Here is a 51,219-nt window from a genome sequence, read left to right as displayed (position 1 = left end):
TTCTCCAGCCCCAGGATGTGACGAGCCGACATCGAGGTGCCAAACCCCCCCGTCGATATGAGCTCTTGGGGGAGATCAGCCTGTTATCCCCGGCGTACCTTTTATCCTTTGAGCGATGGCCCTTCCATGCGGAACCACCGGATCACTATGCTCTACTTTCGTACCTGATCGACCTGTATGTCTCTCAGTCAAGCTCCCTTATACCATTGCACTCTACGCACGGTTACCAAGCGTGCTGAGGGAACCTTTAGAAGCCTCCGTTACTCTTTTGGAGGCGACCACCCCAGTCAAACTACCCACCAAACAATGTCCCCCACTTAAGCGGGGTTAGGCCTCAGACAAGCAAAGGGTGGTATTTCAACAATGACTCCACAACGCCTARCGACGCCACTTCAAAGTCTCCCACCTATCCTACACATCACGTGTCCAAGGTCAATATTAAGCTATAGTAAAGGTGCACAGGGTCTTTTCGTCCCACTGCGGGTAATCGGCATCTTCACCGATACTACAATTTCACCGAGCTCATGGCTGAGACAGTGTCCAGATCGTTACACCATTCGTGCAGGTCGGAACTTACCCGACAAGGAATTTCGCTACCTTAGGACCGTTATAGTTACGGCCGCCGTTTACTGGGGCTTCAATTCAATGCTTCTCCGAAGATAACATCTCCTCTTAACCTTCCAGCACCGGGCAGGTGTCAGGCCCTATACTTCATCTTACGATTTTGCAGAGCCCTGTGTTTTTGATAAACAGTCGCCTGGACCTTTTCACTGCGGCCAGCATTGCTGCTGGCGACCTTTCTCCCGAAGTTACAGGTCTATTTTGCCTAATTCCTTAGCCATGAATCTCTCGAGCACCTTAGGATTCTCTCCTCAACTACCTGTGTCGGTTTACGGTACGGGTACTTATAATCTAAGTTTAGAAACTTTTCTTGGAAGCCCTTAGGCACACTATCCCTTTGTCCGAAGACTCCGAGTACTATCGTATTTCACCATTCTCTACGGATTTGCCTATAGAGAATATAGTTAGGTACTTCAACGAACTATTCCGTCAGTTCGCGGTGCTTTCATCACTCCGTCATTCCATCACAATTATAAGTAGTACGGGAATATTAACCCGTTGGCCATCGACTGTCCCTTTCGGGTTCGCCTTAGGACCCGACTAACCCTCAGCTGATTAGCATAGCTGAGGAAACCTTAGTTTTTCGGTGTGCGGGTTTCTCGCCCGCATTATCGTTACTTATGCCTACATTTTCTTTTCTAAACAGTCCAGCAATACTCACATATCACCTTCAACCCAGTTTAGAATGCTCCCCTACCACAGATTAATCTGTCCATAGCTTCGGTAGTATACTTATGCCCGATTATTATCCATGCTCGTCCGCTCGACTAGTGAGCTGTTACGCACTCTTTAAATGAATGGCTGCTTCCAAGCCAACATCCTAGCTGTCTAAGCAGACAAACCGCGTTTTTTCAACTTAGTATACATTTGGGGACCTTAGCTGATGGTCTGGGTTCTTTCCCTCTCGGACATGGACCTTAGCACCCATGCCCTCACTGCTGAGCATCATTATATAGCATTCGGAGTTTGTCAGGAATTGGTAGGTGGTGAAACCCCCGCATCCAATCAGTAGCTCTACCTCTATATAACTAATTCAGCGCTGCACCTAAATGCATTTCGGGGAGTACGAGCTATTTCCGAGTTTGATTGGCCTTTCACCCCTACCCACAGGTCATCCCAAGACTTTTCAACGTCAACGGGTTCGGACCTCCACTGTGTGTTACCACAGCTTCATCCTGCCCATGGGTAGATCACACGGTTTCGCGTCTACCATTACTGACTATGGCGCCCTATTCAGACTCGCTTTCGCTACGGATCCATACCTGAAGTACTTATCCTTGCCAGCAACGGTAACTCGTAGGCTCATTATGCAAAAGGCACGCCGTCACCCCACGAAAGGGCTCCGACCGCTTGTAAGCGTATGGTTTCAGGATCTATTTCACTCCGTTATTCACGGTTCTTTTCACCTTTCCCTCACGGTACTGGTTCACTATCGGTCTCTCAGGAGTATTTAGCCTTACCGGATGGTCCCGGCAGATTCACACAGGGTTTCACGTGCCCCGCGCTACTCAGGATACTGCTATCTATATCTTCTCTTACCTATACAGGACTATCACCTTCTTTGGTTAACCTTTCCAGGTTATTCTAATTCAATCCGCATAGAATGTCGCAGTCCTACAACCCCAAAATTGCCGTAACAACTTTGGTTTGGGCTAATCCGCGTTCGCTCGCCACTACTTACGGAATCACTTTTGTTTTCTTCTCCTCCGCCTACTTAGATGTTTCAGTTCAGCGGGTTTACTCTCCTATCGGAGTACTATGTCTTCAACATAGTGGGTTGCCCCATTCGGATATCTACGGATCAATTCGTGTGTGCCAATCCCCGTAGCTTTTCGCAGCTTATCACGTCCTTCATCGCCTCTGAGAGCCTAGGCATTCCCCATACGCCCTTATTTTGCTTATTGTACTTGTTTTTCAAATGTTATACGAATATAACACCCGAAATTTGTGCTTTCTATTATATTTTTATATTTTCTTTTCTCAATATGTCAATGAACTTTTATACTTTCTTACAAAGTATTCGTGGAGAATATCGGAGTCGAACCGATGACCTCCTGCGTGCAAGGCAGGCGCTCTAGCCAGCTGAGCTAATCCCCCATTTAGTAGTCAATAGTTAACAGTTTGCAGTTAACAGACTTCAAACGGCTTACTCAACCTCTAAAATTTCCTATAAAAACTCGAAAATTGTAGTCCCGGGCAGACTCGAACTGCCGACCCCTACATTATCAGTGTAGTACTCTAACCAGCTGAGCTACGAGACTCTGTTTTCTTTAGTTTTTATTGTTTTTTGAACTAACAGCGAGAGTAAAATCAATCTCTTATACATACAACTTTATCTTTTCTCTAGAAAGGAGGTGTTCCAGCCGCACCTTCCGGTACGGCTACCTTGTTACGACTTAGCCCCAGTTACCAGTTTTACCCTAGGCAGCTCCTTACGGTCACCGACTTCAGGTACCCCCAGCTTCCATGGCTTGACGGGCGGTGTGTACAAGGCCCGGGAACGTATTCACCGGATCATGGCTGATATCCGATTACTAGCGATTCCAGCTTCACGGAGTCGAGTTGCAGACTCCGATCCGAACTGAGACCGGTTTTGAAGATTCGCATCATGTCACCATGTAGCTGCTCTCTGTACCGGCCATTGTAGCACGTGTGTGGCCCAGGACGTAAGGGCCGTGATGATTTGACGTCATCCCCACCTTCCTCGCGGTTTGCACCGGCAGTCTCGTTAGAGTTCCCGACATTACTCGCTGGCAACTAACGACAGGGGTTGCGCTCGTTATAGGACTTAACCTGACACCTCACGGCACGAGCTGACGACAACCATGCAGCACCTTGAAAGACGTCCGAAGAAAAATCTGTTTCCAAATCTGTCGTCTCCCATTTAAGCCCTGGTAAGGTTCCTCGCGTATCATCGAATTAAACCACATGCTCCACCGCTTGTGCGGGCCCCCGTCAATTCCTTTGAGTTTCACACTTGCGTGCGTACTCCCCAGGTGGGATACTTATCACTTTCGCTTAGCCACTCAAACCGAAGTCCGAACAGCTAGTATCCATCGTTTACGGCGTGGACTACCAGGGTATCTAATCCTGTTCGCTACCCACGCTTTCGTCCATCAGCGTCAATCATTTAGTAGTAACCTGCCTTCGCAATTGGTATTCCATGTAATATCTAAGCATTTCACCGCTACACTACATATTCTAGTTACTTCCTAAACATTCAAGCCCTACAGTATCAATGGCAGTTTCCTAGTTGAGCTAGGAGATTTCACCACTGACTTATAAGGCCGCCTACGGACCCTTTAAACCCAATGATTCCGGATAACGCTTGGATCCTCCGTATTACCGCGGCTGCTGGCACGGAGTTAGCCGATCCTTATTCCTACAGTACCGTCAAGCTGCTACACGTAGCAGTGTTTCTTCCTGTATAAAAGCAGTTTACAACCCATAGGGCCGTCTTCCTGCACGCGGCATGGCTGGATCAGGCTTGCGCCCATTGTCCAATATTCCTCACTGCTGCCTCCCGTAGGAGTCTGGTCCGTGTCTCAGTACCAGTGTGGGGGATCTCCCTCTCAGGACCCCTACCCATCATTGCCTTGGTATGCCGTTACCATACCAACTAGCTAATGGGACGCATGCTCATCTTGTACCGTTGGAACTTTAATAATCAGAAGATGCCTCCCGATAATACTATGAGGTATTAATCCAAATTTCTCTGGGCTATCCCTCTGTACAAGGTAGATTGCATACGCGTTACGCACCCGTGCGCCGGTCTCAAGTTAGCAAGCTAACTCTACCCCTCGACTTGCATGTGTTAGGCCTGCCGCTAGCGTTCATCCTGAGCCAGGATCAAACTCTTCATCGTATATTTTAATTTTGTACGATAATCGCTGACGTATAGTCTAATTCAATTTACTCTCTTTTACTTTATAACTTAAATCACTTTAAGTTATGCTGTCAATCCAATATGTCTATGAACGTGTCATTCTTTTTTATTCCGCTATTCTCTCGTTTAGCGGCTGCAAAACTACAACCTTCTTTTTAATCTCGCAAGCTTTTTTTGAAATATTTTTTAAAAGTTTTTCTTAAAATTAATCCCCAAAAAATCTTACTCAACATATATCAGAACTTCGCTTGTTTAGCGGGCTGCAAAGGTAATTCTTTATTTTGAAACTGACAAACTTTTTTTGAAAAAAATTTTCTTTTTTTTGTCAACTTACAACCTTCATTATCTTTCAAAAAAATCACTCATGAACTTCGCTTAAACTTTATCACCTCATCCCTTATCTCTAAAGCATTTCAGTGAAATTGTTTGCGGGTGCAAAAGTAACTCTTTTTTTTGAAACTGACAAACTTTTTTTGAAAAAAATTTTTCTTTTTTTTATCAGCTAAATAACTACCGTTATATTCTCAAAATCTTTATATGAACTTGCCTTGATTGCGGGTGCAAAAGTAGACACTTTTTTCATTCCCACAAGACTTTTTTAAACTATTTTTAAATCTTTTTTAATCATCCCTAAAAATCAATTACTTACAAATAATCTTTTTTTAACCTTTACATAACTTTATAAAATAATCAACCCTAAACACAACAACCAAACCTCTAAAAATATACTAACACACACAAATACCATACACACACAAACAAATTATTCTCAAACTTAATCTCCTATATATATAAAGAAAATAAAAGCTATTCAATTATTTAAAATATCTATACCTATATATATTGTATTATTTATTATCCAAACGTTCTGCTTTCATTTTTTCAACCTTTTCCCTCCATACTTTCGCTAATTGCTTTATGTCAACTTCATTTGCTGGTGACTGATTTTGCAAACTACCATTACGAAACGCTGTAATCAAAATACTTTCTATATAAAAATCCTCTAATTCATCAAATGGTTTATAATCCTCCTTAATATTAATATCAAAAAGTTTCGCTGTATTATTTGACCAAAATGCTTTCCATCCGCTTTTATAATCCTTTATTAAATCAAATGTTGTTTGTCCTGTTTGTCTATAAATTAATTTTACTAAAATCTGACCATCTTTTCTTGATAGTTTTTTTAATCTTGGCTCAAATTCTTCTTGAAGGTATTTCTCTACTATTTTAAAGTACTTTTTCTTTTCTTTATTTGTTTTCAGTTTATCCATAGTCTCATTCAATTGTTTTAATTTTTGAGATGTCATTGTTGCGTATGGATATGTTTTATATACTCTTCTCTTTAATATAAGTAATTTCTGTTTCTCTAGATCAACACCAGAAACATCATCTTTTGATACTACTACTTCTTTTAATTCTATTGAATAAAGAAGTGAAGAATCTTGTTCTGTCATTTTTAATGTATCTTGTACTTGTGCATTTACAAAAAGACTGCAAAAGAATAATATGTAGATGATATTTTTTTTCATAGTGTAAAAATCTACTCAAAAATAAATAAATAATAGATAAGTCTTAAAGCATTTTTATAATTTAGCAAAAAATAATTATATTATAATGAGTACAAAATCAATATTAAAAGAAAGTTCTTTAACTTTTTTAGAAAATTACTTAAATAATTCATCTCCTACTGGATATGAAGCTGAAGGTCAAAAAATATGGATGGATTATTTAAAACCATATGTTGATACCTTTATTACCGATACATACGGAACTGCTGTAGGAATAATTAATCCAGAAGCACCATACAAAGTAGTCATAGAAGGGCATGCAGATGAAATTGCTTGGTACGTAAATTATATTTCAGATGATGGTTTTATTTATGTTATTAGAAATGGTGGTAGTGATCATATGATTGCCCCATCTAAAAGAGTTCATATTCATACAAAAAAAGGGATTGTAAAAGGAGTCTTTGGTTGGCCAGCAATTCATACTCGCAACAAATCGAAAGAAGAACCTGCTCGTATTGATAATATATTTATTGATTGCGGATGCGATACAAAGGAAGAGGTTGAAAAATTAGGAATCCATGTAGGTTGTGTTATTACTTATCCTGATACATTTGAAATATTAAATGAAAATAAATTTATTTGTAGGGCAATTGATAATAGAATGGGTGGTTTTATGATTGCTGAAGTTGCTCGTTTATTAAAAGAAAATAAGAAAAAACTACCTTTTGGTCTGTATATTGTTAATTCTGTACAAGAAGAAATAGGTCTTCGCGGAGCAGAAATGATTACACAAACTATAAAACCAAATATAGCCATTGTAACTGATGTTTGCCATGACACTACTACTCCAATGATTGATAAGAAGATCGAAGGAGATTTAAAAATGGGACGAGGACCAGTTATTGCCTATGCTCCTGCAACACAAAATAATCTTCGAGAGATGATTGTTGAAACAGCTGAAGCTAATAAAATCCCATTTCAGAGACATGCTTCTTCTCGTGTAACAGGGACTGATACTGATGCTTTTGCTTATAGTAATGGTGGTGTTGCTTCCGCTTTAATTTCTTTACCACTTCGTTATATGCATACTACCGTAGAAATGGTTCATAGAGACGATGTTGAAAATGTTATTAAATTAATTTACGAGAGTCTTTTAAAAATTGAGAATAATGAAACATTCTCATATTTTAAGTAAAAAACTTATTCACTATATATAATTTAAAGATAAAATCATCTAAAGTAATTATTATACTATTTTTACTTTCACAGACCTAAAACATCTATCACTTAATAATAATTCTACTCCGTTTCTTTACATAAAAATGGAGTAGACATTTTACAAAAAGCTGGCTTTAATTTAACCAATTATTTACATACTGCCTAATTTTCAATGCTATTATTTTTAAAAAAGCATTTATTTTTATGAAATTTTACAGTTTTTCTATACTCAAAATCAATATTTTAAGATAATATAACGATTATATCTGTACTTAATCGATTTCTTTACAATATATCAATTTAATAATTTAAAATTTGCCCAACAAGCAAAAAATCAAACTGTCTAGTTAACCACTATTTTTTTGATTTTAGAATTATTAATTTTTTATAATTTTTAGAAATGAATTCAAAAAATGTACTTATCATTTTAGTATTACTACCTTTATTAACAATAGCACAAGTAGGTATCGGGACAACTTCCCCAACAGAAGAATTAGATGTTAATGGAAACATTAGAATAAGAGGACTTTCTAACTCTTCTGGAAGAACAACACAGGTTTCTGCACTTCCAGATGGAACTTTAGTAACCACATCAACAAATAACAATGCTCCTGGAATACGCTTTGTAGGCTTTTTATCATCTGATATTTCTTTAAATACAGATTCTAGTTTTAGAGATATCATTTTATCAAATGAGTTAATTGATGTCTCAAATGAATATAATACTTCATCAGGTAGATATTCTCCTGTTATAGATGGTTATTATAAAATTTCAATGGATTTCGATATTGGAGACTATTCTAGTACTACAAATGATTTAGACATTCTTATTGGACTTTGGGATTTCACTACAAATCAATGGGTTTTAAGAAGAACTTTTAAACATAAAAGTAATAATTCAATAGGTCTTGGTAGAAACGAAAGTTATGGAATAACAAATTATGTTCAATTACATTCTAATCACTCTTATGGTTTTAGAATATTTTCAGATTACGAAAATAACACAACTCGTGATGCTAGATTAAAATATCAAAACTACGGATCTACTGGAACATCACTATCAACCAATTTTTCAATAGAAAAAGTATTATAATTTTTTCATAATTAAAACTTTTTTAGTTTATAAACAACAACATTAAAATCTATAAATAAAATAGCTTCGGCTTTTAGATTTTAATACATTTTTTGTAGATAAAATTCTACACGGAATATATGTATTAAGCACAATATAAGATATTATTTAACAATACATTTGTTTAATAAAGTTTAGACAAAGTAATAGGGTCAAGATACTGAATAATTTATTAAACAATGTTAAAAATATAAATTTTAACAAAAAATACAGTTTTAATGTAATCTTTGTTAAAAAAAATGTATTTTTGCACTAACGTTATAAGTATCAATAAATTATATCTTCCAAATCTTTGTTATACGTGCCACTCATTATATTACCTAATTAGTAAGTCTAAAAAATAAAACTGTTTATTAACCAAAAAAGTTTTAATTATGAAAAAATTTTACTGTTATCTATTTATTTCCTTGTGCTCTATTTCTGTTGCACAAGTAGGTATAGGAACCACAACTCCAAAAGCTGCATTGGATGTAACAAGTAATATATATGGAACTTTAATTGTACGAACATCTTTAACTTCAAATACAGATAATAGTACTATTATCAATCCTAATGGAGGAAATATTGCAGAAAGCACGCTTGTTTACAATGATGGGTTGTCTGGTCTAAAACCATCTGGATTTTATTTTTGGTCAAATGATAAATGGAATTGTATTAACTGCAAAGAGTATGGAAACTTAAAACATAGTTTTAAAACATCAGATCATAACGGTTGGTATTTATTAGATGGAAGATCAACATCTTCACTTTCAACGAATGCACAAGCAATAGCAACAGCATTAGGTTTAGGAGCAAATTTACCAGACGCAACTAATAAAGTTCTTAAGGGAAAAAATACTTCTGAAACTTTAGCAAGTACTGTTGGGGCAAATTCTGTAACATTAAGCCAATCTAATTTACCAAATGTAAATTTTACAGGAACTACATCAACAGGTGGAAGTCACACACACTCTGGTACTACTAGTACTGATGGAAGCCACTCACATAGTTATACAGACAGAGGTAACACAACTTACAACACCAATGCTTATTCATCTTCATATGGACCTATAAACCCTGTTGCTGATAATACATCAGGATCTTATTCTACAGGATCTAGCGGAAACCATAGCCATAGTTTAAATATTAACTCAGCTGGATCTCATAATCATACTGTAACTGTAAATAGCGGTGGTACTAATACTGCAATTGATACAACTCCACTTAGTTTAGTAACTAATGTTTTCATTTACTTAGGAGAGTAAATTATGCCATAAATACTATACATAATTTAAAAAATGAGACTATGAAAAAATATATTTATTTAGGAATTGTATTAATGTCTAATTTTTTCTACGCACAAATAGGTGTAGGAACTAATAATCCTGAAGCAGCATTAGATGTTAAAAATGATACATACGGAACTCTTTTTATTCCTAGAGCTTCACTTACATCAATAGGAGATAAGACAACAATTGTGAATCCAGATGGAACTTCTTTAGCTGAAAGTACCTTAATATATAATGATGGATTATCTGGTTTAAAGCCAGAAGGATTTTATTATTGGTCAAACAACAATGATAGCTGGATTTGCATGACTTGTAAGAATGATTATGGAGATGTAACTTATAGTCTTAAAACAACTGATTTTGAAGGCTGGTATTTATTAGACGGAAGATCTATAACATCACTACCTGATAATGCAAAAATGGTAGCTCAGAGTTTAGGTATGACCACTAATTTACCAAATACTTTGGATAAAGTTTTAAAAGGAAAGACTCCTTCAGAAACCATAACTAGTTCTGTTGGATCAAATACAATTTCAATAAGTCAAGCTAATTTACCAAATATCGATTTTACAGGAACTACATCATCAACAGGTAACCATAACCATACTGGAACTACAAGCTCTAATGGAAATCATTCCCATTCTTACACAGATCGTGGCAATAGTACTGTTAATGCAAATTACGACAATAGAGGTGATTCTGGCACAATTGCAGATGATACAAGTAGCTCATATACAACAGGAACTGATGGTAATCATAATCACACATTAGACATAAATGCAGGTGGTAATCACAATCATACTGCAACTGTGAATAGTGGCGGTGGAAATACAACTGTAAACTCAACTCGTTTAAGCCTTGTAACTAATGTTTTTATTTATTTAGGAGAAAAATAGACTCTAACGAATAATAGAATAGAATTATAAAAAATAAATCCGAGTACTACTCGGATTTATTTTTTATAACTAACCTTCTTTAATATAACTTTAAATTCTTATTTTTTTAAAAATTCTTGAATTAAAAGTTCTGCTTTTTTAGCACCACTACTTATAGCATGATCTAATGCTGCAAATCCATTTTTATCTTTTATTTTTAAATCTGCTCCTTTTTCAACAAGTAATTTAATAATTTCCACATTATCATATCTTGCAGCAAACATTAATGGAGTCATTCCTCTATGTGTTGTTCCATTTAAATCAATACCGTATTCTATTATTTTTTCAACTAAACTTACATCTCCATCACTTATAGCTTTACAAAGTGGAGTTACATCATCATACACTTCAATAACATTCTTCCCAAAATCCATCTCAATATTAGATGCTTTGGATACATTTACAGATAAAATAAAAGCAAAACTTAATAACCCGATTACTTTTTTCATAATGTCTTTTTTAAAATAAATACTTAATTGTGTTTTATTATTTCACTACAAAGAACAAAAAAACCACGCAAAGCGTGGTTAATGTATCTTTAAAATAAGGTTATTTTATCTCGTTTTTAAAAAAGCTAATACATTTTCTTCAATTCTTGCATTTATGTTAGAAATATCTGCCTTCACAAATGATTCTCCTAAAATATTTTCAAATAATTCTATATAGCGTTCAGACACTGATGCAATATATTCATTTGTCATCTCAGGTATTTGTTGACCTTCTTTTCCTTGAAAACCATTAGTAATTAACCATTGACGAACAAATTCTTTTGACAATTGCTTTTGAGCTTCACCTCTATCTTGACGATCTTGATATCCATCTGCATAAAAATATCGTGAAGAATCTGGTGTATGAATTTCATCGATTAAAACAATCTTTCCTTCTTTCGTTTTTCCAAATTCATACTTTGTATCTACTAGAATTAAGCCTCGTGAAGCTGCAATTTCAGTTCCTCTTTGATATAAAGCTCTTGTATATTGTTCTAAAACTATATAATCTTCTTCAGAAACAATCTTATTTGCTAAAATTGCTTCACGAGAAATATCTTCATCATGTTCTCCATTATCTGCTTTTGTTGAAGGTGTAATTATTGGAGTTGGAAACTTATCGTTTTCTTTTAATCCCTCAGGAAGCGTAACACCACAAAGGGTTCTTTTTCCTAGAGCATATTCTCTTGCTGCATGGCCTGCCAAATAACCTCTAATTACCATTTCTACTTTAAATGGTTCACATAAATGTCCTACTGCGACATTTGGATCTGGAGTAGCAATTAACCAATTCGGTACAATATCCTGTGTTAATTCCATGAATTTTGTAGCAATTTGATTCAAAATCTGACCTTTATATGGAATCCCTTTTGGCATTACTACATCAAAAGCAGAAAGTCTATCTGTTGCTATCATCACAAGAAGTTCATCTTCAATATTATAAACTTCTCTCACTTTTCCGTTATAAACGGATTTTTGACCTGGAAAATTAAAATTGGTCGAAGTAATTGTATTCATCAATTTGTTGTGTTGTTGTTTGTGCAAAAATAAATAAAAGGAACTAACTTTTCATACTTTATAAAAGATTCAATCTATTTTATTTAATCTTGAGCTTTTAAAAGGATTCAACTTTTTAAAACAGCTTGTTTAATAACAAAATTAAATAATCTATATCCTAAAAATTTCCTCAAGTATCGCATTAAATTAGCATCAAAACCAATAGTATATTTTTTATATCTTTTTGATGGATTCTCAGAAATTGAATATAATTTACTAATAATAGAGTTTGTTAAATCTTTATTCTTATTGTTTTTCTTATTTAAAATTTGATCTATTGTTTCCATCATATTATTATAAGAAGGAATATCTGATTGTCTACACTTAGTTACATTTTTCTGGAAATTAGTTGGTGCATTTCCAAACTGTACAGTACAAACACTTACATTAAAATCTAATAATTCATAAGACATACATTCTGAAAAACTTTCAACAGCTTGTTTAGTAGAGTGATAAAAATTACCTAATGGCAAATTTACTAATCCTGCAATAGATGTTATATTTATAAACTGTCCATGGTTTTGTTTTCTAAATATGGGTATAAAAGCCCTACATACTTTTACAACTCCTAGCCAGTTAACATTAACAATTGTATCAATTTTTGAATCTTCTGAAAGCTCTACAAAACTTCTATAACCTAATCCCGCATTATTTATAATTACATCTATTACTTTATAGTCTCTTAAAATGTTTTGTTTTGCTTCTTCTATACATTCTGATGAAGTAACATCTAATTTGTAGCATTTAATTTTCTTATAATTGACTAAATCTCCTGCTAAATCTAAATTAACCATAGTAGCAATTACATTCCATCCTTTATCTGCAAAATATTTTGATGTTAACCTACCTAATCCTCCAGAAGCTCCTGTTATTAATATAGTATTCAATCTTTTTAACTTTTATTTTACAAATAAAGGTTTTTTAAAAGTAAATAACAAAGTTATACTCAAAAAACAAAAAAGGATACTAAATAAAAAATAAGTAGTATCCTTAACATAACCAATTCAAATATTTCTTTATAATGTTGACCAAATAGAATAACTATTTGGAGGACATTGAATTTTAACCCATTTATCTCCTTGAGTTACAGGTTGCCAAGTTGAATTTCCTGTATAGTCTTTTATTGTAGTATTTGACCAATTTGTTTGAATCCATCTTTCTTGCCATGAACCTGAATTATTTAAATACACAACCAATCCAGGATTTCCATTATAGCCATTTCGTCTAGCTATGTACTCATCATTATCTGCATAAAGAATAGATGTATTTCCCGTTGCTTTATTATTATGTATCCAAATTAAGTTATTAAGTTTATTTTTATCTAACCATTCTTCATAATCTTTATAAAAAATTGTTGGGTATCCTTCATGTGTTAAAATATAAGCATATGCTAAATCTTTTTTCCAAATTTGGTCTGTATCATGATTCGTAACAAAAGTAACAGCTCTAAAAGGCCTTCTTTTCCAAAGCATATCACCAGTACTCAATTTTGTTAAATCATTTCCATCAAAAGCATCATCCATTCTATAATAACATGCAAAATCAAAAGCAGAACTATTTGCATTATCACACCACCATTCTAAAGTTGCTGCATTAGCATCCCAATATTCTCCTATTGAAAATCCTCCTACATTTGCGTTCCATTGATTCACAACCCAAGGTCCAAATCCTTTTACATAATCAAATCTCCATCCATCAAACTTCATTGTGTTTTTATAATATTTCCCTACTGCATCTGATCGTCCCCATAACCAATCTTGTACATAAGGATTAGCATGACATAGATCTGGAAAACCTCCAAAACTTCCTTCATCATTGTTTCCATAAGAGTTCTTATAAAAATCATGGTAACTTCTATTAAATTTTCCTGAAGCTACATTAAACTGTGTATAAGTATTTGAATTTGTATAAGGATTAAACTCAGACTGCCCTCCACTATTATGGTTTATAACAATATCAGCATATACTTTTATGTTTTCATTATGAGCTGCTGTTATTAAGCTAACAAGTTCTGTTTTTGATCCAAATCTTGTTTCAACTGTTCCATTTTGATTATAATCTCCAAAATCATAATAATCTGTAGGATCATATCCCATTGAAAAAGGACCATTTTGCGCTTTTGATGCTGGTGGCAACCATATAGATTCAATTCCTGCATTTCCCCAATCTGTAACTTTTCCTTTAACAACATTCCACCATGTTCCGCCAGCAGGAACATCCCAATAAAAAGCTTGCATCATTACTCCGCCTCCTGCACCAGAAACAAATTTAGCTGTTTCATTTGTTGATGTTGTACTAAATGGTCTTCCATCATGATTTGTAACCTGTATTGTTTTAAAATCTTTTGTTGTTTCTTCATAGTCAATTGTTTCATCACTACATGATAGTAATGAAAAAAAGACACACGAAATCAGTATTTTTAAGTTTATATTATTTTTCATATTTTATATAGTTAATTAATTTTATCTAAAAATAATTAATATTTAACAATTAAATAACATAAAAATTACGAATACACTAACGAAAACGTTTTCGTGTTAATAAGTATTTAAAAAAAACAATTCCTTGATTATCAAAACATAATAAACAAAAGAGCCAATCACAAAGTGATTGGCTCTTAAATAACTTATCAAATTATATTAATCGTGGTTTTCAATACTCTTATAAGCATCGATTATTTTTTTAACTAATTTATGCCTTACAATGTCTTTATCATCAAGATAAATTATTCCTACTCCATCTACATCTTTTAAAATAAGAATTGCTTCCTTTAATCCCGAAATAGTTCTTCTAGGTAAATCTACCTGACCTGGATCGCCTGTAATCATAAATTTAGCATTCTTTCCCATTCGTGTCAGAAACATTTTCATTTGACTATGAGTAGTATTTTGTGCTTCATCAAGAATTACAAAAGCATTGTCTAGTGTTCTTCCTCTCATGAAAGCCAAAGGTGCTATTTGAATAATTCCTTTTAAAATATAATCTTCCAATTTCTCTGAAGGAATCATATCTCTTAATGCATCATATAGTGGTTGCATATAAGGATCAAGCTTTTCTTTCATATCACCAGGTAAAAACCCTAAATTCTCTCCTGCCTCTACTGCTGGTCTAGTTAAAATAATACGTTTTACTTGTTTTTCTTTTAATGCCTTCACTGCCATAGCAACACCAGTGTAGGTTTTTCCTGTTCCTGCTGGTCCTATAGCAAATACCATATCATTTCGCATTATAGTGTCTACTAGTTTTTGTTGATTTGGTGTCATGGCTTTAACCAGCTTTCCGCCTACTCCATGTACTAATATTTTATCTCTATCATGCATGTGTTGTGTTTCCTGAGCTTCATTTTCTAAAATTCGAAGAATCACATTCTCATCAATGGTATTATAGCGTGTAAAATGAAGCATTAATCTTCTAAACTTAGTTTCAAATTCATCTAAAATCTCTTCTTCACCATAAGCTTTAAGCGTTGTTCCTCTAGCAACAATTTTCAATTTCGGATAATACTTTTTAACCGCTTCTAAATGAACATCTTGTGCACCCCAAAAATCTTTTGGAGTAATTTCTACTAATTCAATTATTCTTTCGTTCAAAGGCTTTCTTTTTAAATTGTTTTTGTTATACTAAAATTATAGTAGCTTTGTATTCAAATTTAAGAAAAACAAAGCTTGCTTTTAGAATAAGTTATAAACAAATTTATGTCAATAATTACCCTTACTACCGATTTTGGATTAAAAGACCATTTTGTTGGATCTTTAAAAGGGAAACTAATTTCTGGACTTGAAAACCCTGTTATTATTGACATTTCTCATAATATAGATCTATTTAATACACTTGAAGCTAGTTATTGTATTGCTGCTGCATATAAAAATTTCCCAAAAGGTACTATCCATATAATAGGTGTTGATAGTGAACGTACTACTACTACACAACATATTGCAATGCAATGGGACGATCATTATTTTATTTGCGCCGATAATGGTATTCTAAGCTCATTAATCCAAAAGAAGATTCCACAAAAACTAGTTGCTATTAATATTCACAATCGTCTTCAAGATGATGCTACAGATATGAATGTTTTTGTTGCTGTTGCTTGTCATATTGCAAGAGGAGGATTATTAAATGTAATTGGGAAAGAAATAAATGAATTAAAACCAATAAATGAATTAACGGCTCAAATATCTAGTGATATGCTTACTATTAAAGGATCTATTATTCATATCGATGAATTTGGCAATTGTGTGACGAATATTTCTAAAAAAATATTTAATGAAACAGCCCGAAATAGAACTTTTACAATAAAATTTCACAATAAAAAATTAGAGCGAATCCATGATTTTTACTCTGATTTTAAAAACACCGATAAATACTCTTTAAAATCGTTTGAAGGAAATGCACTTTGCCTTTTTAATGATGATGGTTATTTGGAAATTGCTATTTATAAAAGCAATCCTAAAACAGTGGGTTCTGCCTCTACTCTTCTAGGGTTAAAATTTAGAGATGTAGTAAGTATTATTTTTAATGAATAAAAAATATATAAATGTTTGTACGAATTGTAAAAATGCGTTTTCAAGAAGATAAAATTGATATTTTCTTAGAAAAATTCAACTTAATAAAAGAAAATATTAGACATTTTGAAGGGAATCAGTTTCTTGAACTATATCAAGATAAAAATGACAACCGTATTTTTTTCACTTATAGTTATTGGAATACTGAAAAAGATTTAGAAAACTATAGAAAATCGGATCTATTTAATGAAGTTTGGACTTTCACTAAAGCATTATTTAGCGATAAACCAGAAGCTTGGAGTGTAGATAAAATAGTTTCTTTACCATAAAATGATACAATAAAAAGTTTTATACAAATAAAACAATAAAAAATATAAATTTGCATTCAAGGTTATTATCAAAATGAGATAAAATCATTTGAGTCAAACTTTAAACATAAATAAATGAAAGCATTACTGCTACGAGAAATAAAATCTTTCTTTGGATCACCAATAGGGTATCTTGTTATTGCCATTTTCTTATTACTTAATGGATTATTCCTTTGGGTTTTTGAAGGCGATTTTAATATTTTAAATTCTGGTTTTGCCGATTTAGGTCCATTTTTTAAATTATCGCCTTGGATTTTAATTTTCCTTATTCCAGCCGTAACAATGCGTACTTTTTCAGATGAAAAAAAACAAGGTACAATAGAACTTCTTTTCACAAAACCATTATCAATGTGGGAAATTGTTAATGGAAAATTTTTAGGCGCTTTTGTATTAATTGTTTTAGCAATTATACCAACATTAGTATATGTTTGGATTATTTCTCATTTTGGAAATCCCGAAGGCAATATTGATATGGGAAGCACAATGGGTTCATATTTTGGTCTTTTATTTTTAATTGCAGCTTATACAGCAATAGGCATATATACTTCTACACTTTCTGAAAATCAAATTGTTGCTTTCATATTAGCAGTATTTGTCTGTTTTTTCTTCTATTTTGGTTTTGAAGGCATTTCAAATTTATTAAAAGAAAATAGTAAGTTCATTGCCTTTTTAGGAATGGATTATCATTTTAAAAGTATGAGTCGAGGTGTTATTGATACACGAGATGTACTTTATTTTTTAAGTGTAACGATTCTATTTTTATCAATTACTGTTTATAAACTTAAAACATTAAAAGGATAATGAAAGCAGCTAAAAAACAAAATCTAAAATCATTATTCATTACAATAATTGTTTTAATTGCTATTAATTTTGGTAGTAATTATTATTTCAAACGCTTCGATTTAACACAAGATAAACGATATACTCTTTCTGAAACATCATTAAATATTATTAAGAGTATAGATAGTCCATTGCAAATTGAAGTATTTTTAGAAGGCAATTTTCCTCCAGAGTTTAAACGTTTACAAAACGAAACAAAACAACTATTAGAAGAATTTTCTGCTTACAATCCAAATATAGTTTTTGAATTTAAAAATCCTGTTGAAAAAGAAGAAGAACGATTTGCTGTAATGCAAACTTTTCATGCTAATGGGTTACAACCTCTAAACATAACTGTTGAAGACAAAGGAAAACAAAGCCAGGAAGTCGTATTTCCTTGGGCAGTTGCCAGTTATGGAACAAAAAATGCTAAAGTATCATTATTAAAAAATTTAATGGGTGCTTCTACTGAGCAAAAAGTAATCAGTTCCGTACAACATTTAGAGTTCGCTTTTGCAGAAGCATTCAACAAAATAAGCAAAGAAAAGCAGAAAAAAATAGCCGTTATAAAAGGAAACGGAGAACTAGACGATTTATATATTGCCGATTTTATAAAATCAGTACGTGAGAGTTATTACATTGGTACTTTTACATTAGATTCTGTAGCAAAACAACCTAAAGAATCTTTAGAAGCTTTAAAAAGATATGATTTAGCTATAATTGCAAAACCAACCGAACAATTTACAGAAGAAGAAAAAGAAGTACTAGATCAGTTTATTGTAAATGGAGGAAAAACATTATGGATGGTTGATAATGTAGTAGCTAATTATGAAGATTTATATAACCAAACAGGAAGTATTTTAGCGCATCAAAATGATTTGAATCTTACTGATATGTTTTTTAAATATGGATTAAGGATTAATCCATTGCTAATTAAAGACGAGCAAGCTACACCTATAAAATTAGCAACAGGAAAGCAAGGAAGCCAAACTCAATATGAACAATATTTTTGGAAATTTTCCCCTTTTATCTATCCATCAACAAATCACCCATTAGTAAAAAACATGGAAGGTATTAAGTTTGAATTTGCCTCTCCTATTAAATTATTAAAAAATGATATCCAAAAAACAGTACTATTAAGTAGCTCCGAATATTCAAGACCAATAGGAACACCTTCTCAAATTTCATTAGATATGGTTTCAGAAGAAACAAGTCCAGAAGAATATTTAGGAAAAGGATTAATGCCTGTTGCTGTTCTATTAGAAGGATCTTTTCCATCTATGTATAAAAACAGAGTACTTCCATTTAAAGACAATACATACAAAGCAGATGGTGTTGCAAACAAAATGATTGTAATTTCTGATGGCGATATTATAAAAAATCAAATTGAAAATAACGCACCATTAGAATTAGGTTTTGATAAGTGGACAAATAATTTATATGGTAACAAAGAGTTCTTAATGAATTGTGTAAATTACCTATTAGATGATACTGGACTTATCAACATTAGGAGTAAAGATGTTAATTTACCATTATTAGATAAAGAAAAGGTGTACCAAAACTATACTTGGGCACAAATGATAACTATCGGGTTGCCAATAGTTATTTTAGGAATTTTTGGTTTTTTATTCACTTATTTAAGAAAAAGAACCTATAGCAAATAGATGTTAATAAAATGTTTTTGTGTTTGCTAATAATTAGAATATATTTGTGAAATAAAATCATAAAAGATTTTAAAATAAAAGAAGATGAAGTTTATAGTATCGAGTTCATATTTATTAAAACAGCTACAAGTATTAGGAAGCGTCATTAATAGTAGTAATACGTTACCTATTTTAGACAACTTTTTATTTGAATTAAACAATAATCAGCTAACTGTTTCTGCATCAGATTTAGAAACAACAATGTCAGCCTCGTTAGAAATAGATTCAACAAGCCAAGGAAGTATTGCAGTACCTGCAAAACTATTATTAGATATACTTAAAACATTTCCAGAACAACCTTTAACTTTTACTGTAGAAGAAAACAGTACTGTAGAAATAAGCTCTAATTCTGGTAAATATGCTATTGCTTATGCAGTTGGAGAAGAATTTCCAAAAGCGGTTGCACTAGAAGATCCATCTTCTACAATTGTACCAGCCGAAGTACTTGCTACTGCTGTAAGTAAAACAATTTTTGCTGCTGGAAATGATGATTTAAGACCTGTAATGAGCGGTGTTTTCTTTCAATTTTCACCAGAAGGATTAATATTTGTTGCTACAGATGCTCATAAACTAGTAAAATATGCTCGTACAGATGTTAAAGCGTCTCAAGTAGCCGATTTTATTATGCCTAAAAAACCTTTAAACATCTTAAAAGGAATTTTAGCGGCTTCTGATGCAGAAGTAAAAATAGAATATAATGATGCTAATGCTACATTCTCTTTTGAAAACTATGTGCTAACATGTCGTTTAATAGATGGAAAGTATCCTAACTACGAAGCCGTAATTCCAAAAGAAAATCCAAATAAATTATTAATCAATAGAGTTCAGTTTTTAAGCTCTGTACGTCGTGTGGCTATTTTTGCTAACAAAACAACGCACCAAATACGTCTAAAAATTGCAGGAACAGAATTAAACATTTCTGCTGAAGATATTGATTACTCTAACAAAGCAGACGAACGTTTAACTTGTGATTACCAAGGTGATGATATGCAAATTGGTTTCAATTCTCGTTTCTTAACAGAAATGTTAAACAATCTTACAAGTGACGAAATTCAATTAGAAATGTCTATGCCAAACAGAGCAGGAATACTTACTCCTGTTGATGGTTTAGATGATGGCGAAACAGTAACAATGCTTGTTATGCCAGTTATGTTAAGCAATTAATAAAAAACAAGAGCATAAGTAAAAAGAAACAACCTTTTTCTATATGCTTAAAATGACTATAACCAACCTTAACCCAAAAAAACCGCAGAAACTGAAAAGTGAATGCGGTTTTTTTATTGTCTATACTTTATAACATACAGCAAATAAAAACTTTAACATTTTATTTTGAAAACCAATACAACTACTTTATCGTAAGTATTTAAAATTGATCTTCAAAAAAGTATAAAAAGTTAAAGTCATGAAAAAAAATATTCTATTACTATTTCTTCTATTCTCACAATTAAGCTCTTTCAGTCAATATATTAATTATAAATTCTATGAAGATTTTTTAAACAAATATGTTTCTGAAGATGGCTATGTTGATTATGATGCTATTCATGAAAACAAAGACGAATTAAAAGCGATTATTAAGCGATTTAAGTCTATTGAAACCGATGATAAATGGAGCAAAACACAAAAACTAGCACACTGGATTAATACTTACAATGTATACTCAATTAAACTAATTATAGACCATTTCCCAATAAACAGTATAAAAGACATTCATAAATCATTTGATTTACAATTTATTCCTTATCAAAAACGATTTATCTCTTTAAACTATATTGAAAAAGAAATTTTAAGTAAAACATTAGATGAAAGAATACATTTTGCTATAAACTGTGCATCTATCTCTTGTCCGAATATTAACAGAGAACCTTTTTACGGTGATATTGTTGATGAGCAATTAGAAAAATCAGCAAAACGCTTTATTAACAATATGACTAAAAATAATATTTCTAGGAAAGAGGTAAAACTATCTCGAATATTTGACTGGTTTTCAGATGATTTTTTAAAGAATAATACCTCTATAATAAAATACATCAATAAATACTCTGATAAAAAAATTAAAGAAAATGCTACAATAGAATTTTTAGATTATAACTGGAGTTTAAACAGTCATAAGAAATTTATTCAGAAGGAATATTTTGCATTAAAATAAAAAGACTTTTTTTCATAAATTTTGCGTTTTAATTATCTAAATGAGAGAAGGCAGTAACAAATTGTTACTGCCTTCTTATTTTTTTATATAACACCTATTTTCTTCATCAAGAAAGTAGCACTTTTATTTTTACAAATACCATTTCTTAACTTATAATCAAAGTGTAAATCATCCTGATTAATTTCTACTTCAAAACATTTATTTACTAATTGTTGCGGATAATCGCTTGCTATTAAACACACTTCAATATCATGTGTTGCTATTGCTCCTACTCCATTTTTAGCAATCATTTTTTTTATGACATCAACTGTTCCAGATCGTTTATCATCTGAATTTGTTCCTCTTAATATTTCATCTAATAACACAAACGAACGCTCATTTTCCAACGCATCCATTATTTTCTTTAATCGTTTTATTTCAGCATAAAAATAAGATTCATTATCTGATAACGAATCCGATAACCTCATAGACACTAAAATTGGCATAGGATGCACATTTGCTTTTGTAGCACAAACTGGCGCTCCCATAGCTGCTAAAACCATATTAACACCTAAACTTCTTAAAAACGTACTTTTACCAGACATATTAGAACCTGTTAGTATCATAAAAGATTGAGGTTGAAAATCAATCGTATTAGTTACTCTACTCTTAGCGTTTAATAGAGGATGAGACATTTTCGTAAAAGAAATCTCATGATTTTCATTCAATACTGGGAAAGTAAAATCTGGATTGTTATAGGAAAAATTAGCTAAACTTTGTAAAACTTCAAATTCTCCTATAACGGCAAGCCAATTCTCTAAATCCTTAGCATGATTAGTTTTCCAATGTATAATTGCTCTCAGACTAATTATATGATACAAAAAAAATCCGTTTAAAAATATTGCTACTAAGGGATTAGCAACACTATCTAAAACAGAAAATAACCTTGATAACTTTTGCAATGAAACACTCGCTTTTATAGATTTTGTTTTTAAATTGTTTTGCAAAGCAATTAATTTCTTGGATTTAAACTCCTCTTGTTCAATATTAGCAATCATTAATCCGTATTGCTTTACTATTTTATCGATGGCAGTAGAATATTCGTTTTCTAGTTTAATTCTCTTAAAAAATCTAGAGGCAAAACCTAAATTCAATAAAAAGGAAGCAACCAAATAAGAAAACAAATTATTTGAATCACTAAAATAATAAACAAATGCAAGAGGAATAAATACTATTGGTAAAACATAAGACAGAACTACTGCTAATCTAGAAAAAGGTTTACTATTATAATTGCTCCATTCTATTAACTGTTTGTAATGTTTTTCGGTGTCTTTACTCATTTTGGCATTAGCCATAAAATCTTGTCTCCATTCAATTTTTGAGGCTAGTTCTTTAATAGCTTCTTGGTTGTCAATTATAACATCATTAGGAACTTGATTTAATAATGCATTTGCTAATGTTTTTTTACCAATGTAAGTATGCGTTCTATTTAAATTTTGGAATAATGAATTCTCACCAAAAATATCCAAATCATATCCATATTCATGATGCACATCTGTAAATTCTAATCCGTTTTCAAAAATATTCTTCTCATTATTTAAAAAGGCTAATTCGTTATCATTTATAGCTACGATAGCCTCTTTATGCTTTTTCAAATTATTCTTTTTATCATAATAACGCAATAAAATTAAAAATCCAATTACAAATGCTATAATGAAATAAAGATACACTTGTTCATTTGATTGGTAAAAATAATAACCCGAAACCAAAGCAAGCGTTATCGAAAGAAACCTAAAAAAACTAAATACATTAAGTTTTGTTTTTAATATTTTTAGAGCTTGTTTCTGCTCTTCCTTATTTGATGTGTAAATATTCATCTTTAAAATTTATATGCAAATATAGCTGTTCAAAATCAAATTCAACTTTTAAAGTACAGTTCAAATTCAATCTTAAAAATCAACTTATTAAATTAATACAGAAAAAATAATTTATTGATAAAATTCTTGAAATTGATTAATTTAGGTGTTTTATCTATATTTGCAAAAAAGTTACCCAAATGAAAAAACACCTACTATTTATTGTATTCTTTGTTTACAACATAACAAATGCCCAGTTATCCTTTTCTAGTCAAACAATGATTATGGAAAATATTAATGCGACTCCTGGAGCAACATCGATTATAAATGCAGATATTGATGGTGATGGTGATTTAGATTTACTTTCAGGAGATATAAGTAATGTTAAATGGTTTGAAAATGTTGGAGGAAATAATGATCAATTAATTTCACATACCCTAGCTGATTTTGGAGCCAAATATTGCTATTTTGAAGATATAGACAATGATGGGGATAAAGATGTCATTTTCTCAGGGCAATTAAATACTTCAGGTATATATTGGATTGAAAATCTAGATGGTTTAGGAAATTTTACTAATCCTGTTTTGTTAGCAAACGCAAGTACAATACATACCATATTTATAATTGATTTCGATTTTGATAATGATCTTGATATATTATATTCATATTCTAGTTTTAGTACTTTTGGAATTAATTTGTTACAAAACAATGGAGTTGGTGGTAATTTTACAAACATTCCTATTCCTCAAAGTTCTAATGCGAGGGGTTTTTACGCATTAGATATTGATAACGATAATGATATCGATATTTTTTCTTTAGATAATAACACACAAAAAATTGAACGTTTAACTAATCAAGGAATGTTTAATTTCACTTCTCAAATTATAGCAAATGGTAGAGATAATGGTTATGGTACTATTCAATTTGCTGACATTGACAATGACAATGATCCAGATTTAATATTTAGTGATTCTGATATTTATTCAAACTCTTTGGAAGAAATAAAAATCTATAAAAATGATGGTTTAGGAAATTTATCATTTCACACTACTTTAATTACAAATGGTATAAGTCTATCTTATTTATTGTTAGAAGATTTAGATCAAGATAATGATTTAGACATTATTATAACTAGTGCTGAAAACAATTACGTCGCATGGTATAGAAATGAAGATGGTCTAGGAAATTATGGTAATTTACATAACATCAATACTAATTTATACGATGCTAAAGCAGTTTGTGCTTTTGACTTTGATGGAGACAATGATATTGATATTATTGCAACTTCAAAAAGGGATGATAAAATAATTTGGCATGAAAATTTAAATGGTTTAGGAAATTTTGGTTTAGAAAATATTTTAACTAAAAGCATAAATAACCCAATTAAAACCATTGTAGCTGATATAGATGGAGATAGCAAAAATGATGTAATTGTATTTTCGGCTTCTGATGGAAAAGTTTCATGGCACAAAAATTTAAATGGACAAGGTGATTTCGGAGAGCAAAATTTAATTGCAAGTGATCTTATTAACGTTTCTAATGGTCTTGTTGTAGATTTAGATGGAGATGGAGATTTAGATATTGTTGCTGCTGAAAACTATGGAAATACAAATAGTAAATTAGTTTGGTATGAAAATCTTGATGGTCAAGGAAATTTTGGCTCTCAACTTTTAATAAGAAGTTATAGTGGTATCGCTGGTCTAGCTTCTGGAGATTTTGATAATGATGGCGATAATGATTTAATTTATACATCTTCTTCGGGTAATGAAATTTTATCTTGGCGTAAAAATGATGGTCAAGGAAACTTTACATTTCAAGGTATCCCAATGACTGAAAGTATAGGATATGGTAGTCAAGTGATTGTTAAAGATATTAATAATGATGGAAATCTTGATTTTATAGTTGATTATCTTAATACTTTATATTGGTTTTCTAATGATGGTAACGGAAATTTTACTGAAAATAATGTTGGAGCGAGTTTTTATGATGGAACTTCTTTCGATGTTGAAGATCTGGACGGTGATGGAGACATGGATTTTGTTTCATCTAGCTTAGCTACTTATAATGGTGTTTATAAAATAATATGGTTCGAGAATTTAGATGGTCAAGGAAATTTTGGTCCCATTAAAATAATTGAGCCTGATTTTTCAACATTACAATATAATCCAGAGGCTTTCAAACTCAAATTGAAAGATTTAGATAGTGACGGAGATCTTGATCTCGTAGGTAGTTTTGATTTTGATGGAATGATAATATGGTATGAAAACTTAGATGGAAAAGGAAATTTTTCAACAAAAGAAACGATTATAAATGAAACTGGACGTAATTTTAAATATACTGACTTTGTAGATATAAATAATGACGGTTATCTTGATATAATTGGTTGTATCATTAATGATGGATATACAATTACAACTAAAAATGATCAAGTTGTGCACTATATAAATTTAGGGCCTTCATTTAATAAAATTAATGGTTTTGTAAGATTTGGATTAAATGTTGATGACTGTAATTTACCAACAAATAATTTAAAAATTATTACTAGTAATGGTACTAATACAATTGAAACATTTACTACAAATAATGGTTACTATCAATTTTATGTAGATCCAGATACATATACCACTACTATACCCACAACTTTAGGTCATTTTAATATTTCTGATCCAACTGAATATAATACTACATTTACAGGTATTGGAAATATTCAAGTTGCTAACTTTTGTTTGTATCCATCAGAAACAGTAAACGATTTAAATATAGTCATAATCCCATTAAGTGAAGCGCGACCAGGATTTAATTCACGTTACCAAATCATTTACACTAATGTCGGTACTACACAATTAAGTGGCAACGTAACAGTAAACTTTGATAATTCCAAAGTAACTTTTATTACATCAAGCATTACTCCAAACAGTATAACTAACAATTCATTATCATTCGAATATCTTACTCTTAGTCCATTTGAAACAAAAATAATTGATTTAGATTTTAATATATTTACACCACCTACAGTTGAAATTAACGAAACGCTTCTATTTTCTGCATCGATTACTCCTAATGATAATGATTTTACAGAAGAGGACAATACCTATATATTAAACCAAATCGTTATTGGCTCTTTTGACCCAAATGACATCACTTGTTTAGAAGGAGATAAAATCTTTTTAGAAGAGACTACTAAATATTTACATTATATTATTCGTTTTCAAAACACAGGAACTGCTAGTGCAATCAATGTTAAAATTGAAAATATATTAGATGACAAATTAGATTGGAGTACATTCCAAATCATCAATTCAAGCCATGATAATAGGGTCGAAATTAAAAATGGTAATATAGTGACTTTTATACACGATAATATAAATTTACCTCATAGTGCAGCCAATGAAACATTATCAAATGGTTTTGTTGCTTATAAGATAAAACCAAAAGCAAATGTTGCAATTGGAGATCTATTTTCAAATACAGCTAATATATTTTTTGATTATAACTTACCGATTACTACTAACACAGCTCTAACAGAAATTATTGAAAAAACCGAGAACAACACTGGAAACGAAACCAATACATTTCATTTTTATCCTGTGCCAGTTTCTAATATTTTAACGATTGAAGCTAAAGCCGAAATACTAAAAATTGAAATTTTAAACGATTTAGGGCAAGTATTAATATCTAATTCAAATCAAAATTCAATCAATATTTTAAGTCTAAGTAGCGGCCTATATTTTTGTAGAGTTACTGATATAAATAATACTGTAATCACTAAAAAAATAATTAAGAATTAATTTATAAAATAAAGAATGACTTTTTATAAAAAATTGTAAAATACAGAATATCCAATGGCTGGATAATAAAATTGAGCTTACATATAAAAAGATTTTCTTTTGTACCTTTACACGCTGTAAAATAAAAAAATGATTCCACAAGAAACTATTGTTGCTCTTGCTACTCCATCTGGTGCTGGTGCTATAGCTATAATTCGATTATCTGGTAGTAATGCTGTTACTATTGCTGCTTCTGTTTTTCAATCTATTTCAGGAAAAGACCTAAGCAAACAAAAAACACATACTATTCATTTAGGTCATATTGTAGAGGATAACAAAACCTACGATCAAGTTTTAGTATCTCTTTTCAAAGGACCTAATTCGTATACAGGTGAAAATGTAGTGGAAATTTCTTGTCATGGATCTACTTTTATTCAACAACAAATTATACAGTTATTACTTCGTAAAGGAGCAAAAATGGCTCAGGCTGGTGAATTTACTTTGCGTGCTTTTTTAAATGGAAAGCTAGACCTTTCACAAGCGGAAGCTGTAGCCGATTTAATTGCTTCAGATAATGAAGCGAGTCATCAAATAGCCATGCAACAAATGCGTGGTGGTTTTAGTAATGAAATTGCCAAGCTAAGAGAAGAACTATTAAACTTTGCTTCTTTAATCGAATTAGAATTAGACTTTGCAGAAGAAGATGTAGAATTTGCTGATAGATCTGCTTTTTATGAATTATTAAACCGTATTGAATTTGTACTAAAACGATTAATCGATTCCTTCGCTGTAGGAAACGTAATTAAAAATGGAATTCCTGTTGCTATTGTAGGCGAACCCAATGTGGGGAAATCAACCTTATTGAACGCTTTATTAAATGAAGAACGTGCGATTGTTTCCGATATCGCTGGAACTACTCGTGATACTATTGAAGACGAATTAGTGATTAACGGTATTGGTTTCCGTTTTATTGATACCGCTGGTATTCGCGAAACAAAAGATGTAGTAGAGAGTATTGGTATTCAAAAAACTTTCGAGAAGATAGAACAAGCACAGGTAGTTTTGTATTTAGTGGACAGTTTACAGTTAACAGTTGACAGTTTAAAAAGCTTAAAAGTTGAAACAGAAAAAATCAAAAATAAGTTTCCTTTAAAACCAATTGTTGTGGTTGCCAACAAAGCCGATTTATTAACTGAAAAAGAGATTACAAACCTACAAGAACAACTTACAACTTATAATTTACAGCTTATAACCATAAGCGCCAAACAAAAAACAGGTATCGATATTCTAAAAGAAACTTTACTTTCCTTTGTAAATACAGGAGCTTTACGCAATAATGAAACCATTGTAACCAATACACGTCATTACGATTCGTTATTAAAAGCCTTGGAAGAAGTACAAAAAGTAAAATGGGGATTAGATTCAGGTATTTCCTCTGATTTAATTGCCTTGGACATTAGAGAGGCCTTGCATTACTTTGGCGAAATTACGGGTGAAGTAACCAATGATGAGTTGTTAGGGAATATTTTTGCTAATTTCTGTATCGGAAAATAACTTTTATTATCTTTGATACTATCAAATGATACTATCATAAATGAAATCGAGTTTGTGAGATTGCATCCGACAGTATTAGAAAAATAATCAAAAACGGATGAAACCACCTTATACAATCACTGATAAAATTTTAGCGCTAGTAGCTTCTATTTCAGAAAAGATAGGAGAAATTAACGCTACTCATTTATATAAACCTGCCACCGAATTACGAAAGAAAAACCGAATTAAAACCATTCAATCTTCTTTAGAAATCGAGGGCAATACGCTTTCCGAAGAACAAATCACGGCTTTATTAGAGAACAAAAGAATCATTGCTCCTCAAAAAGACATTGTAGAAGTTCAGAATGCAATAAAAGTATATGAGCAACTCAATACTTTCAATCCTTATGAATTAAAAGATTTAGAAAAAGCACACACCATTTTAATGAATGGATTAATTGACAATGCTGGAAAGTTAAGGACTACCAATGTAGGTATTGTAAAAGGGTCAAAAGTAGAACATATTGCACCAAGCGGAACAATGGTAAACGAATTGATGAAAGACCTTTTTGAATATCTGAAAAAAGACAACGATTTAATTTTAATCAAAAGTTGTGTGTTTCATTATGAGTTTGAATTTATCCATCCCTTTTTAGACGGAAACGGAAGAATGGGCAGATTGTGGCAAACCTTACTTCTAATGCAACAATATCCTGTTTTTGAATTTCTACCTGTGGAATCACTAATTAAGCAAAAGCAAAGCGACTATTACAACACCTTATCTGAATCCGATAAAAAAGGAAATTCAACACCTTTTATAGAGTTTATGTTGGAAATCATTTCAGCGTCATTAAACGAACTTTTACAATCGCAATCCGTAACACTTCATACAGAAGATAGAATACACTTATTTGCTACCAAAATAGGCAAGAATACGTTTAGCAGAAAAGAGTATATGCAATATTTTAAAAACATATCTGCACCAACAGCCAGTAGAGATTTAAAATGGGCGGTGGAACAAAACTTTTTAACTAAATTTGGAAAACAACGATTAACGGAATATCAATTTACCTAATTTTGTATTCTGACTATTTTTTTGTTTAAATGCATAACTTTTGACCGACATTTGATACAAAAACTTTTATTTCGCTGAAAATTTTAAAATAATACAAATTTTGCATTGGGAAGTATTATATTTGCAATTAAAGTGATGTAATGTACTACATAGATTTTTTCTCAAAACTAGGTTTTAACTTCAATACTGATTTGAAGCGTAGAACTATTGAATTTGAAAAAAATGATAACTTATCTAAAAACCTTAAAGATTCAGTTTTCTTTTATAAAAGTCCTAACAATACTAATACTTCTTTTTATCTCATCACAACTGAATTAAATTCTACTGAAGTTGAAGATATTAGAAAGTATATTTGGAATAAAAATGATGCTGATTTAATTTTTTATTATCCAAGAGAAGATGCTAAATTAGTAATGTTTTATGCTAAATATTCTCCTAAAATAAGTAATGAAGAAAGCAAATTAAATACTTTTTCAACCTCCGAAAAAGATTTATACAAAATCGAGGATATAAAACTTTGGAAATTTGACAGTGGAGTATTTTGGTTAAATTATTCTAAATTCATTACTAAAGCAAAATATAAAGGAATTGATAAAGAGCTAGTTTTTACTTTAAAAGCTTTAAAAGAGCAACTTTATGTTATTCTATCAAAATTGATTGTCGAAGAAACAGAACGTAATAAGACTGTACAAGCCTTAATTGACCGAACTTTATATATTAAGTACTTAGAAGATAAACACATCATAAACTCTCGTTTCTATGATTATTATTTTAAAGATACTTCCCTTAATTATCAAAAAATATTAGAGAATCATTCTAATGCAGATGTAAATAAGTTATTTAAAATTATTCATGAAATTTTCAATAATAATTTATTTGAGCAACCTTCAATTGATGATAGGTATTTAACTAATGAAGTTCGAAACATAATAGCTACTTCATTTAAAGCAAATACTAGTTCAGGTCAATTAAGATTATTTGATTTCCAATTTGATGTTTTACCTGTTGAATTTATAAGTTATATTTATGAAGTTTTCTTATCAGAAAAACAAAAAGAAAACGGTATTTATTACACACCAAAAAAATTAGCTCAATTAATTGTTGACGAAGTAATAAATGAAGATAGAATAGGTTCCATTTTAGACCCTTCAAGTGGGTCGGGAATGTTTCTTATTGTTGGTTATCAAAGACTTTTAGAAATTGCTAAAAAACAAGGATTAGAACCAAAAGACAGTATTGGTAAAATAAAATTTAGATCTAAACTATTAGCCGATAATATTTTTGGTATAGAAAAAGAGTTAACAGCGCAACGCTTTACTATTTTTTCACTCTCCTTACAAATATTTGAAGGAATTAATCCAATAGATATTAAAGAATTTATAGCTAATGAGTTAAGCCAAAAAGGAAAAGTAGAGTTGTTTTCAGAATATTCTTTTTTCAAAAATGTAAAGCATGCCAATAGTCTTAATACATTAGAAAAACCTTTTGAAAATAAACAATTTTCATATTTGTTAGGCAACCCTCCATTTTTTGAAATTCCTAATACTGATGAATATAAAGATGAAATTTCATTTTTAAAATCTTATGAGGTTACTTTAGAAAATAAAGAAAAGAAACTAACAGCAAAAAACATTGTTGGTAGGTCTCAAATATCTCAATGTTTTTTTCTAAAAATAAAAGATTGGAGTAATAAAAATACTAGATTTGGTTTTGTTTCGAATAGTTCTAATTTTTACAATGATAAATCTGAGGATTTTCAAGAATACTTTTATTCTAATTACGGAATTGAAAAAATATATGACCTTTCAAGAGTTAAAAAGATTTTGTTTGAAAAAGCGAATGAGAGTGTTGTTGCAATAATTTTCACTAATGATTTTAATAACAATACTATAGAATATTATCCTGTAGATTTAGGTTTATTTTCCGAAAAACCATTTGAATTATTAATTATTCAAGAGGATAAAGTAATTGAAATTGAACAAAAAAAATTTATATTTAAAGAAATTAAACTAAGAGATTTTCTAGTAGGTAATAATTTTGATTTTAGCCTTTTTATAAAGTTGAATAATAACAGTAGATTATTAGATTTTGTACAACATAATATCGAAGGTAAACCGTATATTCATGAAGGTTTAAAAATAGTTGGAGAAAAGGCTATTTGTAAACAATACAATTTAAGTAAAAGTGAATGGAAAAAATTAGATAGGCAAAAACAATTAGAATATTTTGAAAAATTTAAAACTAATAATACTTCTACGTTTAATAATGAAGAATTTTTATATAAATTTTTAAAGCCAAAAAATATTAATTCTTTCAAACCTATTGAGGTTGGTACATTTTTAAGAAGTGATATTTCAAACTTTGAGAGAGGAAGGAATCCAGATATTTATTTAGGAAAAAAAATTATTTTTAATAGAACAGGTAATAAGTTGAAATCAATTTACTCAAATGAAAAAATTTACTTTGATTTTGACTTGCATACATTCAAATTAGTAAATGATAGTTTATATTATTTAATAAATGTAATTCTTAATTCTAATTTATCAAATTATTATATAGATTTATTTTTGAGAAAAAGGCTTTTGGGCTCATATCCTAAAATTGGGAATGAAGATGTATTAAACATTCCTATTCCAAAAGATTTAGACCAAGATTTAGTCGCTCAAATATCAAATATCAGTAAAGATTTAACTGAAGGAAAATTTGAGTATTCAGAAAAAGAAGAAGAACTAAATGAACTTATTTATGAATTATATGAGTTGTCGTATTGGGAAAAACAGAGAATTAGAGATTATTTTTTACCTAAAGAACGTATTGGAAAAAAGAAAAATAAATTAGAAAATTATAAAACTACTGTAAAAGAAGTATTAAGTTTTTATCTTAAAAATCCCATTACAATAGAAGAAACTCCAGCAGATTTTAATTTAATTGTTGTGAAAATATCTTTAAATAACAATTCTGTTAATCCTCAAGCAGATAAAACGAAGAAATTTATTCTAAATGAAATTTTTGAACATAACCCCAACGGTAATTTTTTAGCAAGTCAAGAAAAAATTTATGGCAACGATTGTGTTTATATTATTAAAGAAGATATAAATAAAAATTGGACAGAAACAAAAGCATTTGAAGACGGTCAAGATATAATAAAGCATTTAATACCTATTGAGAATGGAGAGAGAATACATTAAAATACCTAAGTACTCTCCTTTATCAAGTGACGTAACTGAGCTTAAAAATTTAAGTGATGAAGTTTGGAAAAATGAAATTTTTCATCATTTACTTTCTTTTTATCAAAATTTTGATAGTGAAGATTTAAAAGAAAAAATTGAAAAGGAAAGAAAAGAAATAAACCCAAGGCTTGAAAGACTAATTGCAAAATACATCCGAATAAAATTAAATGCTGATAGAAAATTTGGTTATCATTTTAAAGCATTTGGAGAAAACACTAATGATGAAGATGTAGAAGGCAATTATGACATCACTATTCACAGTACAAATTGGAAAAGCAAAGATTTTTATTTTGAATGTAAAAATTTAGATAGAAGTCAAGATTTAGTAAATAAATACGTTTGCTATAATAAAGGTCATTCTGTTTTTGATGGTGGTGTATATCGTTATTTTAATGGTAAATATGCACAAAACTTGACTTTTGGAGGTATGATAGGTTTTATTGTAGAAGGAAACATATTGGACATTAAAAGTAAGATTATAAAAAAGTTAGCAGATAATTTTGATATTACTCCAGAAGGCGATTTAATTACTATTAATGATAATTCAATAGAAGGAAATGAGTTTACTTTTGATAGTAATCATAAGAGAAAAAGTAAAGAATTTTTGATTCATCATTTATTACTTGACTTTTGTTAATTATTTTATTTTTAAGATTTAAGACTATTTTCAAAACAACATTCAAAAACCAACTTAAAACCTCCATCCTTATAAATAATACCAAAAACAGTATAATTAATAGCTTTTAGATATTAATTAATAGCTTTGATAGTATAAATAATAGCTTTTAGATATTAATTAATAGCTTTGAGAGTATAAATAATACCTTTTTGCTTATAATTAATAGCTTTTAGGTTATAATTATAATGTTTTAGGTATAAAACAAAAAAAGACCCCATTGCTGGAGTCTCATTTTTAAGAAATTATTAAACTTATTCTGGTTTATCTGTACTACCCTTTCGGTTTCTTTTAGCAAAACGTTGGCTCAAATCTTCGTAGATAGGTCTTGCAGTAACAATTCCTTTACTATGAGCTTCTTTTACTTGTCCGTAATACAACATAGAAGCTTGTAAAGCTTCACTACCTGCTAGCATAATAGTGTCATTTAAATCTGAAGTAAGTTGCGAAGCTAAATTAGTCAATGGGTTTAAGATAGAAACAACGGCTTCGTCTTTTAAAAATTCTGTTTTATCCATGTAAGCAGGTACAAACTCTGGATTCGTATCTACATAAGATTTTGTTTTTTGCACTGTGGCAACCGTTTTGTCTCCCATTTTAAACAACGATACTCGTTCTTCTGCTGTAAGTCCTTGTAAAAAAGGAGCTAAAGCCGTTTTACATTCTTGTAATTTTTGGGTCACCGTATCAATTACTTCTTGAGGAATTTCGATACTAATTTGATTTTTTGCACTCATATTTTATAGTTTTAAAATTTAACAATACTTTTCACAAAACAATTTATATACCAGAACATCCTCTTTAACAAACTTTTATAGTATAAATCACATAATTTTAAGATTTACTACTCCTAAAATTCCTTTTTACTCGGAACTATACTTTACAATATGTCTATATAAACAAATTTGTTTACATTAGTACTATGAGTTTTCAATTAGAAAAATATAAAGGCATTCATCCAGGAATCATTTTAGAGCGCTTATTAGCTAAAAAAGAGATTGCTCAGCGACCTTTTGCCCTTTCTATTGAAGACATCCCCAGACCATTAATGCTATTACAAAAGGGAGAAGAAGCCTTAATACTGCATTAGCTTTAAAAATAGAAGCTGCTCTAAGTTTAGAAGAAGGGGCATTGGCATTTCTTCAAACCTATTACGAAATTGCTCAAGTGAAAAAGAAAGCACTTCATACTCCTAACTTATCCAATTTACGAAAATCACTTTTTTGGGACACTGATATTTCTAAAATTAATTGGGACAAACAATATAGAGCCATTATTCAACGTGTTTATGAAAGAGGTAATGAAACCGAAAAGCAAGAGCTTATTAATTTTTATGGACAAGAAAAGATAAATGTAGCCCTATCTACAATGTCAAGAAACCTATATGTAATTAATAAAAATAAAATGTAAATTAGATTTTTTTATAGAAAAGACTAATTTTATGAACACCTTTTATACACCTCTACATTTTTAATTCTAAAGAGTTTTTAAATTATATCCGATTAGTCTTAAATGCTATGCACACCAAACTAGTATATTCATTTATTATACTAAATAAAAAGAGTTGAAAATATAATGATATCTCAACTCTTTATTTATCAAACACTATGTATTACTAAAGTAATTACAACCATGAATTCCAAGGTATTCTTGACATAATTAAAATTAATCCTATACTATAAAAAATAGCAATTAGTTTAAACTTTATATTATTATCCGTATTCCTTTTTGATTTAGAAAAGCCAATTGTAATTAGTATGAGAGCTAATAACATAATAGTTGGGTGCTCTAACGCATAGAACCTAGAAAAACTATTTTTCATCATCTCTTTTGAAAAATTTGAAATCCCTAAAGGAGACAATAAATACAATAAAACACCAATAAGAAACTGGGTATGCATTGTAATAAGGCCTATAGTAAATACTATTTTACTTTTTTTAGTATATTTTATTTTAGCTTTATAACCATAAAAAGCATATATCGTTGATATAATCAAAAAGATTAATGATAAAAATGCTATAAATGAATGTGAATTTTTTACTATTGAATACATATTAATTCGCTATAAAACGTTTAAGAATTAGAATAACAATACACTACCGAAAATTCCAAAATTATTTTCATTATGCTTAAAAGGACCATACCAATCAAAATTTGATGCAGCTCCAAATGAGAATTCTTTGTAGCTTAAACCAGCTCTCAACATGATATAACTCCTATTGTGATTACCTGACTCTGGCACAAAACCGTATAAACCTTGTATGCGACTGTAAAAGTTAAACTTTTCATTTATTTTAGGTTTATATTCTATTAATGCTAATCCTTCCGAAGCAAGATCATCAGCAATATCTACTTTAGGATTTACGATTACTAACAAATTTTGTGTTGCATAAGAATAAATTAAACCCGCAACAGGACGAAAACCATAAACCGGACTGTATTGCATTCCTGATGTAACATCTAAACCTTTGAATAAACTATATGTAAGGTGTGCTTGTGTCATTATATCTGGTGTTATCTCTTTTTCCCATGGAACATTTGCATTAGTGACACTGAAAAAACCTAGCTTTGGGACACTTATAAATTTTTTATTTACAAGTAATTGATACATTACACCTCTAGAACCCGCAACCGTTTCCATGGTAATTGGTGGATTTTGAAAACTAGAATTTTTATCTTCGTTTTCATTTTGTGCCTGAATTGAAGATATTGAAAGAACTGTTGCTATAATAGCAGATAATAAAAATTTGCTCATTTTTTAATTGTTTACTTTGTACAATAATTAATCACTTTAAGTGATGATTGAAATTATTGCAAAGCTACAATCAGCCCATTTTTAATAAAGAGTAATTAATGTGCTTTAACTAGGATAAATCGTGCATGTTTTTTATCCTGTATTCGGTTGGAGTCATCCCAGTAAAATTTTTAAAGATTCTAGTAAAATAAGATGGATCATCAAAATTAAGTTGAAAACTAATTTCTGCTATTGTTTTAGTTTTATCTAAAAGTAAAATTTGACTATTTAAAACAGATACTTCTGCAATTATTTCTTTACAACTTTTATGAAAAACCATTTTAACACATCTATTCAAATAATTTGCAGAAACAGCCAAAGAATCAGTGTAAAAAGATAGTTTTTTTTCTTTAATATAATGTTGATGTACTAACTTCTTAAAATTGATGGCTATTTGTTGTGAACGGGTTATTGTTCTTTGTTTTTCAGACAATTGTATTATTTTGCTCAGTAATGCTTGTGTTAAACTACTGCTAATTTGAATATTGGGTAATTTAGAATTTAGTTCCGTAAAAAGTAACTTACAAATTGTGTACATCCATTCGCTTTCTACTTCTTTAAGCTTTAGTACCGGGTCAATCATAAAAACATTGAGAAGTTCCGATTGATTAAATAAAACAGTCATTATCTTTTCTTCAATCAATACAAAATAACCTTTTAAATCATCAGACGTTTTTTGAAGTGCATTAATAGTACCTGCTGAAACAAAAACAAGAGAGCCTGGTCCACAATGATATAGATTGTTGTTTATCCGATTAACAAAACTCCCTTCTTTTATGTAGAATAAAAAATTATAGCTTGTTTGTATTACAGGTAAGGGAAGTATAAAATGATTACGAAGAAAACTTAAAGGATATGTTTGTAAAGGTGTCTTCTGCCATTGAAAATCAGGAGGAATATTCTTTAAATATTTCCCTTTAAACATTGCAGACGTTATTAAAGTATTCAATTATTTAGAAATTTAGTATTTACAAAATTAAGAAATTATAATCCCTTGAAATTATTTGGAAAAAACAAATCAAGACAGTTTACTTTATAATCTTCAAATTCTACTAACACCTCTTGTTCACCTCTGCCCTCTTAAACCTTTATAAATAAAGAAAATTCAATAAATTAAATCAATCGTTTTTTTATCGCAAATGCTAACACTAGAAATGTAAGAATCAATATTACTCATTTTATTCTAATCTTTTCTTTTAAAGTCCATTTCCCAACTCTGAAAAAAACATAAAAAAGTAGAACAATAGAAACCAATAAAATTAGTAGCAAAAGAACAAACATAGGTTAATCATTTTTGACTTTAGTTACCAAAATCTAATGCATCAAAATCTTTAATTTCTGAAAGAATGAGTAATTTGCTGATTTCAATTTTACTCCAGGTTTCTTTAAAAACCTCATCGCCACCATCAGCATCTTCATTTATATTTTCTCTAAATAGTTTCTTTTTAGTTAAAAAATTAATACTGGTTTCATTTCTAATGACTACTCCTCCATAAGTATTGTCAAATCCAATTAATTTGAATTTTGAATCTTGATATCTAAAAGTATATTTCCAAGCTCCATATCTTCCATGAGCATAATGGATAAGAAGATTTCCTTTTTTAACTTCAAAAAAAAGTTCTGGTGCAAAATAAACTCCTCCATCTTCATTTTCTGAAGAAAAACAATGTAAATTTTCAGTTGCTTTTTGATAACTGTTTTCATTTTTAAACAAAATGATTATTCCTCTACGATTGCGATCTACTACCTCATCAAAACGGTTTGTAACAATATTTTCTTTATAGGTTTCTTTTACAATTAGAATACAATCTTCTTGTTTATCTTTATTTAAATCACCAAAAACTTTTTCATATAAAACATATCCTTTTGGAATAAAATCTTCAATAGTATTAGTTTGAGCTTTACTAATAAAGTTTACTAAAAGTAACATTAAAACTATTAATTTGTGCTTTTTCATCTGTATGAATTATTTTAAATATAGGAACATAAATGCCTATTTTGTTCATCTTTGTTGGTTTTCAATTTTGTTAATGGGTGTTTTATATTAAATAACATCAATAATTTTCTCTAAAAAATAATGAAGTATAAATACAATTATTGAAATCAATAAGAAAATTGAAATTCTAATTAATAATGATGTAACGTCGAAACTTAATTTTTTTCTTAAAAAAATGAAATCTGTAAGAATAAAAAAGAACGCTATAATGCTACCAATTGTTAATCCAACATATACTAAACCATAGTGATAAAATAAATTAAGAAAAAAGCCTAAACCGCTATAACTATCTTCTTTTGGAATTTCACCTAAAAGCAATCGCATATAAGCAATTCCTAATAATAAAGATAAAATAATCCATAGAAGATAACCCAATATCGATTTTAGTACTTTCAATTTTCTAAATAATTAATCTTGGCAATAAGGTAAAGTTAATTGTTTAAAATGACTTTCTAGCGTTTCAAACCCTAAATTATGGCAATCCAATATAAAACGGTAACTAGCACTAAAATCTGTTAATTGCTCTTCTACTTACTTAAATTATTTTGCATTAAACAATGTTATTACAAATTTTAATTTTTCATATTGCAAATGATCCATTTCTGTAAACCTATATTTTTGTTTTTTGTTTGACAAGAAATCGTAAAAAATAAAAGATACAAATAGAGAAAATTTCGAATAAATAACACCTTAGTTTTTTGATAATATTTAAACGAAATTTTCATGATTATATCATTTTATATTAAAAGTCTGTCCATTTTCTTACAGCTCTAACGTGGTATATTTGGGTTGTTTTTGCCTTTTCTGCATAATATACAGTACCATTAGACTCCCAATAAACTACTGCAAAGCCTGCATCTATTTCTGAACTACTCCAGTAATATTGAGTAGCTAAACTAGTACCGGAATTTGCAAGGGCTGTTGCATCAATAATGGTTTTATTGTTTAAGATTTCAAATAGCTCATCCTTACTTGGCAGAAACCAATCATCGTAACCATTTAGAATTAAATTACCACATACTCTTGCGGCATAGGCTCCAGCTCCTTGGGCATTAATAATAGTTGCTGTGTTAGATTGTCCAGTGCCTATTCCTGTTGCAATAGCTGCCGTAGCTCCCACACCTACGTTAGAGCCATTATTCCACCTAATTCCAGTACTTTGGTCTGAAGTAGCACATACTAAACCTTCATTTCCAGCAGCATTTATCCAAAAAATAACACCTCCATATTTATATTCACCAACTTCATGTTTATCTTGTAAATCAATTGTTACTGTTAAGTTTTCAATTTCCGTAGAATTTTCCACTGTGATTGTAGCTGTAATTGTTGGGTTTGTTTCATAATCAAACAAAGTTTCGTCGGCTACAGTTAATTCTCCCGTATTGACATCTATACTTAATACATTCAAAGGAGTTGATGTAGATATACTATATGTTAATGTTTCATTACTACTTGCTTGAACAGTCCCTAATGATTGTCCGTTTGTAGGATTTTCATCAACTATTGCAGAAAAATCTTGAACCGTTATTGGATTGTTTGGTTGATCATTAACATCATCATCACTACTACAACCTATTGCAAATAGTAAAGAAGCTACAGCTACTAAACTTTTTATTTTAAAAATCTTTTTCATAATTATTATATTTATTTAATTCTTAATTAATATTTTATATCATTTAATTCTCCTGCTAAAGAATAATAGAAACTAAAAGTTGTGCCTCCATTTTCAGGTTGAAGCATTACTACATACTCCGCTTTTGAAACATCGCCATTATCTGGAAATTTTACAGAAGCTATATGTAATTTAGGATTCTCTATATTTTTCTCTTTGGTAAGTTGGATTTTTGATTTTTCAACTAATTCGCCTAGTCTTTTTAAATTAACTGCATCGTTCAGTTGAAACATAAAGTCAGCAGCTTTTGTTTCCTCTGGAATTTCTATAGTAACATCTGATGTTTGGTTCCAATTGTCCTGCGTTTGGTTCCATTGCTCCATTTGTAAAGATTCCGGATTTTTAGTAACCGTTATACTAACAATATTACCAATAGATTCATTGTAGGTAATTGATAAATCGGTATAATAAGCATCGTTACCAAATTCATCTTTAATTTGATTTTCAATTTCTGAAAACCCCTTAGCTGTCGCTTCTTGTTTAGCACTTCCGCCACCGCAAGAGATTAAAATTAGTGTTGATAAAAGCAATAAAGCTATAAAGCAAATCTTTTTCATATTGTGTGTTTTTAAAATGTTACCAATCAAAAGTATACATTGAAAACACAACACGAAATAGCAAACCAATATCTGATATGTTACAATCAATATTCGTTAAAGTATAGTAAAAATGTGATTTTAAAAAATGTCGTTATTTCTTATTCCAGTTGAATAAAGAAGAAAGAAAGGTTTCTTTTTTTCGAGAGGAAACAGGAATTTTTGTTCCGTTTTTTAAATGAATAGTTCCTGCTTTGTCGTATTTATCTACAAACTTCATATTAATCATAAACGATTGATGCGGACGTTGAAAGTTAGCTTCTAACAAACGGTCTTCAAAATCTTTAAGCGTTTTTGAAACCAAATGCTTATTCCCATCACTACAATAAAAAGTGGTGTACCCTTTATCAGATTCGCAATAGATGAGTTCGTCTAAATTAATTACTTGATAACTATCGTGAAAAGATAAAATAATATGATTGCCTTCGTTATTAAAAACTTGTTTGGCTTTGGCAATTTGATTCTTTTGATCGGCAGTTGATAATTTTGCTACTTTTTGTAACGCAATTTTAAGTTCTTCAACATCAACAGGCTTTAGCAAATAGTCTACCGCACCAATTTTTAAAGCTTTTAAAGCATATTCTTCGTAAGCCGTAATGAAAATGATTTTAAAATCGATAGTTCCAATTTTATCTAAAAAATCAAAAGCAGTTCCATCGGCTAAATTAATATCGAGAAAAACCAATTCAGGTTTACAGGTTTTCGTAACAATAACAGCTTCCTGAACCGATTCGCACTCGCCTATTACCTCAACATCAGCATCAATAATAGCCAGTAAATTAATTAATCCTTTTCTAATGTATTCTTTGTCTTCTACAATTATTGATCTCATTATACGGTTTTAGTATAGGGCATTTCAATGGTTACTTGCGTTCCTTGTGCATCATATTTACTTCTGTCTTCAATAGCAATCGAAGCCTCCATTTTAAAATCTTTTGACAAATAACCTAAACGTTCCTTTGTAATTTTTGTTGCCAACGATTTTTTGTTTTGATTGAAATTTCTCTCACTCGAATCGACACCTATTCCATTATCTAAAATTACACAAATTAGTTTAGAATCGACCAAAGTAAGCTTAATTTCTATGATACAATTCTCTTTCTGTTTATTAAAAGCGTGTTCAATAGCGTTCTCCACAAAGGGTTGAATCAACATAGGTGGCACTTTTATTTTATTAGTTTCAATTGTATTATCTGCATTTAATTGAAAAGTAATCTTATCGTTTTCAATATGCTGTAGTGCTAAATAATTTTTAACCGCTTCTAATTCTTGCGAAAGTAAAACTGTTTTATCTCTTGAATTTTCTAACGTAATACGCAACAGTTTTGAAAACTTCGACAAATAGCTTACCGATTTTGATTCTTCCTTATTCAAAATCATGCCTTGTAAAACCGAAAGTGAATTGAAAATAAAATGCGGTGTCATTTGCGTGCGCAACAATTTCTGCTCGGTAATGATATTTTGTGTTTTAGCTTTTGAATTTCTAAGTTTTAAAAAGAATATTATACTACTCAAAACCATTGCAACAATTAAAAATGTTATAATACCAAGTAACAAATTACGTTGCGATTTTTCTAAGTCTTTTGAAGTTGATGCCACTGTTTTAGTTAATTTTATTTCTCGTTCTGCTGCATCATCCAGTTCCTTTTTGTATTTATATTCGTATTCTAATTGTGTAATTTTTTCAATATTATCTTTATTCAAAATACTATCGCTTAAAACTTTAAATTGCTCTTGGTTTAATAATGCATTTTTATAATCACCTATATTTTTATAGATTTCTGAAAGTAATTTTGAAGCCTCTTTTTGGTTTTCCAACAAGTCTAATTCTTTTGCCATTTTTTTACCCTCATGAGCAAATAAAAGAGCTTCTTTATTTTCATTCTCATACAAATAGGTTTGAGCAATTCCCAAAATACTTGTACAAAGTACCCGTTTATTATTTATTTCTTGGCTAATTTTTTTTGCTATAGTATAATTTTTACGAGCTATTATGGGTTTATTTTGAATTGAATGAATTTTTCCAATATTGATATATGCTATTGAAGCCTGCTTCAAATCATTTATTTCTTCACTTGCTCTAAGTGCTTTTTCAAAATATTGTATTGCTTTTTCATACTCATTATTTTGTAGGTAAATATTTCCAATATTAATATTATTAACAGCAATAAGCCTTTTATATCCCAGTTTTATTGAATAATCCAATGATTTTTTATGATAAACTAAAGCCTTATTCTGTTTGTTTAAAAAACTGTAAACCTCTCCAATATCATTTAGTTTATGCGCAATTCCTAAAGTGTCTTTTGTTTTTTCATCATAATATAAACTTTTATTAAAATTATCTATTGCTAAAAAATAATTACCCTGACTTTTATATACTGTTCCTAAATTACTTTGTACATAAGAAATACCATCTTCATCATTTATAATTTTACTCAAATGTAAGGCCTCTTTATAGTTTGAAATAGCTTCATTATAACTGCCTAATTCAGAATATACGTTTCCAGAGTTTATTAAACTTGTTGCAATAGCTCTTTTATTGTCTAACTCTTTATAAATAATAGTAGCTTTTTTATAGTTTTCTAAGGCTTGTTTATACTGAGATAAATCGTAATTTGTAATACCAAAAGCAGTATATACATCTGCAATTCCTTTTTTATCATCTACTGACTCATAGTATTTAAGAGCTTTATTAAAAAATTGTAAACTTGAATCATAATTAGAGTTTATATTTTCAAGTATTCCTTTTAGATAAAATACTCTTGCCTTACCTTTATCATACTTCAAAGTATTACTTATAGATTCGGCTTCTTCAAGATATCGCTTAATTAATTTTATATCTGTTTGAAGCGTTACATGTGCTAAATCGCATAGTAAGTTTACTCGAATGGTGTCGTTAAACTTATAATTATTTAATTCAATTTTAAGGCTGTCAATTTTATTATTTTGGCTGTATAAAAGCTGTACAATCAGTAAAAAACTGAATGTTATGATAGTTTTAAAATTAATATTAGAATGGTTTAAAAACATTATTCTGAATTGGTGTAGTCCAAAAATAAGTTATTAAAATTAATTCATAACTTAATAATAAAAGAACCATACAACTTTTTTACATTTCCATGCTTTCAACCTCTTATAAATAAAAAAAGTAAAGTATTAAATTTTATAAGACTAACTACTTGTAAAACTGAAAACGAAAACGGAGTACTGACTTCTATAAAAATCAATTGCCTTTTAAGCGTGTGAAAATCTTTTTTAATAATGCCTTTCCATCTCGCTTTTCTTTAGGAACTTCTTTTGCAATAAATTGTCCGTTATTATCTGATACAAATAGGTAACTAAAAGCAAATTGAGGATGTTCGGGATTGTTATTTAATAAACCAAAGCGTAAATCATTAAAATAAAGGTTGTGATTGCTTTCTGTAATTAAATACCATCCTTCGCTTATTTGTTTTAATTTCTGAAAGTCTTCAATCGGTTTTACTTTTTCTTCTAAAACATTGTTTTTAGCGTAATATGTGAAAGATATAGGTTGTGTATCAAAAAAGGAATAATCAGCTAAGAAATAACCCTCAACGGTTGCAATATTAGCATTCCATAGTATGGTATTAAAAGCAGTGGGCTTTACAATGAGTTCTTGGTACACAATGTTTTGTTGTTTCAATGCTTTTTCAAACTGATGTACCGCTACTAATTTTACTATACACGTTAGTAGTAAATAGCCAGAACTGATGAGTAAACCTTTGTACACATATTTTTTTCGAATGAAATGCTCTTTGTTTTTCCAAACATAAATTAATGAAATGAATAACGGAATTGTGTATAATGGATCGATTACGAATATTGTTTTTAGAGCAAATCTATAATGTAATGGCCATAGAATTTGAGTGCCCCAAGAAGTAAACAAGTCTAAGAATACGTGTGTTGTTAAGCACCAAAAAACCATCCAAGAAGCCGATTTAAAGTCTATTTTTCCTCTTTCTATTTTTGCAATTAATCTGCCTAAAAGTGGTGTTAAAAATAAAAAAAAGAGCAAAGAATGACTTATTCCTCTGTGAATAGCTACACCGTCAACATTGCTCATGAATTTACCAACTATAATATCTAAATCGGGAATAGTACCTAAGATAGCGCCATACCAGAATGTTTTATTTTGTAATTTTTTGCCTGCTACTATTTCTGCTGTTGCAATACCTAAAACAATTTGTGTAAAGGAATCCATGATGTATCGAGCTTGGTGTTTTGGTCTGCTAATTTAATGATTTTTTTGGCGGATTTTTTGCTTTTTTGATAAAGAAAAATTGGTCATTCTTTTAAACGGTTTTCAAAAAAAGACACAGAAAACACCAAAAATGAAATTGACAAAGCGTTGAATTTAATGGAAATGTATTACAAAGAAAAAAAGAAATAAAATGGAAACTAAACGCTGGAAAGAAATAAAAGATTCTGTTTATGGAAAAAAAGGAACGGAACGCAGAGATGAACTTGACAGAGATTTCGAGTCTTTTAAAATTGGACTACTATTAAGAAAAGCGAGAGAAGGCAATAATTTTGTAAGAAGAACCGAATTCGATTCGCCCAATGTGGATAATGAAGTGTTGATAGATGCCCCCAAAGTACGCATCATCGAAGCAGCCATAGCACCAATGATGACCGGCACAATTGGCATCAACTTACGGACTAAAACCCAAATTAAGCAATATGATGGTGAGCTATGACATACCGCTATCATTTGTTACTATTGCCAGTTGGTATTTTATTGTTGCACATTTATTGGGGTGATTGATAAATGGTTTTACAAAGAATCTAACGGACTTTTGATTTTGCTTTTAGAAACGTCAGAAACATGAGTGTAAATTTGTGTAGTTTTGATATTGTAATGTCCCAAAAGTTCTTGAATGTAACGCAAATCGGCACCACTCTCCAGCAAATGAGTGGCATAGCTGTGGCGCAAACCATGCACACCGATGCGCTTGTTAACACCCGCTTTTTTCATAGCTGTTTTAAAAATATTTTGCACGCTGCGGTTAGAGTATTTACCACCATACTGACCATTAAACAAGTAAAACTTGGGTTGAAATTCTTTGTAATAATTGCGCATGTCTTGCAACACGCTACTGGGGAGATTAACCACCCTATCTTTTTTGCCCTTTGCTCCTTCGATACGCACGAGCATATCATCGCTATTGATGTCTTCTATTTTGAGATTGACTACCTCGCTTAGCCGCAACCCCATTCCATAAACCATTTTGAGAATTAGCAAGTGTTTAGGATTATTTACACTTTGAAAGATACGTTTGATTTCGGGTTTAGACAAATGTTTGGGTAGCGTTTGCGGATTTTTTGGTCGCGGAATATCAAAAAACATTTTGGGCTGATACAACACTTGTTCAAAATAAAACTTGATGGCATTGATTTTTCCGTTCATTTTTCGCTCTTTAGCACGGTCATTTTTTAGGCAAAACAAAAAATAAGCTTTGAGATGATCTGGTGTCAACAAATCAACATTATAATTTTTGATGATGGACAACAAATGCGTAAACTCGCTCAAATATACTTTGATGGTGTTGCTGCTGTACACCTTTAGCTCTAATCGCTCGATAAACAAAGTGAGTGCGCGATGGTTGATAGGGTGTGCTTTTTGAAAATAATTTTCGAAATTATTTTTTGGTAACAAGCCCAACTGTTCTCTTACACTAGGAAAATCGGGCAAATACCAAGCTTTTTTGGTTGCGCTCCACTTTGCAGACGGAAATTTTTCTCTCAATTGTGTTTTGAGAGCCACCGTGTATGGAAAGCTAATCAAAATCACATTTTTATTGTGATGCATGCCAAAATTTAAATTATATTGCTTTAAATCCATTGCGCAATTAATATATATTACAACTGTAAATATAATATTTTTTAATTATATATACCAATTACGCAAACTATAATCACGATGCAACGACCTGAATAGTTGTGATTTATAGGTTTTTGATTATTTTGTTGACGCTTTTTTAATTTATTAAAAACTTTCGTATATATTTGTGTTGTAGGCAATACTCGAGCTACACGAAACGCAGAAAAAAAATATAAGAAAATGTGTTTTGAAATTTCAAAACACATTTTTTTTTCTACAAAACAAAAATTGTAAAATCATTTTAATAAACTATTTTTGTTTAAAATCTAATTAAGATTAAAGAAATATGGCAAGAAAAATAGAGCACTCAATGTTGACTTCAGCAAAAAAAGGTAAAAATGACGAATTTTATACTCAACTTTCTGACATTGAAAGAGAATTAAAGCACTATAAAAAACATTTCAAAAACAAAGTTGTTTTTTGCAACTGTGATGACCCGAGAGTTAGTAATTTCTTCCATTTTTTTTCATATAATTTTGAAAAATTAGGGTTAAAAAAATTAATCGCAACTTGCTACAAAAATCAAAGCATTGACTTATTTAGTAAAAATGACTCTGAAAGTGCAATATTCTTGGAGTATAATGGTGATAAAAATGGTAATAATGTTCCTGACACACAAGAAATTGGTATAAAACAATTAAAAGGTGATGGAGATTTCAGAAGTAAGGAAAGTATTGAGCTTTTAAAACAAGCTGACATTGTGGTATCAAACCCACCCTTCTCTCTATTTAGAGAATATGTTTCACAACTAATAGATTATGATAAAAAATTCTTAATTATTGGGAATATTAACGCTATTTCATATAAAGAGATATTTAAAATAATCAAAGAGAATAAAGCTTGGTTAGGTGTCAATATGGGGCGTGGTATTTCAGGCTTTATTGTGCCAAAACACTATGAATTATACGGCACAGAAGCTCGTATTGATGATGAAGGCAATAGAATAGTCGCTACAAATAATTGTTTATGGTTGACAAATTTGGATACAACTAAAAGACACGAAGATATAATACTCTACAAAAAATATACACCAGAAGAATATCCTAATTATGATAATTTTGAAGCAATCAATGTAAATAAAACAAAAGATATTCCTATGGATTATGAAGGTATTATGGGTGTTCCAATTACTTTTTTAGACAAATTTAATCCTGACCAATTTGAGATAATAGGTCAAATGGCTACAACTAAAATAGATGATTTCAATTTTGGATATCCATATGTAAATGGAAAAAAAATATATGCTCGAATATTAATAAAGAACAAAAAACTATGAACATAGAACTTAAAGAAATAACTGTACGAGAATTAACAAACGGTTATGAAGACAACGAAGAAGGTGGTGTAGTTGGGTTTGGTGGTAAATTAGATATACGACCTGCTTATCAAAGAGAATTTATTTATAAAGAGAAGCAAAGAGATGCAGTTATAGACACAATTACAAAAGATTTCCCTTTAAATGTTATGTATTGGGCAGTTCAAGAAGACGGTAATTTCGAAGTTATAGATGGTCAACAACGTACTATTTCGATTTGCCAATATGTTGAAGGAGATTTTGCATTTAATGGTAGATATTTTCATAATCTTCAAAAAGACGAAAAAGAACAATTATTGAACTATAAATTAATGGTTTATTTGTGCACTGGTCCAGATAGTGAAAAATTAGAATGGTTTGAAACGATAAATATTGCAGGAGAAAAACTAACAGATCAAGAATTAAAAAACGCAGTTTATTCAGGTTCATGGGTTTCAGATGCTAAAAGACATTTTAGTAAAAGTAATTGCCCAGCTTTTAGTTTAGGTAGTGACTATCTAAATGGTTCCGCAATCAGACAAGAATATTTAGAAACAACCATAAAATGGATTAGCCAAGACGACATAAAAGGGTATATGGCTAAAAATCAACATGAACCAAATTCAAATGAAATCTGGCTATATTTTCAAGCAGTTATAAGTTGGGTTAAAATAGTTTTTCCAAAATATCGCAGAGAAATGAAAGGCATTGAATGGGGTTTTCTTTATAATGAATTTAAAGACAAAAAATTTGATTCTAAAAAATTAGAAGTTGAAATTTCAGAATTAATGGAGGATGAAGATATTGGAAGTAAAAAAGGAATTTACGTTTATGTTTTAACTCGCAAAGAAAAATATTTAAATATTCGCTCTTTTAGCCAAAACCAAAAAAGAGAAGCTTATGAAAAACAGAAAGGAATTTGTATAGTGTGTAAAGAACATTTTGAAATTGAAGAAATGGAAGCCGACCACATTACACCTTGGCACGAAGGTGGTAAAACAAATTCCGAAAATTGTCAAATGTTGTGTAGAGAAGATAATAGGAGAAAATCAGGTAAATAATTACTCTTTATTAATTATAAAAAGGCTAATCTTTCGGTTAGCCATTTTTTTATTTATCACTTTGATTTTCAAAAGTTTTTTTTATTATTTTTGATTTATCATTAACTCTTTAACATTTTTATTATGGCATCAACATCAGAAGTAGGTCACGCAAAAAATGTAGCAAACTTTCAAGATTTAATCGAGTTTGTTACTGGGTATGGAGCAACTTATAATCCATCAAAAAACAGTCTTAAACTGCCTCAACTTATTGCTTTAAAAGCAACGGCAGAAACAAAACTAACAGACGTAATTTCAAAAAACACTGTTTACAACAACAAAGTAAATGAACGTATGATTGCCTTCGGCAATCTAAAGTCATTATCTACTCGTTTAGTAAACGCATTACAAACAACCGATGCTTCTGATGAAACAATAGATGATGCAAAAGGTTTTAATCGCAAAATGCAAGGCAAAAAAGCATCTTCAACACAAACACCAACAGACCCAAACGCACCAGCACCAACAACAATTTCTACAAGCCAACAATCTTACGACCAATTAATTCAACACTTTTCAGGTCTTAAATCAGTTTTAGAAGCAGAGCCAACATACACACCAAACGAAACCGAATTACAAGTCGCAACATTAAACGCAAAAATTGCAGACCTTAATACAAAAAATACAGCCGTTGCAACTGCCTATACTAATATCAGTAATTCAAGAATTGCAAGAAACGAAACCCTATACACAAGCGAGAACGGAATTTATGAAACAGCGGGCGAAGTTAAAAAGTATGTTAAGTCAGTTTTTGGAGCAAGCAGTCCGCAATACAATCAAGTTAGTGGAATAAAATTTAACAAACCAAGATTATAATATAACCTAAAGAGAAAAGAAAGAAAAAACAAAAAGACTTATTGCTCACGCAATAAGTCTTTTGTTATTTTTATTTAGATTGTTCCCTACCCTATTTAGATTTCTTGCTACCTCATTTAGATATATGCGATACATCAAAAGAAATATAGCGTACTAATTTAGAAAACTCCTATACATCAAAAGAATTATGCTATACATTTTTAGATATATAGCATACATCAAAAGAAATATGTCATACATTTTTAGATTTATGTCATACATCAGAAGAATTATGTCATACATTTTTAGATATATGTCATACATTTTTAGAAAACTACCGAACTGCCGAAAGAAACTGCCTAATACGTTGGAATTGAAATGTAGTGCTTTAAAAGAAGTACTGCCTACAACAGCAGTTACAAGAAATTGCTAGGTATGGTTTTTTATCGGAAAAGGTAATTGTTGAATCAATGTTTTGTTTATATTTGTAATTGTTAGTGTACGAAGTACGCAACTTCTTGTAGCTGCAAAACGTTAGCAGATATTGTTGAGAAACCGAGTAGAAACAAGGAAAATCTTCAAAATTCAAAACTTGAGAAATATCTTTAACGGCGGGAAATTAGCTGAACAACCGAAAGCCAAAAATGACTTTTTACACCAAAAAAGCATAAAATAAAGTAAGCACAAAACAAAAATCTATTTTAATGAAAACAAATTTTTTCAAAGCAACAATTTTAGCATTAGTTACAATTTTTACAATTTCTTGCTCAAAAGATGACGATTCAAGTTCAACAGAAACAGGCGGAGGTTCATCAACTACAACAAATACTTGGGTAAAATTAACTGCAATAACTTCAGCAGGAGTTAACAAACCAAATTACATAATAATGATGTTTGACCAACCAGTAACTTCATCCTCTGCTTTGCCTCCAATCAAAAAACAAATTACAACTGATGCAAATGGTTTAGCTTATTTTGATTTAAACACTATGGTTACAAGCACAACACCAACAACTTATTATTTTGAAGCATTTGTTTCTAATGGTTCAGGCGGTTATATTTGGAAAAGTGTTTCGCATCCAACTTATAATATCGCAAAAGGACAAATGATAACAAGCTCAATTATTGTAAATTAATTAGAAAATAGAATGAAAAACAGAATTATACTTTTAGGATTAACTTTGACTTTAGCAAGTTGCGGAAGTTGGAACAGAATTGGAGATTTAACAACAATCGGAAACAGAAATGTTGATGACAGCAAAAAATATACATTATTAACTCGTGAAGTTGAAGCAGTTGCC

General features: G+C 30.4%; 42 protein-coding genes, 2 tRNA genes, 2 rRNA genes and 1 pseudogene (1 of these 47 running past the window's edge). 24 read left to right on the top strand and 23 right to left on the bottom strand.

Annotation, left to right across the window (positions count from 1 at the left end; genetic code table 11):
• The 5 genes from SY27_RS16655 to SY27_RS16635 form a co-directional block, all read right to left on the bottom strand.
• Nucleotides 1-2,525, bottom strand: a 23S ribosomal RNA gene (locus SY27_RS16655); the annotation flags it as partial.
• A gap of 119 nt (nucleotides 2,526-2,644) precedes the next feature.
• Nucleotides 2,645-2,718 (bottom strand) — tRNA-Ala (locus SY27_RS16650).
• A gap of 90 nt (nucleotides 2,719-2,808) precedes the next feature.
• Nucleotides 2,809-2,882 (bottom strand) — tRNA-Ile (locus SY27_RS16645).
• 86 nt (nucleotides 2,883-2,968) lie between these two features.
• Nucleotides 2,969-4,486: ribosomal RNA gene (locus tag SY27_RS16640) — 16S ribosomal RNA — on the bottom strand.
• Between the two features lie 869 nt (nucleotides 4,487-5,355).
• Complete coding sequence (locus tag SY27_RS16635) at nucleotides 5,356-6,036, bottom strand: DUF4294 domain-containing protein (RefSeq protein WP_045972438.1); 681 nt, start codon at nucleotides 6,034-6,036, stop codon at nucleotides 5,356-5,358.
• An 85-nt stretch (nucleotides 6,037-6,121) separates the two neighbouring features.
• Here SY27_RS16635 and SY27_RS16630 point away from each other — a divergent pair, with 85 nt between their 5' ends.
• The 4 genes from SY27_RS16630 (at nucleotide 6,122) to SY27_RS16615 (ending at nucleotide 10,529) form a co-directional block, all read left to right on the top strand.
• Nucleotides 6,122-7,210 (top strand): M42 family metallopeptidase, encoded by a 1,089-nt coding sequence (locus tag SY27_RS16630; protein ID WP_045972436.1) that lies wholly within the window; start codon nucleotides 6,122-6,124, stop codon nucleotides 7,208-7,210.
• Between the two features lie 423 nt (nucleotides 7,211-7,633).
• Nucleotides 7,634-8,326, top strand: coding sequence for a hypothetical protein (locus SY27_RS16625; protein ID WP_045972434.1), 693 nt, complete (start codon nucleotides 7,634-7,636; stop codon nucleotides 8,324-8,326).
• Between the two features lie 413 nt (nucleotides 8,327-8,739).
• Nucleotides 8,740-9,609 (top strand): hypothetical protein, encoded by an 870-nt coding sequence (locus SY27_RS18365; RefSeq protein WP_152640782.1) that lies wholly within the window; start codon nucleotides 8,740-8,742, stop codon nucleotides 9,607-9,609.
• 41 nt (nucleotides 9,610-9,650) lie between these two features.
• A complete protein-coding gene (locus SY27_RS16615; RefSeq protein WP_045972432.1) occupies nucleotides 9,651-10,529 on the top strand; it encodes a hypothetical protein in 879 nt (292 codons plus the stop codon).
• Nucleotides 10,530-10,627: 98 nt separating this feature from the next.
• Here the strand turns inward: SY27_RS16615 and SY27_RS16610 are convergent, their stop codons facing one another.
• The 5 genes from SY27_RS16610 to SY27_RS16590 form a co-directional block, all read right to left on the bottom strand.
• Entirely contained in the window at nucleotides 10,628-11,017 is a 390-nt protein-coding gene (locus SY27_RS16610; protein ID WP_045972430.1) for an ankyrin repeat domain-containing protein, read from the bottom strand.
• A 105-nt stretch (nucleotides 11,018-11,122) separates the two neighbouring features.
• Entirely contained in the window at nucleotides 11,123-12,073 is a 951-nt protein-coding gene (locus tag SY27_RS16605) for a phosphoribosylaminoimidazolesuccinocarboxamide synthase (protein ID WP_045972428.1), read from the bottom strand.
• 107 nt (nucleotides 12,074-12,180) lie between these two features.
• Entirely contained in the window at nucleotides 12,181-12,999 is an 819-nt protein-coding gene (locus tag SY27_RS16600; protein WP_045972426.1) for an SDR family NAD(P)-dependent oxidoreductase, read from the bottom strand.
• A 129-nt stretch (nucleotides 13,000-13,128) separates the two neighbouring features.
• Nucleotides 13,129-14,553: an alpha-amylase gene (locus SY27_RS16595; RefSeq protein WP_045972424.1), complete on the bottom strand. Its 1,425-nt coding sequence runs from the start codon at nucleotides 14,551-14,553 to the stop codon at nucleotides 13,129-13,131.
• Between the two features lie 198 nt (nucleotides 14,554-14,751).
• Nucleotides 14,752-15,702, bottom strand: a complete 951-nt coding sequence (locus SY27_RS16590) for a PhoH family protein (protein ID WP_045972422.1) — start codon at nucleotides 15,700-15,702, stop codon at nucleotides 14,752-14,754.
• A 105-nt stretch (nucleotides 15,703-15,807) separates the two neighbouring features.
• Here SY27_RS16590 and SY27_RS16585 point away from each other — a divergent pair, with 105 nt between their 5' ends.
• The 6 genes from SY27_RS16585 to SY27_RS16560 all read left to right on the top strand — a co-directional run bounded on the left by SY27_RS16585 (nucleotide 15,808) and on the right by SY27_RS16560 (nucleotide 21,653).
• Complete coding sequence (locus SY27_RS16585; protein WP_045972420.1) at nucleotides 15,808-16,638, top strand: S-adenosyl-l-methionine hydroxide adenosyltransferase family protein; 831 nt, start codon at nucleotides 15,808-15,810, stop codon at nucleotides 16,636-16,638.
• Nucleotides 16,639-16,649: 11 nt separating this feature from the next.
• A complete protein-coding gene (locus SY27_RS16580) occupies nucleotides 16,650-16,946 on the top strand; it encodes a putative quinol monooxygenase (protein WP_045972418.1) in 297 nt (98 codons plus the stop codon).
• A gap of 114 nt (nucleotides 16,947-17,060) precedes the next feature.
• Nucleotides 17,061-17,786: a gliding motility-associated ABC transporter permease subunit GldF gene (gene gldF / locus SY27_RS16575; protein WP_045972416.1), complete on the top strand. Its 726-nt coding sequence runs from the start codon at nucleotides 17,061-17,063 to the stop codon at nucleotides 17,784-17,786.
• A complete protein-coding gene (gene gldG, locus SY27_RS16570) occupies nucleotides 17,786-19,468 on the top strand; it encodes a gliding motility-associated ABC transporter substrate-binding protein GldG (protein ID WP_045972414.1) in 1,683 nt (560 codons plus the stop codon). The genes gldF and gldG overlap by 1 nt, the downstream gene beginning before the upstream one ends.
• Before the next feature lie 84 nt (nucleotides 19,469-19,552).
• Entirely contained in the window at nucleotides 19,553-20,671 is a 1,119-nt protein-coding gene (dnaN, locus tag SY27_RS16565) for a DNA polymerase III subunit beta (protein WP_045972411.1), read from the top strand.
• A 238-nt stretch (nucleotides 20,672-20,909) separates the two neighbouring features.
• Complete coding sequence (locus SY27_RS16560) at nucleotides 20,910-21,653, top strand: DUF547 domain-containing protein (protein ID WP_045972409.1); 744 nt, start codon at nucleotides 20,910-20,912, stop codon at nucleotides 21,651-21,653.
• Nucleotides 21,654-21,736: 83 nt separating this feature from the next.
• Here the strand turns inward: SY27_RS16560 and SY27_RS16555 are convergent, their stop codons facing one another.
• Nucleotides 21,737-23,509 carry a DNA mismatch repair protein gene (locus SY27_RS16555; protein WP_045972407.1) on the bottom strand — a complete coding sequence of 591 codons (1,773 nt, stop codon included), beginning with the start codon at nucleotides 23,507-23,509 and terminating at the stop codon, nucleotides 21,737-21,739.
• A gap of 179 nt (nucleotides 23,510-23,688) precedes the next feature.
• On the opposite strand from SY27_RS16555, the gene SY27_RS16550 reads away from it, so the two are divergent.
• From SY27_RS16550 to SY27_RS16530, 5 genes are all read left to right on the top strand, one after another.
• Nucleotides 23,689-27,276, top strand: coding sequence for an FG-GAP-like repeat-containing protein (locus tag SY27_RS16550; RefSeq protein WP_045972405.1), 3,588 nt, complete (start codon nucleotides 23,689-23,691; stop codon nucleotides 27,274-27,276).
• A gap of 129 nt (nucleotides 27,277-27,405) precedes the next feature.
• Complete coding sequence (mnmE, locus tag SY27_RS16545; protein WP_045972403.1) at nucleotides 27,406-28,809, top strand: tRNA uridine-5-carboxymethylaminomethyl(34) synthesis GTPase MnmE; 1,404 nt, start codon at nucleotides 27,406-27,408, stop codon at nucleotides 28,807-28,809.
• Nucleotides 28,810-28,906: 97 nt separating this feature from the next.
• Entirely contained in the window at nucleotides 28,907-29,863 is a 957-nt protein-coding gene (locus SY27_RS16540; RefSeq protein WP_045972401.1) for a Fic family protein, read from the top strand.
• Nucleotides 29,864-30,003: 140 nt separating this feature from the next.
• Nucleotides 30,004-33,051: a TaqI-like C-terminal specificity domain-containing protein gene (locus SY27_RS16535; RefSeq protein WP_045972399.1), complete on the top strand. Its 3,048-nt coding sequence runs from the start codon at nucleotides 30,004-30,006 to the stop codon at nucleotides 33,049-33,051.
• Nucleotides 33,032-33,730 (top strand): hypothetical protein, encoded by a 699-nt coding sequence (locus SY27_RS16530; RefSeq protein ID WP_045972397.1) that lies wholly within the window; start codon nucleotides 33,032-33,034, stop codon nucleotides 33,728-33,730. The genes SY27_RS16535 and SY27_RS16530 overlap by 20 nt, the downstream gene beginning before the upstream one ends.
• Nucleotides 33,731-34,023: 293 nt before the next feature.
• Here SY27_RS16530 and SY27_RS16525 read toward each other — a convergent pair whose 3' ends face one another.
• Nucleotides 34,024-34,506 (bottom strand): hypothetical protein, encoded by a 483-nt coding sequence (locus SY27_RS16525; RefSeq protein WP_045972395.1) that lies wholly within the window; start codon nucleotides 34,504-34,506, stop codon nucleotides 34,024-34,026.
• 185 nt (nucleotides 34,507-34,691) lie between these two features.
• On the opposite strand from SY27_RS16525, the gene SY27_RS19135 reads away from it, so the two are divergent.
• Both SY27_RS19135 and SY27_RS19130 read left to right on the top strand, forming a co-directional pair.
• On the top strand, nucleotides 34,692-34,859 hold the full coding sequence (locus SY27_RS19135; protein ID WP_235271015.1) for a hypothetical protein: 168 nt from the start codon (nucleotides 34,692-34,694) through the stop codon (nucleotides 34,857-34,859).
• Nucleotides 34,860-34,900: 41 nt separating this feature from the next.
• Nucleotides 34,901-35,179: a hypothetical protein gene (locus SY27_RS19130; RefSeq protein WP_235271013.1), complete on the top strand. Its 279-nt coding sequence runs from the start codon at nucleotides 34,901-34,903 to the stop codon at nucleotides 35,177-35,179.
• A gap of 214 nt (nucleotides 35,180-35,393) precedes the next feature.
• Here SY27_RS19130 and SY27_RS16515 read toward each other — a convergent pair whose 3' ends face one another.
• From SY27_RS16515 to SY27_RS16470, 10 genes are all read right to left on the bottom strand, one after another.
• The gene (locus SY27_RS16515; protein WP_045972391.1) at nucleotides 35,394-35,822 is read right to left on the bottom strand and encodes a hypothetical protein; all 429 of its coding nucleotides are present in this window, start codon (nucleotides 35,820-35,822) and stop codon (nucleotides 35,394-35,396) included.
• Nucleotides 35,823-35,849: 27 nt separating this feature from the next.
• The gene (locus SY27_RS16510; protein WP_045972389.1) at nucleotides 35,850-36,524 is read right to left on the bottom strand and encodes a hypothetical protein; all 675 of its coding nucleotides are present in this window, start codon (nucleotides 36,522-36,524) and stop codon (nucleotides 35,850-35,852) included.
• Between the two features lie 109 nt (nucleotides 36,525-36,633).
• On the bottom strand, nucleotides 36,634-37,512 hold the full coding sequence (locus SY27_RS16505; protein WP_052705399.1) for an AraC family transcriptional regulator: 879 nt from the start codon (nucleotides 37,510-37,512) through the stop codon (nucleotides 36,634-36,636).
• 351 nt (nucleotides 37,513-37,863) lie between these two features.
• The gene (locus SY27_RS16500) at nucleotides 37,864-38,520 is read right to left on the bottom strand and encodes a hypothetical protein (RefSeq protein WP_045972387.1); all 657 of its coding nucleotides are present in this window, start codon (nucleotides 38,518-38,520) and stop codon (nucleotides 37,864-37,866) included.
• A gap of 87 nt (nucleotides 38,521-38,607) precedes the next feature.
• Nucleotides 38,608-38,955 carry a hypothetical protein gene (locus tag SY27_RS16495; protein ID WP_152640781.1) on the bottom strand — a complete coding sequence of 116 codons (348 nt, stop codon included), beginning with the start codon at nucleotides 38,953-38,955 and terminating at the stop codon, nucleotides 38,608-38,610.
• 346 nt (nucleotides 38,956-39,301) lie between these two features.
• Nucleotides 39,302-40,192: a DUF1566 domain-containing protein gene (locus tag SY27_RS16490; RefSeq protein WP_045972383.1), complete on the bottom strand. Its 891-nt coding sequence runs from the start codon at nucleotides 40,190-40,192 to the stop codon at nucleotides 39,302-39,304.
• Between the two features lie 26 nt (nucleotides 40,193-40,218).
• Nucleotides 40,219-40,788 carry a hypothetical protein gene (locus tag SY27_RS16485; protein ID WP_045972381.1) on the bottom strand — a complete coding sequence of 190 codons (570 nt, stop codon included), beginning with the start codon at nucleotides 40,786-40,788 and terminating at the stop codon, nucleotides 40,219-40,221.
• Between the two features lie 133 nt (nucleotides 40,789-40,921).
• Nucleotides 40,922-41,659, bottom strand: a complete 738-nt coding sequence (locus SY27_RS16480; RefSeq protein ID WP_045972379.1) for a LytTR family DNA-binding domain-containing protein — start codon at nucleotides 41,657-41,659, stop codon at nucleotides 40,922-40,924.
• Complete coding sequence (locus tag SY27_RS16475) at nucleotides 41,659-43,857, bottom strand: tetratricopeptide repeat protein (protein WP_045972377.1); 2,199 nt, start codon at nucleotides 43,855-43,857, stop codon at nucleotides 41,659-41,661. Before SY27_RS16475 ends, SY27_RS16480 begins: the two co-directional genes overlap by 1 nt.
• Nucleotides 43,858-44,050: 193 nt before the next feature.
• A complete protein-coding gene (locus SY27_RS16470) occupies nucleotides 44,051-45,049 on the bottom strand; it encodes a metal-dependent hydrolase (protein ID WP_045972375.1) in 999 nt (332 codons plus the stop codon).
• A gap of 46 nt (nucleotides 45,050-45,095) precedes the next feature.
• Here SY27_RS16470 and SY27_RS18585 point away from each other — a divergent pair.
• Nucleotides 45,096-45,238 (top strand): annotated as a pseudogene (locus SY27_RS18585) (type II toxin-antitoxin system RelE/ParE family toxin); the annotation flags it as partial.
• A gap of 1 nt (nucleotide 45,239) precedes the next feature.
• Nucleotides 45,240-45,545, top strand: a complete 306-nt coding sequence (locus SY27_RS19125) for a hypothetical protein (RefSeq protein ID WP_235271020.1) — start codon at nucleotides 45,240-45,242, stop codon at nucleotides 45,543-45,545.
• Between the two features lie 77 nt (nucleotides 45,546-45,622).
• Here the strand turns inward: SY27_RS19125 and SY27_RS16460 are convergent, their stop codons facing one another.
• The gene (locus SY27_RS16460) at nucleotides 45,623-46,690 is read right to left on the bottom strand and encodes a tyrosine-type recombinase/integrase (protein WP_045972373.1); all 1,068 of its coding nucleotides are present in this window, start codon (nucleotides 46,688-46,690) and stop codon (nucleotides 45,623-45,625) included.
• Between the two features lie 325 nt (nucleotides 46,691-47,015).
• Between SY27_RS16460 and SY27_RS16455 the strand changes: the two genes are divergently transcribed.
• From SY27_RS16455 to SY27_RS16435, 5 genes are all read left to right on the top strand, one after another.
• Nucleotides 47,016-48,005 (top strand): adenine-specific methyltransferase EcoRI family protein, encoded by a 990-nt coding sequence (locus tag SY27_RS16455; protein WP_045972369.1) that lies wholly within the window; start codon nucleotides 47,016-47,018, stop codon nucleotides 48,003-48,005.
• Nucleotides 48,002-49,084 (top strand): DUF262 domain-containing protein, encoded by a 1,083-nt coding sequence (locus SY27_RS16450; protein ID WP_045972367.1) that lies wholly within the window; start codon nucleotides 48,002-48,004, stop codon nucleotides 49,082-49,084. The genes SY27_RS16455 and SY27_RS16450 overlap by 4 nt, the downstream gene beginning before the upstream one ends.
• Before the next feature lie 123 nt (nucleotides 49,085-49,207).
• Nucleotides 49,208-49,939 (top strand): hypothetical protein, encoded by a 732-nt coding sequence (locus SY27_RS16445; protein ID WP_045972365.1) that lies wholly within the window; start codon nucleotides 49,208-49,210, stop codon nucleotides 49,937-49,939.
• A 683-nt stretch (nucleotides 49,940-50,622) separates the two neighbouring features.
• Complete coding sequence (locus SY27_RS16440) at nucleotides 50,623-51,054, top strand: hypothetical protein (protein ID WP_045972363.1); 432 nt, start codon at nucleotides 50,623-50,625, stop codon at nucleotides 51,052-51,054.
• Between the two features lie 12 nt (nucleotides 51,055-51,066).
• A protein-coding gene (locus SY27_RS16435; protein WP_045972361.1) for a hypothetical protein crosses the window boundary here: on the top strand, nucleotides 51,067-51,219 show its beginning. The gene runs 339 nt beyond the window's last position; only the first 153 of its 492 coding nucleotides appear in the window; its start codon is at nucleotides 51,067-51,069; its stop codon lies beyond the right edge, outside the window.

It is taken from the genome of Flavobacterium sp. 316, from assembly GCF_000967805.1.
Taxonomy (GTDB): domain Bacteria; phylum Bacteroidota; class Bacteroidia; order Flavobacteriales; family Flavobacteriaceae; genus Flavobacterium; species Flavobacterium sediminilitoris.
The sequence above is the reverse complement of the archived record's forward strand: the minus strand, read 5'-3'. Positions and strand labels throughout refer to the sequence as shown.

Coding starts and splice junctions, on each gene's coding strand:
- SY27_RS16535 (WP_045972399.1), top strand. CDS start 30,004: ATGTACTACATAGATTTTTTCTCAAAACTAGGTTTTAACTTCAATACT.
- dnaN (WP_045972411.1), top strand. CDS start 19,553: ATGAAGTTTATAGTATCGAGTTCATATTTATTAAAACAGCTACAAGTA.
- SY27_RS16550 (WP_045972405.1), top strand. CDS start 23,689: ATGAAAAAACACCTACTATTTATTGTATTCTTTGTTTACAACATAACA.
- SY27_RS16525 (WP_045972395.1), bottom strand. CDS start 34,506: ATGAGTGCAAAAAATCAAATTAGTATCGAAATTCCTCAAGAAGTAATT.
- mnmE (WP_045972403.1), top strand. CDS start 27,406: ATGATTCCACAAGAAACTATTGTTGCTCTTGCTACTCCATCTGGTGCT.
- SY27_RS16460 (WP_045972373.1), bottom strand. CDS start 46,690: ATGGATTTAAAGCAATATAATTTAAATTTTGGCATGCATCACAATAAA.
- SY27_RS16635 (WP_045972438.1), bottom strand. CDS start 6,036: ATGAAAAAAAATATCATCTACATATTATTCTTTTGCAGTCTTTTTGTA.
- SY27_RS19135 (WP_235271015.1), top strand. CDS start 34,692: ATGAGTTTTCAATTAGAAAAATATAAAGGCATTCATCCAGGAATCATT.
- SY27_RS18365 (WP_152640782.1), top strand. CDS start 8,740: ATGAAAAAATTTTACTGTTATCTATTTATTTCCTTGTGCTCTATTTCT.
- SY27_RS16560 (WP_045972409.1), top strand. CDS start 20,910: ATGAAAAAAAATATTCTATTACTATTTCTTCTATTCTCACAATTAAGC.
- SY27_RS16470 (WP_045972375.1), bottom strand. CDS start 45,049: ATGGATTCCTTTACACAAATTGTTTTAGGTATTGCAACAGCAGAAATA.
- SY27_RS16440 (WP_045972363.1), top strand. CDS start 50,623: ATGAAAACAAATTTTTTCAAAGCAACAATTTTAGCATTAGTTACAATT.
- SY27_RS19125 (WP_235271020.1), top strand. CDS start 45,240: ATGGAAACTAAACGCTGGAAAGAAATAAAAGATTCTGTTTATGGAAAA.
- SY27_RS16540 (WP_045972401.1), top strand. CDS start 28,907: ATGAAACCACCTTATACAATCACTGATAAAATTTTAGCGCTAGTAGCT.
- SY27_RS16585 (WP_045972420.1), top strand. CDS start 15,808: ATGTCAATAATTACCCTTACTACCGATTTTGGATTAAAAGACCATTTT.
- SY27_RS16625 (WP_045972434.1), top strand. CDS start 7,634: ATGAATTCAAAAAATGTACTTATCATTTTAGTATTACTACCTTTATTA.
- SY27_RS16445 (WP_045972365.1), top strand. CDS start 49,208: ATGGCATCAACATCAGAAGTAGGTCACGCAAAAAATGTAGCAAACTTT.
- SY27_RS16595 (WP_045972424.1), bottom strand. CDS start 14,553: ATGAAAAATAATATAAACTTAAAAATACTGATTTCGTGTGTCTTTTTT.
- SY27_RS16530 (WP_045972397.1), top strand. CDS start 33,032: ATGGAGAGAGAATACATTAAAATACCTAAGTACTCTCCTTTATCAAGT.
- SY27_RS16610 (WP_045972430.1), bottom strand. CDS start 11,017: ATGAAAAAAGTAATCGGGTTATTAAGTTTTGCTTTTATTTTATCTGTA.
- SY27_RS16480 (WP_045972379.1), bottom strand. CDS start 41,659: ATGAGATCAATAATTGTAGAAGACAAAGAATACATTAGAAAAGGATTA.
- SY27_RS16475 (WP_045972377.1), bottom strand. CDS start 43,857: ATGTTTTTAAACCATTCTAATATTAATTTTAAAACTATCATAACATTC.
- SY27_RS16485 (WP_045972381.1), bottom strand. CDS start 40,788: ATGAAAAAGATTTGCTTTATAGCTTTATTGCTTTTATCAACACTAATT.
- SY27_RS16455 (WP_045972369.1), top strand. CDS start 47,016: ATGGCAAGAAAAATAGAGCACTCAATGTTGACTTCAGCAAAAAAAGGT.
- gldF (WP_045972416.1), top strand. CDS start 17,061: ATGAAAGCATTACTGCTACGAGAAATAAAATCTTTCTTTGGATCACCA.
- SY27_RS16515 (WP_045972391.1), bottom strand. CDS start 35,822: ATGTATTCAATAGTAAAAAATTCACATTCATTTATAGCATTTTTATCA.
- SY27_RS16500 (WP_045972387.1), bottom strand. CDS start 38,520: ATGAAAAAGCACAAATTAATAGTTTTAATGTTACTTTTAGTAAACTTT.
- SY27_RS16510 (WP_045972389.1), bottom strand. CDS start 36,524: ATGAGCAAATTTTTATTATCTGCTATTATAGCAACAGTTCTTTCAATA.
- SY27_RS16490 (WP_045972383.1), bottom strand. CDS start 40,192: ATGAAAAAGATTTTTAAAATAAAAAGTTTAGTAGCTGTAGCTTCTTTA.
- SY27_RS16450 (WP_045972367.1), top strand. CDS start 48,002: ATGAACATAGAACTTAAAGAAATAACTGTACGAGAATTAACAAACGGT.
- gldG (WP_045972414.1), top strand. CDS start 17,786: ATGAAAGCAGCTAAAAAACAAAATCTAAAATCATTATTCATTACAATA.
- SY27_RS16615 (WP_045972432.1), top strand. CDS start 9,651: ATGAAAAAATATATTTATTTAGGAATTGTATTAATGTCTAATTTTTTC.
- SY27_RS16580 (WP_045972418.1), top strand. CDS start 16,650: ATGTTTGTACGAATTGTAAAAATGCGTTTTCAAGAAGATAAAATTGAT.
- SY27_RS16630 (WP_045972436.1), top strand. CDS start 6,122: ATGAGTACAAAATCAATATTAAAAGAAAGTTCTTTAACTTTTTTAGAA.
- SY27_RS16555 (WP_045972407.1), bottom strand. CDS start 23,509: ATGAATATTTACACATCAAATAAGGAAGAGCAGAAACAAGCTCTAAAA.
- SY27_RS16605 (WP_045972428.1), bottom strand. CDS start 12,073: ATGAATACAATTACTTCGACCAATTTTAATTTTCCAGGTCAAAAATCC.